46 protein-coding genes, 1 tRNA gene and 1 pseudogene are annotated in these 57,671 nt (G+C 55.4%); 16 read left to right on the top strand and 32 right to left on the bottom strand.

The features are described from left to right. Nucleotides 1-4: 4 nt before the first annotated feature. Nucleotides 5-2,203, bottom strand: coding sequence for an excinuclease ABC subunit UvrB (gene uvrB, locus ACEWZM_RS04810; RefSeq protein WP_414005360.1), 2,199 nt, complete (start codon nt 2,201-2,203; stop codon nt 5-7). 218 nt (nt 2,204-2,421) lie between these two features. On the opposite strand from uvrB, the gene ACEWZM_RS04805 reads away from it, so the two are divergent. Together ACEWZM_RS04805 and ACEWZM_RS04800 are read left to right on the top strand one after the other, a co-directional pair. Next, the gene (locus ACEWZM_RS04805) at nt 2,422-2,733 is read left to right on the top strand and encodes an ETC complex I subunit (protein ID WP_414005359.1); all 312 of its coding nucleotides are present in this window, start codon (nt 2,422-2,424) and stop codon (nt 2,731-2,733) included. A 515-nt stretch (nt 2,734-3,248) separates the two neighbouring features. Next, a complete protein-coding gene (locus ACEWZM_RS04800) occupies nt 3,249-4,292 on the top strand; it encodes a LacI family DNA-binding transcriptional regulator (protein WP_414005358.1) in 1,044 nt (347 codons plus the stop codon). On the opposite strand, the gene ACEWZM_RS04795 is transcribed toward ACEWZM_RS04800, so the two are convergent. The 16 genes and pseudogenes from ACEWZM_RS04795 to ACEWZM_RS04720 all read right to left on the bottom strand — a co-directional run bounded on the left by ACEWZM_RS04795 (nt 4,265) and on the right by ACEWZM_RS04720 (nt 20,998). Further along, nucleotides 4,265-5,221, bottom strand: coding sequence for a hypothetical protein (locus ACEWZM_RS04795; RefSeq protein ID WP_414005357.1), 957 nt, complete (start codon nt 5,219-5,221; stop codon nt 4,265-4,267). The two genes, ACEWZM_RS04800 and ACEWZM_RS04795, sit on opposite strands and share 28 nt — an antisense overlap. After that, nucleotides 5,218-6,183: an ABC transporter permease gene (locus ACEWZM_RS04790; RefSeq protein WP_414005356.1), complete on the bottom strand. Its 966-nt coding sequence runs from the start codon at nt 6,181-6,183 to the stop codon at nt 5,218-5,220. Before ACEWZM_RS04790 ends, ACEWZM_RS04795 begins: the two co-directional genes overlap by 4 nt. Next, nucleotides 6,180-7,688: a sugar ABC transporter ATP-binding protein gene (locus ACEWZM_RS04785; protein WP_414005355.1), complete on the bottom strand. Its 1,509-nt coding sequence runs from the start codon at nt 7,686-7,688 to the stop codon at nt 6,180-6,182. Before ACEWZM_RS04785 ends, ACEWZM_RS04790 begins: the two co-directional genes overlap by 4 nt. A 72-nt stretch (nt 7,689-7,760) precedes the next feature. After that, complete coding sequence (locus ACEWZM_RS04780; protein ID WP_414005354.1) at nt 7,761-8,726, bottom strand: substrate-binding domain-containing protein; 966 nt, start codon at nt 8,724-8,726, stop codon at nt 7,761-7,763. Nucleotides 8,727-8,765: 39 nt separating this feature from the next. Further along, nucleotides 8,766-9,797 carry a carbohydrate kinase family protein gene (locus ACEWZM_RS04775; protein ID WP_414005353.1) on the bottom strand — a complete coding sequence of 344 codons (1,032 nt, stop codon included), beginning with the start codon at nt 9,795-9,797 and terminating at the stop codon, nt 8,766-8,768. Continuing rightward, nucleotides 9,794-10,459, bottom strand: a complete 666-nt coding sequence (locus ACEWZM_RS04770) for a D-lyxose/D-mannose family sugar isomerase (protein ID WP_414005352.1) — start codon at nt 10,457-10,459, stop codon at nt 9,794-9,796. Before ACEWZM_RS04770 ends, ACEWZM_RS04775 begins: the two co-directional genes overlap by 4 nt. After that, nucleotides 10,446-11,606, bottom strand: a complete 1,161-nt coding sequence (locus ACEWZM_RS04765; RefSeq protein ID WP_414005351.1) for a Gfo/Idh/MocA family protein — start codon at nt 11,604-11,606, stop codon at nt 10,446-10,448. The genes ACEWZM_RS04770 and ACEWZM_RS04765 overlap by 14 nt, the downstream gene beginning before the upstream one ends. Continuing rightward, entirely contained in the window at nt 11,603-12,433 is an 831-nt protein-coding gene (locus tag ACEWZM_RS04760; RefSeq protein ID WP_414005350.1) for a class I fructose-bisphosphate aldolase, read from the bottom strand. Before ACEWZM_RS04760 ends, ACEWZM_RS04765 begins: the two co-directional genes overlap by 4 nt. A 418-nt stretch (nt 12,434-12,851) precedes the next feature. After that, a pseudogene (locus ACEWZM_RS04755) lies at nt 12,852-13,130 on the bottom strand (site-specific integrase); the annotation flags it as partial. A 313-nt stretch (nt 13,131-13,443) separates the two neighbouring features. Then, on the bottom strand, nt 13,444-14,472 hold the full coding sequence (locus ACEWZM_RS04750; protein WP_414005349.1) for an SIS domain-containing protein: 1,029 nt from the start codon (nt 14,470-14,472) through the stop codon (nt 13,444-13,446). A gap of 2 nt (nt 14,473-14,474) precedes the next feature. After that, the gene (locus ACEWZM_RS04745) at nt 14,475-15,215 is read right to left on the bottom strand and encodes an ATP-binding cassette domain-containing protein (RefSeq protein WP_414005348.1); all 741 of its coding nucleotides are present in this window, start codon (nt 15,213-15,215) and stop codon (nt 14,475-14,477) included. Then, complete coding sequence (locus tag ACEWZM_RS04740) at nt 15,212-16,423, bottom strand: alanine racemase (protein ID WP_414005347.1); 1,212 nt, start codon at nt 16,421-16,423, stop codon at nt 15,212-15,214. Before ACEWZM_RS04740 ends, ACEWZM_RS04745 begins: the two co-directional genes overlap by 4 nt. Nucleotides 16,424-16,437: 14 nt before the next feature. After that, on the bottom strand, nt 16,438-17,391 hold the full coding sequence (locus tag ACEWZM_RS04735) for an ABC transporter permease (RefSeq protein ID WP_414005346.1): 954 nt from the start codon (nt 17,389-17,391) through the stop codon (nt 16,438-16,440). A 63-nt stretch (nt 17,392-17,454) separates the two neighbouring features. Then, on the bottom strand, nt 17,455-18,507 hold the full coding sequence (locus ACEWZM_RS04730; RefSeq protein ID WP_414005345.1) for a substrate-binding domain-containing protein: 1,053 nt from the start codon (nt 18,505-18,507) through the stop codon (nt 17,455-17,457). 20 nt (nt 18,508-18,527) lie between these two features. Then, a complete protein-coding gene (locus tag ACEWZM_RS04725) occupies nt 18,528-19,787 on the bottom strand; it encodes a M20 family metallopeptidase (protein ID WP_414005344.1) in 1,260 nt (419 codons plus the stop codon). Beyond that, nucleotides 19,784-20,998: an ROK family transcriptional regulator gene (locus ACEWZM_RS04720; RefSeq protein WP_414005343.1), complete on the bottom strand. Its 1,215-nt coding sequence runs from the start codon at nt 20,996-20,998 to the stop codon at nt 19,784-19,786. The genes ACEWZM_RS04725 and ACEWZM_RS04720 overlap by 4 nt, the downstream gene beginning before the upstream one ends. A gap of 490 nt (nt 20,999-21,488) precedes the next feature. Between ACEWZM_RS04720 and ACEWZM_RS04715 the strand changes: the two genes are divergently transcribed. The 7 genes from ACEWZM_RS04715 to ACEWZM_RS04685 all read left to right on the top strand — a co-directional run bounded on the left by ACEWZM_RS04715 (nt 21,489) and on the right by ACEWZM_RS04685 (nt 31,868). Next, nucleotides 21,489-21,650: a hypothetical protein gene (locus tag ACEWZM_RS04715; protein WP_414005342.1), complete on the top strand. Its 162-nt coding sequence runs from the start codon at nt 21,489-21,491 to the stop codon at nt 21,648-21,650. A gap of 13 nt (nt 21,651-21,663) precedes the next feature. Next, nucleotides 21,664-25,002, top strand: a complete 3,339-nt coding sequence (locus ACEWZM_RS04710) for a M10 family metallopeptidase C-terminal domain-containing protein (RefSeq protein ID WP_414005341.1) — start codon at nt 21,664-21,666, stop codon at nt 25,000-25,002. A gap of 134 nt (nt 25,003-25,136) precedes the next feature. Then, a complete protein-coding gene (locus ACEWZM_RS04705; RefSeq protein WP_414005340.1) occupies nt 25,137-25,490 on the top strand; it encodes a hypothetical protein in 354 nt (117 codons plus the stop codon). Nucleotides 25,491-25,710: 220 nt separating this feature from the next. Continuing rightward, nucleotides 25,711-27,252: an ankyrin repeat domain-containing protein gene (locus ACEWZM_RS04700; RefSeq protein ID WP_414005339.1), complete on the top strand. Its 1,542-nt coding sequence runs from the start codon at nt 25,711-25,713 to the stop codon at nt 27,250-27,252. A gap of 276 nt (nt 27,253-27,528) precedes the next feature. Then, nucleotides 27,529-28,287 (top strand): hypothetical protein, encoded by a 759-nt coding sequence (locus ACEWZM_RS04695; RefSeq protein ID WP_414005338.1) that lies wholly within the window; start codon nt 27,529-27,531, stop codon nt 28,285-28,287. Between the two features lie 311 nt (nt 28,288-28,598). Beyond that, complete coding sequence (locus tag ACEWZM_RS04690) at nt 28,599-29,516, top strand: MYG1 family protein (protein WP_414005337.1); 918 nt, start codon at nt 28,599-28,601, stop codon at nt 29,514-29,516. A 252-nt stretch (nt 29,517-29,768) separates the two neighbouring features. Next, nucleotides 29,769-31,868 (top strand): TonB-dependent siderophore receptor, encoded by a 2,100-nt coding sequence (locus tag ACEWZM_RS04685; RefSeq protein ID WP_414005336.1) that lies wholly within the window; start codon nt 29,769-29,771, stop codon nt 31,866-31,868. 91 nt (nt 31,869-31,959) lie between these two features. On the opposite strand, the gene ACEWZM_RS04680 is transcribed toward ACEWZM_RS04685, so the two are convergent. The 12 genes from ACEWZM_RS04680 to ACEWZM_RS04625 form a co-directional block, all read right to left on the bottom strand. Next, nucleotides 31,960-32,802, bottom strand: coding sequence for an energy transducer TonB (locus ACEWZM_RS04680; RefSeq protein WP_414005335.1), 843 nt, complete (start codon nt 32,800-32,802; stop codon nt 31,960-31,962). Next, the gene (locus ACEWZM_RS04675; protein WP_414005334.1) at nt 32,799-33,194 is read right to left on the bottom strand and encodes an ExbD/TolR family protein; all 396 of its coding nucleotides are present in this window, start codon (nt 33,192-33,194) and stop codon (nt 32,799-32,801) included. The genes ACEWZM_RS04680 and ACEWZM_RS04675 overlap by 4 nt, the downstream gene beginning before the upstream one ends. A gap of 9 nt (nt 33,195-33,203) precedes the next feature. Continuing rightward, a complete protein-coding gene (locus tag ACEWZM_RS04670; RefSeq protein ID WP_414005333.1) occupies nt 33,204-33,581 on the bottom strand; it encodes an ExbD/TolR family protein in 378 nt (125 codons plus the stop codon). A gap of 4 nt (nt 33,582-33,585) precedes the next feature. After that, nucleotides 33,586-34,611 carry a MotA/TolQ/ExbB proton channel family protein gene (locus tag ACEWZM_RS04665; RefSeq protein ID WP_414005332.1) on the bottom strand — a complete coding sequence of 342 codons (1,026 nt, stop codon included), beginning with the start codon at nt 34,609-34,611 and terminating at the stop codon, nt 33,586-33,588. Then, on the bottom strand, nt 34,608-35,660 hold the full coding sequence (locus ACEWZM_RS04660; RefSeq protein ID WP_414005331.1) for a siderophore-interacting protein: 1,053 nt from the start codon (nt 35,658-35,660) through the stop codon (nt 34,608-34,610). The genes ACEWZM_RS04665 and ACEWZM_RS04660 overlap by 4 nt, the downstream gene beginning before the upstream one ends. 11 nt (nt 35,661-35,671) lie before the next feature. Further along, entirely contained in the window at nt 35,672-36,454 is a 783-nt protein-coding gene (locus ACEWZM_RS04655; RefSeq protein ID WP_414005330.1) for an ABC transporter ATP-binding protein, read from the bottom strand. Next, nucleotides 36,454-37,470: a FecCD family ABC transporter permease gene (locus ACEWZM_RS04650; RefSeq protein WP_414005329.1), complete on the bottom strand. Its 1,017-nt coding sequence runs from the start codon at nt 37,468-37,470 to the stop codon at nt 36,454-36,456. The genes ACEWZM_RS04655 and ACEWZM_RS04650 overlap by 1 nt, the downstream gene beginning before the upstream one ends. Further along, nucleotides 37,467-38,498 (bottom strand): FecCD family ABC transporter permease, encoded by a 1,032-nt coding sequence (locus tag ACEWZM_RS04645; RefSeq protein ID WP_414005328.1) that lies wholly within the window; start codon nt 38,496-38,498, stop codon nt 37,467-37,469. Before ACEWZM_RS04645 ends, ACEWZM_RS04650 begins: the two co-directional genes overlap by 4 nt. Nucleotide 38,499: 1 nt before the next feature. After that, nucleotides 38,500-39,540, bottom strand: coding sequence for an ABC transporter substrate-binding protein (locus ACEWZM_RS04640; RefSeq protein WP_414005327.1), 1,041 nt, complete (start codon nt 39,538-39,540; stop codon nt 38,500-38,502). 309 nt (nt 39,541-39,849) lie between these two features. After that, nucleotides 39,850-39,926, bottom strand: a tRNA-Arg gene (locus ACEWZM_RS04635). A gap of 34 nt (nt 39,927-39,960) precedes the next feature. Continuing rightward, a complete protein-coding gene (locus tag ACEWZM_RS04630; protein ID WP_414005326.1) occupies nt 39,961-40,452 on the bottom strand; it encodes a GNAT family N-acetyltransferase in 492 nt (163 codons plus the stop codon). A 192-nt stretch (nt 40,453-40,644) separates the two neighbouring features. Next, nucleotides 40,645-42,162: an ABC-F family ATP-binding cassette domain-containing protein gene (locus ACEWZM_RS04625; protein ID WP_414005325.1), complete on the bottom strand. Its 1,518-nt coding sequence runs from the start codon at nt 42,160-42,162 to the stop codon at nt 40,645-40,647. A gap of 393 nt (nt 42,163-42,555) precedes the next feature. Between ACEWZM_RS04625 and ACEWZM_RS04620 the strand changes: the two genes are divergently transcribed. Continuing rightward, on the top strand, nt 42,556-43,746 hold the full coding sequence (locus tag ACEWZM_RS04620) for a 50S ribosomal protein L11 methyltransferase (RefSeq protein ID WP_414005324.1): 1,191 nt from the start codon (nt 42,556-42,558) through the stop codon (nt 43,744-43,746). Nucleotides 43,747-44,182: 436 nt separating this feature from the next. On the opposite strand, the gene ACEWZM_RS04615 is transcribed toward ACEWZM_RS04620, so the two are convergent. Then, entirely contained in the window at nt 44,183-46,042 is a 1,860-nt protein-coding gene (locus ACEWZM_RS04615) for a methyl-accepting chemotaxis protein (protein WP_414005323.1), read from the bottom strand. A 59-nt stretch (nt 46,043-46,101) separates the two neighbouring features. Further along, complete coding sequence (locus ACEWZM_RS04610) at nt 46,102-46,566, bottom strand: hypothetical protein (protein WP_414005322.1); 465 nt, start codon at nt 46,564-46,566, stop codon at nt 46,102-46,104. 549 nt (nt 46,567-47,115) lie between these two features. Between ACEWZM_RS04610 and ACEWZM_RS04605 the strand changes: the two genes are divergently transcribed. The 4 genes from ACEWZM_RS04605 to fdhF all read left to right on the top strand — a co-directional run bounded on the left by ACEWZM_RS04605 (nt 47,116) and on the right by fdhF (nt 53,272). Beyond that, a complete protein-coding gene (locus ACEWZM_RS04605) occupies nt 47,116-47,658 on the top strand; it encodes a winged helix DNA-binding protein (RefSeq protein ID WP_414005321.1) in 543 nt (180 codons plus the stop codon). 154 nt (nt 47,659-47,812) lie between these two features. Next, complete coding sequence (locus ACEWZM_RS04600) at nt 47,813-48,712, top strand: LysR family transcriptional regulator (protein ID WP_414005320.1); 900 nt, start codon at nt 47,813-47,815, stop codon at nt 48,710-48,712. 93 nt (nt 48,713-48,805) lie between these two features. Continuing rightward, the gene (locus ACEWZM_RS04595; protein ID WP_414005319.1) at nt 48,806-50,494 is read left to right on the top strand and encodes an NAD(P)H-dependent oxidoreductase subunit E; all 1,689 of its coding nucleotides are present in this window, start codon (nt 48,806-48,808) and stop codon (nt 50,492-50,494) included. 3 nt (nt 50,495-50,497) lie between these two features. Then, nucleotides 50,498-53,272 carry a formate dehydrogenase subunit alpha gene (fdhF, locus tag ACEWZM_RS04590; protein WP_414005318.1) on the top strand — a complete coding sequence of 925 codons (2,775 nt, stop codon included), beginning with the start codon at nt 50,498-50,500 and terminating at the stop codon, nt 53,270-53,272. Nucleotides 53,273-53,439: 167 nt separating this feature from the next. Here the strand turns inward: fdhF and ACEWZM_RS04585 are convergent, their stop codons facing one another. Beyond that, nucleotides 53,440-53,721 carry a DUF1330 domain-containing protein gene (locus tag ACEWZM_RS04585; protein ID WP_414005317.1) on the bottom strand — a complete coding sequence of 94 codons (282 nt, stop codon included), beginning with the start codon at nt 53,719-53,721 and terminating at the stop codon, nt 53,440-53,442. A gap of 74 nt (nt 53,722-53,795) precedes the next feature. Here ACEWZM_RS04585 and ACEWZM_RS04580 point away from each other — a divergent pair, with 74 nt between their 5' ends. Both ACEWZM_RS04580 and ACEWZM_RS04575 read left to right on the top strand, forming a co-directional pair. Then, the gene (locus ACEWZM_RS04580; protein ID WP_414005316.1) at nt 53,796-54,698 is read left to right on the top strand and encodes a LysR family transcriptional regulator; all 903 of its coding nucleotides are present in this window, start codon (nt 53,796-53,798) and stop codon (nt 54,696-54,698) included. A 165-nt stretch (nt 54,699-54,863) separates the two neighbouring features. Next, a complete protein-coding gene (locus tag ACEWZM_RS04575; RefSeq protein ID WP_414005315.1) occupies nt 54,864-56,933 on the top strand; it encodes an oxidoreductase in 2,070 nt (689 codons plus the stop codon). The last annotated feature ends 738 nt before the right edge of the window (nt 56,934-57,671 follow it).

The following is a 57,671-nucleotide window of genomic DNA, read 5'->3' as shown; positions in this document are numbered from 1 at the left end:
CCGGCTATGAGAATTTTTTCTGCGACTTACCACGGTAGGCCCGCGTACCGGCTTTCCCTGCGGATGATCGACCGCGTGATTTCACGGCCGCGTCTGAGGCCGCTTCGATCGCGGACTGACGTGCAAGAGGATCGTCGGACACCGCAAGATCTACCGCTTCCAATCGTTTCACCTCATCACGCAGGCGAGCGGCTTCCTCGAATTCAAGGTTCTCGGCTGCTTTGCGCATCTGTTCGCGTAGGCCTGTGAGATGGGCCTCCAGATTAGCGCCATGCATTGGTGTATCGATATTGGCTGTAACGCGGTTCATGTCCACATCGCCCTGATACAGGCCAGCCAAAACGTCTTCGACGTTCTTTTTGACCGTTGCGGGCGTAATGCCGTGTTCCTCATTGTAGGCGATCTGCTTGTCGCGGCGGCGGTTGGTTTCCCCCAGTGCACGCTCCATCGAGCCGGTGATGCGGTCCGCATACATGATGACACGGCCCTCGGCATTTCGTGCAGCGCGGCCAATTGTCTGGATCAATGAGGTCTCTGAGCGCAAAAAACCTTCTTTATCGGCGTCAAGAATGGCCACCAACCCGCATTCTGGGATATCGAGCCCCTCTCGCAGCAGGTTGATCCCGATCAACACATCAAACGCACCAAGCCGCAAATCACGCAGGATTTCAATTCGCTCCAGCGTGTCGATGTCTGAATGCATGTAGCGGACTTTGATCCCCTGTTCATGCATGTATTCTGTGAGATCTTCAGCCATACGTTTTGTCAGCGTGGTCACCAGTGTACGAAAGCCATCTGCGGTAACTTTGCGGACCTCATCCAGAAGATCGTCTACCTGCATATCAACAGGGCGGATTTCCACCTGCGGATCCAGCAGGCCGGTCGGGCGGATCACCTGCTCTGCAAAAACGCCACCGGATTGTTCGATTTCCCATTTCGATGGGGTGGCTGAAACAAATACCGACTGTGGACGCATTGCGTCCCATTCCTCAAACTTCAATGGACGGTTGTCCATGCAAGAGGGCAGGCGGAACCCGTGTTCTGCTAGTGTGAATTTGCGCCGGTGGTCACCTTTGTACATGCCGCCGATTTGAGGCACGGATACGTGAGATTCATCTGCAAAAACAATGGCATTGTCCGGAATGAACTCAAACAAGGTGGGGGGGGGCTCGCCGGGGGCACGCCCCGTCAGATAGCGTGAATAGTTCTCGATACCATTGCAATGGCCGGTGGCTTCCAACATTTCGATGTCGAAATTGGTGCGCTGTTCCAACCGTTGCGCTTCCAGCAACTTGCCTTCGCCAACAAGCTGGTCCAACCGCATTTTCAACTCGTTCTTGATCGATATGACAGCCTGTTTCAGTGTCGGCTTGGGCGTCACATAGTGTGAATTCGCGTAAACGCGGATCTGATCAAAACTGCCGGTCCTTTCGCCGGTGAGAGGGTCGAACTCCGTAATGCCTTCCAACTCTTCACCAAAGAATGACAACCGCCAGGCGCGATCTTCCAGGTGGGCGGGAAAGATCTCTAGCGAATCGCCACGCACACGGAAGGAGCCGCGCTGAAACGCCTGATCGTTGCGTTTATACTGCTGAGCGACCAGATCGGCCATCACCTGCCGTTGATCATATTCGTCGCCGACTTTCAGATCCTGGGTCATCGCAGAATATGTCTCAACCGAGCCGATGCCGTAAATGCAGCTGACTGAGGCTATGATGATCACATCGTCACGTTCCAGCAGGGAGCGGGTGGCCGAGTGACGCATCCGGTCGATCTGCTCGTTAATCTGACTCTCTTTTTCGATATAGGTATCGCTGCGCGCGACATAGGCCTCGGGCTGGTAGTAGTCATAAAAGGAAACAAAGTACTCGACCGAGTTTTCAGGGAAGAAGCCTTTGAATTCGCCATATAATTGAGCAGCTAGTGTTTTGTTCGGAGCAAGAATAATCGCAGGGCGTTGGGTTTCTTCAATGACCTTGGCCATGGTGAAGGTTTTGCCGGTGCCGGTTGCTCCAAGCAGAACCTGATTGCGCTCTCCGTCCAGCACGCCCTCGGAGAGTTCCTTGATCGCGGTGGGCTGATCGCCTGCCGGATCAAATTCGGTTTGCATGATAAATTCCCGCCCGCCTTCCAGCTTTGGACGCTGCTGTGGCGCGCGGTCGGCCATCATTGGCATGGTTTTGTCAGAATGGGCGTATGGCATATCGGCTGTCTCCTGCTAGGTGCAGAGATTGATCTGTTTTTGTTCTTATTCAAGAGGCATTGTGCCGCGATGCTTGCTTACCTGTGTGAAGTCAGGTGCAAACCGAGCAAAAAAGCGCGTTTTTCCGGATAAACCGATGCAATCCGCCGCATTTGCCATCTTGCCCGAGGTAAGGGTTCGGCGCATATAGAGAACAGAGAGTTTCGAGGAGACAGCCCATGCGAGCGCGGATTTATCGGCCAGCCAAAAACGCCATGACCTCAGGTATGGCGAAGACCCGCAAATGGGTTCTGGATTTTATCCCAACCAGCGCGCGTGAAGTGGACCCGCTGATGGGTTGGACATCTTCACATGATACCCAAAGCCAGGTGCGCCTGCGGTTCGATACGAAGGAAGCGGCACTGGAGTACGCAGAGGCCAATGGCATCGATGCAGTTGTGACCGAGCCCAAGACACGCAAGGCCAATTTGCGTGCCGGTGGCTACGGCGAAAACTTCGCCACCAACCGTCGCGCGCCTTGGACACACTGATATAGCGTAGATTTCAGCCTTCGCTGCATGTGATGGCCAGCGATGTGGCAAGACACTTGCAGCAGGCACTCCTCTGATCGAGTTTTCATTTCTTGCGGGATGAAGGCAAAGCTGCGGGCCTAGCACCCTGCGTGTTAGGGACCTAACTTTCGCATCGGTTTGTCGATGTCAGTGGTCCAGCATTCGCATTTCTATAGTTTCAAAGCGATATGGTTTTTGGACTCTTCGTCGTTCCAGTCATCGGAAACCGAGTGTCGAACATATCCGGTATTTTCTGGCCGCTGCATGCCGGGCTTGGGCATTAAAGGTTGCGCAATACTGCCTGCTGTGATTGGCGGACATTGATCCTGGCAACAGAAACCTGACCGCAATAACTATTCGGCCTGGCTTTGGACGTCTGGTGCAATAGGTCATGGCGCACCACTGCGTTTTGATCACTGCAGAACCGACCAATTTGTTGGTAATAGTCTATGGTTTCGGGGTACATTTGTCTGCGAAGAACGAAAGCTGTCGAATTGAAAACGAGCTCGCCGAAACTCCAAAAGGTCAGCGTGAAAGATGTTGCGCGCCGATCCGGCACATCGCTTGGCACAGTGTCGCGTGTCATAAATGGTGGGGCGTCGGTTAGTGCCGATGCGCGTGCGCGTGTTGAACAAGCTATATTGGACCTTGGATACGAACCGAATGCAGGTGCACGCCAAATGCGGTCTGGGCGCAGTGGCCTCATTGGGATCCTGTTGCCCAGTCTAGATGTCCCGTTTTTTGGTATTTTGGCTCAGTCTTTGGAGCAGGCCCTATTTCGAAATGGGTATCACAGCCTGATCTGCAACACCGAAGAAAATGAACTGAATGAGCAGCGGTACGTATCGACATTGCTGGGCCAGCAGGTTGATGGCGTAATTGCAGCGGCGGTTGTGACCACGCAGAATTTTGACCGTTTCGCGGATCGTAATATTCCGATCATTGCGGTCGACCGGTCTCCTGATGGTGAACCCGGTCATCTCGTTTCGGTCGATCACAAGGAAGGAGGCCGTTTGATGGCCAAGCACCTGCTTGATCTCGGGCACAAAGACATCGCCGTTGTTGCGACGCCAACACATTCTGCGCCTATTATGGATCGCATCGCAGGCATCGAAGAAGCGTTGGCAGAGCAGAATTGCGCCCCCGTCGGCATCGCACTTGGGGAAACACATAGCTTTGATGCTTCTTTTGCTTTGGCGCGCCAAATTCTGAATGATACGAAGCCAACAGCCGTGATTGGCACTTCAGATATTGCCGCCATTGGTGTGATCCATGCGGGGCATGAATTGGGCTACCGCATGCCAGACCAGCTATCTGTGATTGGTTTTGATAATCTGCCGCAAAGTGCGCATATCTTTCCGCCGCTTACCACGGTGGAGCAACCAATTGTGCTGCTTGGTGAGCTTGCTGCACAAGAACTGCTTCACCAAATAAATGGCGAAAAATTTGAGAAGCCGGACCTGAATAGGCTTTCCCTGCAGGTGGTTGTGCGTGCAAGCACGGCGCCCCCTTACAGTGTTTCGACAGAAATCCGGTAGCGGGTCGAAAAGCTGCACTCGGGCACGAGGCGAGTCGCGGTTCTGATGCCAGCACGGTTGAGCGGATTATGCGCCGCGGAAATCGCAGAGCCAAAGTCGAAGGCCGAGCAAACCGGTTCCACCCCAAGTGCGAGATGGCGGCCGTTCCAAGGCGGGCCTGTACGGCCTCGGTTGCTTATCCAAAGCATCAACGACGGAAACACTGCCGCATCCCAATCGACGCGAACTTTATATGCTTCTGTTAGGTTTTCGAGCGTCGCATGACCCTCTGCACCTGACAGGAGCAGTATCGTCTCGGACGGTGTTTCATAGGGCAGCTGCAACATTCTGTCGGCTATCCGAAACGGTGCGGGATCTGTAGAGACAGGTGTGCCGCCCGTATCGCCGGGGTAGCTATATGCCTGATCATATGCGCCGAGAACGAGGCGGGCCTGGCCAGGCACCTCCGGCAGCCGCAGAACAGGGTGTAGGCCAATCGGTAAATTGGCCTCTTTGCGCATTTCTATTTGCAATCCTATGTCGACGCCAGGCGATAGGGGCACGCCTTTCACCCAGCGTGACAGCCGTTTGACGGCATCGTTAAAGGGGTAATAGATCTGCGCCTCTGCACCATCTGGTTGGTTCTGAGTGATCGTCCAACCATGGTTCGCCCCATAGCCATGCGGCCATTCACATTGCGGTGCCTGGCTATGGGACAACTCGCTGCCCGGCGGGCTGCTTGGTGTCATCCCAAAGGGAACACAAGGCCATTCACCTTGCAGATGCTTCAAAATTGGCGGCGTTGCGGCTGGGAGATCCTTGCCAAGCCACGGGGCTGTGTGAAGCGGACGTATGACGCGCCCGTCTTCCAGGTAGAACTCCAGATCGCTGAGCATCGCGCCCTGGCGGGCAAGCCGTCCTTGGCCGCGATCCCAACGAAACACCGTCATTTTCGGTCGATGAAGAAGTTGATGAACACCGCCCCCAGGATTAAGCCGCCCTTGATCACTTGCTGGGTATAGGGATTGAAACCCCAGAGTGTCATTGCGTTCAAAAGCACGCCCAGGAATAAGACGCCAATGAAGGCTCCCCAGATCGTGCCCTTGCCGCCAAACAGGCTGATGCCCCCGATAATTACTGCCGAGATCACCTCAAGCTCCATCCCGCGCGCGATGGTTGGGTTACCTGCGTTGACCAGCGAGGAATAGATGATCCCGCCGGTAGCGGCGAACACGCTGGTCATCATGAGGCAGATGGTTTTGGTGCGCCAAACATCGATCCCCGATAGACGCGCTGCCTCCATATTGCCACCTACCGCATAGATCGAGCGACCGAGAGCCGTGAAATTCGAAATTGTAAAAGTGATTACGAAGGCGGTGGCCAGAATGTAAACGGGCACCGGCACGCCCCAGAAACGCCCGGATCCGATTACGTAGTACCAGCTTGGGAAGCTTGAGATCGGAACGCCTCCGGTGATCAGGTTGGCCAGTCCCGCAAGCGTTGCCATCATCGCAAGTGATGTGATGAAGGTAGGTACGTTAATTTTTTGCCGCAGGGTTCCCGCCATCAAGCCTATGGATGAAGCAAACAACAAAGTTCCGCCAAAGGCGACAATCACGGTCCAGACCGCAGGTTCCAGCGCGCCGCCTGAGAGTTTGTCGACCAGCCAGGCGGTCAGGCAAGCCGAGACCGCGACCATCGACCCGACGCTCAGGTCGATCTCGCCCACGATTATGACGAGGGCCATGCCAAATGCGATCATTCCTGGGACGGCGATGTTGCGTAGGATGTTCAGCTGGTTGTTGACGGTCATGAAGCCGGTAGCAGTTGACGCCACTAAAACATAAAGTGATAGCAAAATCAGTAGCATAGAGTTTCGACGTAGGATCGATATCAGGTCAGTTTGGATCATGCTGTTGTTTCCGCGTTCTGGGGCACCGCCATACAAGCGGTGTAGATATCTTTGGGATCGAGCACGTCGTTCAGGAACGTCTCGGTGATTTGACCGTCACGCAGCACAAGAATGCGATCACAGCATTCGGTCAGGTCTTCCAATTCAGTTGATACAACGATGGAACTGACGCCATCGCGCGCCTTTTCCCAGATCAGCTCATAAATTTGGCGCTTGGCTTGTACATCGACGCCACGTGCGGGCTCGTCAAATAGGAGAATGTCAGGGGCGTTGTTGATCCAATTTCCAACAACGATCTTTTGCTGATTTCCCCCCGAGAGGGATGATACAGGCAACATCGGATCGCCGACTTTGATCTGCAAGCCAGCGATCTGGCGATCCACAAACGGACGTTCGCGGTTTTTGGTGATCCAACCGGTTGGTGCAATCTTGGCCTGGCCGGCCAGACATAGATTGGCATGAGACGATAGCAGTTGCACTAAGCCCGCGTGTTTTCTATCTTCTGATGTGTATCCTATCCCAAGCGATTTCATGGTTGGAATATCTGGTGTGGTGACGGTTCTGCCGTGGATACTCACTGTGCCACCTTCCAGCCTGCGCGCGCCGAAAATCGCGTGCAGAAGTTCAGTACGACCAGATCCGAGCATCCCGGCAATGCCAAGTACCTCACCTGGGTAGAGATTAAAGCTGACGTCGTGGAAAAATGGCGCTAGTGCCAGCTGGTTAACGCTTAGGACCGGCTGGCTGCGATCAATTTGCGTCGTTGGTCGTTCGAGTGGTGGCAAATCTCCGAACATCATATCGAGAATGACCGGTGGGCTTGCGTCATCAATCGGCACACTGCCGACAAAACGCCCGTCACGAATGGCGGTGACAGTATCCGCGATCATGCCCAATTCAGCCAAACGGTGGGTAATATAGATAATGGTCACTCCGAGCTCCCTCAGCCGTCGCACCAATGCAAACAGATGCTGCACCTCGGCTTGGGCAAGCGCGGACGTGGGTTCATCCAGTTGCAATACCTTCGGGCGAAAGCTCATCGCTTTGACGATCTCGACCATTTGCTGTTGCCCGACCGACAGCTCTGCAATGCGTGCGGTGGGCGATATATCCAGACCGCCGATCTCCACGAACAGCTCTTCAGTCAGGCGGCGCAATTGGCGCCAGTCAATCAATCCGCTCCGTTTACGCGGCAATCGGCCAAGGAATATGTTTTCAGCCACCGACAGCTCAGGAACGAGGCTCAGCTCTTGATAGACCGTCGCGATGCCTGCGTCTTGAGCTTGGCGCGGTGTTGCGAAATGGGCCTCGTTATGGCCAACGCTGATCGCCCCTTCTGTGGGCTGAATAGCGCCGGACATCATTTTTACAAATGTGCTTTTGCCTGATCCATTTTTACCAATCAGCGCGTGGACCTGTCCGGCCTCAAACACATGGGTGAACCCTTCTAATGCTTTGACCGCGCCATAGTGTTTGGTGAGATTATTCAGAGAAAGCTGCGTCATTGTCGTTCACTCCGGTATCGCAAAGGGCCCACTGCCTGGCCCTTTGCTGCAGTCACCTGACGATCAGGAAACCTATTGGATGCTTTCGAGGAAGTTTGTAACGCCATCAGGGTCTGTACGGCTCAGAAGTAGGGCAGGGACAGTCGTCTGCGCCTCAACCACTTCGCCAGCCATGACTTTCAGTGCGGCGTCCGCGCCCATTGCACCCATCATGATCGGCGCTTGCGCTGTCACCGCCTGAAGGACGTTGTTCCCGGCCAAGAGCCCTTGGCCCAGCTGTTTGGACCCGTCGATGCCGAAGACAAAGACCTCGCCCGCACGACCGGCGTTGAGCACGGCTTGCATCGCGCCGACGGTGCCCCCTTCGTTCGCGGCATAGATCACGTTGACGTCTGGATGCGCGGTCAGGATGTCCGTGGCAACCGTGACAGCGGCTTCGGGCATCCATGCATCTTGCTCGGACTGGATGTTGATTGTGTTACCTTCAACCACGGCGTCCTTGAAGCCGCCGGTACGGTCCCCGGATTGTTCGGGCAGTAGCGACGAGAATGCCAGGGTGGCCACATTCGCTTTACCGCCAAGGGTTTCTGAAATGAACGCCGCTGCGGCACCGCCTGTGGATGCGCCGAGATCACGGTTTGCAGTTGAGAATGTCGCGTTCGCGATAGAGCCGTCCTCGAGCCCACCGTTCAGTGCAATCACGATGATCCCGGCTTCACGGGCCCGCTTCAGAGCTGGCGCGGAATCTTTTGCGGAGACAGGTGCAATCACGATCGCATCTACGCCACGGGCGATATAGGTGTCGATCGCCTGGATCTCGCGGGCCAGGTCACCGTCGATGTTGATTTCAAGGACTTCTGCACCGGCTGCTTCAGCCTTGTCACGGATCCCAGTCTGCAGGAACTGCATGAACTGATCGCCCTGAAAGACCACGCTTGCGATGACGGGATTATCTTGCGCCATAGCCCCGATTGGGGCTGTCGCGGCCATCGCCGCAACCGACATCGCAACGAAAGTTCTTCTGATCATATTGGACATTGTCTTTCCTCCTCATAAGACATTGTTCTAGTTATTTATTTATGGTGATATCGGGATCTCCTCCATCCGGATCACATCACATTCCAACTCTTTCAAATTGGGAATTGCTTCGCAGGCCGTTACCCCTTTGAGCGACGCGCGCGCCGTTGCATTGGCCAATGCAAGCGTGTTCTCCAGCGGCCAGTACTCGTGGATCGCGTAGAGAAGACCGGCGCAAAAAGCGTCGCCTGCACCAAGGGGGCTTGCAATCTCGTCAGCGGCCAGCCGCTTTGTTGGGGCCCATTTCTGATCACCCTCCTTGTCAGTCCAAAGCACCTTATCGGGGCAGTGCAGAACAACCGCTTTGTTGACACCGGCTTCAATCAGCTCGCGGGCCATGGTCGTAAGCGCCTCGTCAGATGGAATTTCCCCTTCGACAACAGGAACGCGACGGGTTGCATGGGCCGCTTCGATCTCGTTCAGGACCAGATAATCGATATATGGAAGTGAGTGCCCGACACTATCTGCAAATCCCGGATCATCAGTCGACACCAAATCAACACAAGTGATCATCCCGGCGGTCTTTGCACGGTACAGCACGCGGGCGGCTCCCGTCGTTCCATCAGGAGTAATTTCATCCAGACCAGCCAGCAGCATCGGATAGCCTAGATAGAAAATCCGTGCGGTGTTCTTGGTGAAAATCTCTTCCGGAAAGTCATCGACAGTCAGCGCGTCGTTTGCGCCACCTTGATAAAAGAAGGTCCGGGTTTGTCCAGGTACTGACATAACATGGGTATGGGCCGTGGCGGTATCGCCCTTCACCTGCATATGTCTGCTGGGCAGCCCCATCTCTTTGCAGCGACGCAAGACGTAGCGGCCATGCTCATCCTCACCCACAGCACCCATTGGCCAAAGCGGCAATCCAGTGTCGAGTTTGGTCAATGCGGCTACGACATTGGCCGCACCGCCGCCGATATCGAAGCTCTGTTCCCCGATCCGCACAAGTTCGCTTTCGCGTGGCCAGTAGCCAATTGCATGGACCATATCCACGATCCAGTTGCCCGCACATATGATGCCGGACCTCTCTGTCATGATGCCGTTCCGATTTCGTTCCAGAGCGGGTGCAGGCTGGCTTCGTCTTCTTCGATTGCTGAAAACCGGCCAAGCGGTTCGAGGAAATAATTGTCCGCGCCATCGTCATTGACCTGACTGACTTCGCCTCCAAGAACCATACCTGTACCGGGTTTTGCATAGAACCGGTGGAATAGGCCGCGTGGAATAGTCACGCTTTGCCCCGGCGTAAGAACCAGCGGCTCATCAGGCTGGCGGTACACCATAACACCATCGCAGCGTAGTTCGATTGGCTCGGTCACGCCCTCCGGTTGGCGAAATTCCAGCACAAGATCGCCGCCCCCGCGATTGATGATATCTTCGAGCTTAACCTTGTGTGTGTGGAACGGGGTTTCCTGATTTTCACCAACAAAGAGTAGCTTTTCGGCATAGGGAAGGCTGTCATGTGATGACTGCACCCCATTGCGTAAGCAAAACAATCCAAGCCCGCGCCGGGTGAAATCACCGCTGCCAAAATCAGTGACATCCCAGCCCATTTGATGCCTGTTCAACCAAACCGCCAGGTCCTTATTTGCCTCGTAGTCTGCGGCACTCCAATGGGCCCAGTCGGGCAGCGACCAACGATGGGCCTCTAGCAGTAACTTTGCCCGCTTAATGGTATCGTTGATCTCAGAACGCTTCATGAGGGGCCCCATAGTCGACCTCGACCACGCAATGCTCGGACCCAGCTTTCTGCGCTGCAGTCAGAATTGCATGATGATCAGCAGCCTCATCTGGTGTGACGCAATGAAAGCCATTTGCATCGCCGCCGGACATTTCATCAAGAAAGGATGCCCACATCTGCTGAAGCGCATCAGGAAAGCCAAACTCGAAAATATTGCCGGTGATCGTCGGGAATAACGTATCGAAACCGAGGTCTTCCACCTGCCAGACCTGCTTGCCGCCATCATAGGACATCCACTGCCATTGGCGCGGGTTTTTGGTGGTGAAATAGGCGCTTTTCTTTGTGCCCAGAACACGCAAGCTCCAGGTGTTGGATTCGCCGGGTGCAATACGCCAGGTTTTCATAACCAGTGGAAAACCGCCGCCGGCATCTTCTACATGGCCCGTGATCGTGGCATTGTCCCATGTTTCACAAGGAACTATATTGCCCTTGCCATCGGGTCGCGTGCGAAAACGGTTGACCAGCGCGGCTGAGACGCGCGTAGGCTTCCAGCCCAAGCGCAGGGGGACGTGCAGAACATGCATTCCCAGATCGCCCATACTGCCATAGGCGCCGTTGACGTCGACCATCCGTTTCCAGTTGATCGCTTTGTCGGGGTTCAGGTCGGAGGAGTGCAAAAACGCCGCTTCGACTTCGATGATTTCACCCATGTCTCCATCACGGACCAGATCGATCACCTTCTGTGCACCGGGGTAGAATGGCATTTCGGAAGAACAACGAACGAAAAGCTCGGGGTGCGCATCAATTGCCGCCTGAATGCGCGAGTTCGCAGTCCGGTCTATGCCGAAGGGTTTTTCACCCAAGAGGTGTTTTCCTGCCTCCAGGATCTCTGGATATATTTGGTCATGCAAAACATGTGGAAGCGCGCAGTAGATTGCATCGATCTCGTCATTCTCCAGCAGTTCTTTGTAGTTCGTGGTTTGCTGCGCCACGCTGGCGATATTGCTTGAAAACCAGTCCATTAACGCGACGTTTGTGTCGCAGACGGCGACGATTTCAGGGCGAACCTTCGGGTTTTCAAGGTGGAGCCAACGAGCAGCAGCCGAGGCAAATTCACGCCCCATTAACCCACAACCAATGACGCCAAATTTGATGACTTTGGTCATCCGATCATCCCCAATGCATCCGCGACGGAAACGCCATCATGAACGATGGCCATCAGCGCTTTGGTCATGCCGGCGGGGTCGCGATGATGGATCACATTGCGGCCATAGACGATACCTCGCGCGCCTTGCTTCATCAGCTCAGCGGTCCGCTTGAGGATCACGTCATCGGAGACTTTGCCGCCGCCACGGACAAGCACAGGAATATTCTGGGCAATCTCGATCACGCGACCATATTCAGATACGTCATCACAGGGATCGGCCTTGATGATGTCAGCGCCTAATTCGACGGCCTGGCGCACAAGCGGCAGGATTTTGTCGATGTCGCCATCCACCATATAGCCACCGCCCGCTTTTGCGTTGTCCTGCATCACAAGCGGTTCGACCATCAGCGGCATCCCCGCCAGATCGCAGGCGCGTTTCAAGCGATTGATATTCTGAACGCAAGCTTGATGGATTTCCGGCTGACCCGGCAACATCAGCAAGTTTACCACGACGCAGGCCGCATCCAAGGCAAGCCCTTGTTCAACCGGATCGGCAATCACCTCGGAAAACAGACTGCTGGGCAATGGGGTTCCATAGACATTCGCAATATCTGTACGCAGCACCAGCGCCGGGCGCATGCGGCCCGGAATGGCTTGCAGAATCGGCGCGGTGCCGGGAGGTAGTTGGATCGCGTCGGGCGCTGCATCCGCTACCGTTTTGATCGCCGAATGCATGTTTTCGATGCCGCCCAAAAAGCTGCGTTCACTAAACATGCCGTGGTCAATCGCCACATCAAAACAGTTCCCCGACAGGCCGAACAGCCGGTTCATTCGTGCAGATTTCATCTGCCCCTCCCATATGTCAGACGCATACCACAATCAGTGGAAACGTTTCCATTTGATCGTAAGAGATGAACGGATCTCGTGTCAATTATTAATGATATTCGGCTGATGTCGTAATTACCGGTTAAAAATCAGCATGTTGAAGTGATTGAGTGTCGCGAAACGGTCTGATTTTGCAGAGTGTTGAAGCCGCAACTTATTGTCTTCAGCTATCGAGGCTTTGAAGCGGGTGATTCGAAATCGTTGCATGCTCCGGTTCGTGCAGTTCTTAGCTGCGCGAGCAGTGTGGGCGCTTAGACCTTTGATGAGATGTGAACGCTCCATGGCGTATTAGCTGCGTAGGAACATAGCAGGCATCGGGCGTAACGACCGCTTTGAGCCGCCCGCCGCGACGACCGCTATGTCATCAGATTTCGATGGCTTCAGAAATTTCTAAGCGCACTGGCTTTTGCGTTTTGCTTTGCAAGACCGAGGCGCGTTCTCGGATTTGGTCAGATGCCATTACATCAATGACTTTCATCCTAACCAGGTCGCATCCACGTAACTTGCTGTCGATCGTCAGGTTGAATAGCGCCAGAACACGGCTCTTCGCTGCTAACACAAAGAGAACTCGTATCGCCCAGACATGTTTCGGCTTGAGGGGGCGTTTCTGGCCGACAATCCGACCTTTGTTCCAGGCGGGTCTTAGGGCGCGAATGATTGGTAAGTTTGATGTTTACATGACGGATCCTCCTGTCGGCCATACCCGCCCACATCGACAACCCATCGTTGACATCCGGCTTTATCATACCGGTCGCGCGCCTGCTTCGAGCACTGTAGGCGCGGGCTAAACTACACCGACAAATTTTACGCAATGGCCGCGACAATTCGAAATTCAACTATGAACGGCAACGTGAGGTACGAAAGCCAAAAGCCGAAAACATCTCGGATAAGAAACCCCAGAAACCGGTAGTCTGGAGTATGTGGACATCACGGTATCCGAAGACAAACATATGATGTGGTGACTGTACCGCTCAGATCGTTTCGGTAACTTTCAGAAGGCCGGCAGGGGCATCGGGATTGTTACCAAGGCGTAGAGAGAGATCCTCAACAAAGCCGTAGAATGCGATGGCCTGAAGCAATGGTGTCAGGAATTTGTGGTCGACCTTTGGCACAAACAGGACACCGGGTTTGTGTTCAGCACCTGTCGAAAATACAGAGGCCCCTTGGGTGAGCAATTTCTGTCGAGCAGCTTGCACGGATTCCGATGCAGGGCCATCGGACGAAAACAAAAGTGCCGCAAATTGACCACCTGCGATAGCGACAGGACCATGCAGCACTTCTGCCGCCGAATAAGCCTCTGCATGCAAGCGACATGTTTCTTTGAATTTCAAAGCCGCTTCTGCCGCGATAGAGAAGCCCGGACCGCGACCAATGCAAAACATGGATCCAGAACGGGCAATAGGTAGCGCAGCGGCGCTCCAATCAGCCATCAAAGTTGAACGCGCGAGATCAGGTAGTTCCAACATCGCCGCCTTTAACTCTTTATCGTTGGTGAAACCGGCCAGAATGCCCAACGTTGCAAAGAGCATCCCGACGTAGGACTTCGTAGCTGCGACAGCAGTTTCGGGGCCCGCATAAATCGGCAAGACTGTTTCGGATGCCTTGCCGAGTGAGCTATCAACAACGTTCAAAATTGAGACGGTTCGCGCTCCGCCTTCACTGGCTGCGGCTTGGAGCTTGGTAAGATCTGGGCTGCCGCCGGATTGAGAAAACGCTACTGAGGCGAAGCCAGAGAGTTTAAGGCGTGAGTTGTAAACAGAGGCGACTGATGGACCGATTGAGGCGACGGGTAGCCCTGTTTGGGTTTCCATCATGTATTTGAAGAATGTCGCTGCATGATCAGATGTCCCACGTGCGCAGGTGACGAAACCGTTTAAATCGCTTGTGTGTAGTCGGGCGCCGACGTCCCAATACTGATCGAGACCGTCGCGGAGCTGGCGTTCAAACATCGCAGGAATTTCAGCGATCTCGCGCGCCATAAATGTCTTTGTCGCAGTCACGGTCAGTTCACCCCAGTAATCATCGAGACGATTTCGTTTTTGTCGGTCTCGGCGGTTGTACGCACACCGATCTGCTGGCCGCGTCGTAATACGCAAATACGGTCCGCCAGACGGAACACCTGATCGAGACTGTGGCTGACAATGAGGATCGCGAGGTTTCGCTCTTTTAGCGAAGCGATGAGATCTTCCACACGAGCCGTTTCTGCGACACCGAGCGCGGCCGTCGGTTCGTCTAACAGTATCAATTTACTAGACCAATGGGCAGCCCGCGCAATGGCGATGCCTTGGCGTTGACCTCCGCTGAGATCACGAATAGTCGAGCTGGCCGATGGAATCCGCACGTCGAGTTCATCGACGAGCTCTTGGCTCTCTTTGCGCATACGGTTTTTGTCGAGCAGACCAAATGGTTTCTTGGTCAATTCGCGGCCAAGGAACATGTTCATATAGACCGGTTGTTCGTCAACCAAGGCGAGGTCTTGATAAACAACTTCAATGCCACGGGATCGGGCCGAACTGGCATCTGAGAAATTCACAGCATCGCCGTCGAGATTGATCCTGCCACTGGTTGGTTTGTAGACGCCTGAGATCATCTTGATCAGTGTCGATTTGCCGGCGCCGTTGTCGCCAACCAAAGCGACGATTTCGCCTGCTTTTAGATCGAGGGAAAAATCCTGAATCGCGACAACGCCGCCGAAGGCTTTATGTATGTCTGTTAGTGCAAGAACGGGTGATTGCTCGGTCATGTCGGATAGCTCCCTGACCATGCGACTGGATCGCCAAAACCGTTTTCAATAGTCGTGACCAGTGGATTGCCAGTACGCACGCCGCGAACGCCAACAACCAAGGCGCGGGTTACAAAGGCCTGACCACGGAAACCGAAGACAACCGTGTCTCCTGCGGCTGGTTGGTCCGGCCCGTGGGCGTCGATCATTGCGTAGTAGTCGATCGCTGAATAATCGGGGATTTCCACGTTGCGGCGCGAGGCATTGCCCGATGTAGGTGTGGGCGATACCAAGGCCTGCACTTGATACTTTGAGAATACGGGATCGACATAGAGACCGCCGCCGAAACAATAGGCTTTGTCCTGGTGATGGTGCGACACTTCCGAAAGATACAGAACCGCCGGAGCTTCCGGTAGATCTTCCACAGCGTGTAACGGCGTCGTGCCATGGAGCGCATTACCCGGTTCGCATTGGGTTGCCCCGGCTTCAGCCAGCGCAGCTAACATAACAGCGGAGTTTGTGCCTGGTGTGTTGATTTCAATCTCGCGTCGACCTGCTTTGGCGAGCGCTTCTGCTGCACGTTCGAGTGTCTTCAGATTGTGTGTGGGAATGACTTTTCGAGTGTTTTGGTCGAATAGAAGGGCCGGGAAGGTTGTAATTCCGGCAAAAGCGCCACCGTCCATCGCATCGAGGCGATCAGCAACCGCGACAATGTCCGAGGCATCAAAACCGCCTTCATGGCCGCGATAGAACGTATCGCCTTCCGTCTGGATGCGGGCCAGCATGTTTTGGATGCGGCCAGCCTTAAGCGCGGCACTAGCGGCTTCGCGTGCTTTCTGATCAGAAAAAACTGTCCAATAGTCAGGCCGTAGTTCTGCAGCAGCAAACGCCGCTTCGCGAGACGGGACTTGAACCAAGTGGCCAAGGTGACCGGTTTTCAAACCAGCGCGGTCGCAAGCTATGGCGCATGCCATATCCACAGCAACAGAGCGGTCGATTCCGCCAGCTACCAGAGCTTCGCAAAACCCGGAGTGCCGACCGACCTGCTTGGTCATAGCAAATGTTGTCAGGCCATGCTTGTTAGCTTCGGCTTGGAATACACGTGCGTTTTCTTCAACGGTGTCGAGGTCTAGCACATACGCGTTTGCGGGGATTTCACCACTTTGATGCAAGTGCATCGCGGCTTCGATAAACTGCGGGTTTCTCCGCTGCAAGAGTTCTAAAAACACTTTATTTCCTCCGGTTAGCGGCTCGTGTCACGCAGGGATACGGCGACAGCGATGAGGATAATGAGGCCACGGACGATCATCTGATTGGAGACTTCCAGCCCCATCAAGATTAGCCCGTTGTTGAGCATTCCCATCAAGAGCGATCCAAGAAGAGCGCCGATAATGGATCCTTTACCGCCGTTCAGTGCCGTGCCGCCGACAATCACAGCTGCGATCACGATCATCAGATCGCTCTCTCCGAGCGTATATTTCGCGGCTTGAAGGCGACCGGCATATAGAAGCCCTGCCAGACCTGCGGTCGCCCCACAGAGTGTGAGTACATAAAGCCGCACGCGGGGTACTTTGATGCCGGATACCTGAGCTGCACGCGCGTTGTCGCCGACCGCCAGAACATGGGCGCCAAATTTTGTGTTTCGATAGACGATATGCCCAATAACGACTGCAACAACGGTCCAGATTACAAGCGATGGGATCGACAGAAGTTTGCCTGAGCCAAAGAATCCGGTGAAACTCTCGCTGATGACGGGGATAGAACGCAGGTTGGTCATCGACCGGGCAATACCGGCAAATAGGCCCATTGTGGCAAGGGTTACCAAGAATGAGGGCAGGCGAAGATAGGCGACCAGAAAGCCGTTGAACGCGCCAATCGTAATCCCAGCACCGAGCCCGGCCAAGACGCCAACAATCATCGGATAGTGTTGCATCGCAACGGCTGCAGACAATGCTGAAACGGCGACGATGGAGCCGAAGCTAAGGTCAATTTCTCCTGCTGACAGAGCAAACACTAGCCCGATCGCCATGATAGAAGCTGGCGCGGTTTGCAGCACGATATTGGTCAGATTGCGAGAGGTTAGAAACCCATCGTCGTGTAGTGTGATTGCGAAGAACAGAAAGATCGCAAGGAAGCCGATGTAAATCACGCTTTGCTGTAGATCGAAGTTTTTGATTTTTTCTAAGGTCTGTGACATCGCCCGCCTCCTTTGGAGAATTGACCATTGGTGAGCCGCCAAGGCGGTCCACCGGGAGGGTGTTTAGTTGCTGGTGAGACTCGACGGCGCGTCGATATGCAATGACGTGTTCCATCCTTCGACGACATTGTCGGCGGTCACGGTAATTGCGGGTGCAACCACAAAGGCCGGTACGTCTTTCCCAAGAAGGTCGAGTACAGCAGAGGCGGCCATTGCGCGGCCCAGTTCGTAGGCTTCATCCGCTACAATCGCTGCTACATTCCCGCCGCGCACCATGTCCAGTGCGATTGGTTCAGAGAGGTCAAGTGTGACGATTTTGGTGGTGTCATTGCCATTGGCACGCAAAGCGGCAAGCACACCTTCGGCAGGTCCGGCCCAGGTTACATAGATCCCGCCAATATCGGGGTTTTTGAGCAGCATCGCGTTGGCGATTTCTTCGGCGCGTGCAGGATCGCTTATGCCTTGTTCAGCAACAATTGAAATGTTGGGGTAGTCGTTCTCGATCGTCGTTTTGAACGCGTTGTCCCGTTGGTTTGTGACGTAGTAAGTCGCGTCGTGATAAACCCACCCAACGCTGCCTTCGTTGCCCATGGATGCGGCAAGAGCGTCGGCAGCTTGTTTGCCCATCTGGAAAAGGTCATCGGTTACGATAGCGGCATAATCTGCCGGATGTTCATAGCCGGACGGAAGATTGGATAGAAAAGAGAGAGCCACGCCTGCTTCTTTGGCTTCTTCAAATGCCGCAGCTGACGTCACCGGATCGAGTGGCAGTGACAGGATGATATCAGGCTCTTTGGTCATTGCGGTTTCAATGTCGCTGCGTTGCTTGGCTGCATCGAAACCCGCGCTTGTTACGGCGACGACTTCGATGCCGAGACGCCCAAATTCATCACTTGCACCAGCGGTGACCGCGTTCACGAAATCCGATTGATCGTGCCACAACAGAGCAGCTGAATATCCCATGGCTTTGACTGCTTCGACGTGCTCGTCACTGACAACAACGACGGATGTTGGCGTCGCAGTTTCGCCATTTGGGCCAGTGGTCTCTGCAGATGCGATTGTGTTTGTGGCTGCTAGCAATATTGCGCCAGCAACGCTCAGTTTTAGACTGTTCATGATTTTCCTCCGGTTGGTTGTCAGGGTTTGCTTTCGACGCCGCAGTATTCAGCGACAAACAAAGCGTTGGCACGGATTGCGGCAAGGTATTCTGCGACCTCGATCCGCTCTTCGTGGGTATGCGCAACAGCGATATCGCCCGGTGCGCAGTAGATGGCTGGACAGCCGATTTCATTGATTAGGAATGGCGTTTCTGACCAGTAGGGTGCTCCGCCGATATTGCCTGCATTGGGAAGAGCCTGCCTCACGCATTGCTGCATCAATAAGGCGTTTGGATCAGAGGCTGATATCTCGACTGATGATCCGCCAAAGGGATGATCACGGCCGGCGGGATAGTCAATCGTCACTAAGATACCGTCGGCCAGCTCGGCCTTTGACAGGGCCGTTTCGAACGCTTTCACAGCCTGATATAGATCTTCACCTGGTCGGAGCTTTCTGATCAAAGAAAGTTTGCATTCACCGGGTACGGCGATGTATCCGCCACCTTCCATACTGGTCACCAGAATTGAAGATGCGCCGACCAGATCATGAGATGGACCGGAGTTGAGCTCGCTTTCATGTGCCCAGATCTGCGAAAGGATCGCATGCGTCGCTTTGAAAGCATCGATGCCGAGTTCCGGCTTGCCAAAATAGGCTGATTTTCCGGTTATCGTTATGTCCGCGATGAAGAAGCCGATTTGCGCGGTATAGATGTCGACGTTGGTCGGCTCGACGTAGACCGCAAAATCGGGTTTTTTGATTTCCCCATTGGCCACCCGGCAAACCAGATCTTTTGCCCCAGCGCTGACACCGGTTCCCGGTTCGCCGCTTTCCTCATCGCCGATAAACGCAAAGGTAATGTCACCTAATGGCTCGTACCCTGCTGTCTGAAGAAGGCGAAGACCTGCGATTGCTGCGCAGATCCCGCCCTTTAGATCACTCGCACCGCGTCCCCAAATTTGCCCCTCTTGCTCAACACCAGCAAAGGCATCGGAACGTGGATCATCTTTCCAATGCTCCTTCCAGCCTCGCACATGCACGGTGTCCGTATGGCCAACAATCATCAAGGATGGGCGGTCAGTTGCGCCATTGTTGGACGCCCAAACGTTTCTTCGATCGTCTAGGAAAGTACCGGACCCAACAGAGAGGCCTAACGCGTTTAGTTCGTCGCCGAGAAAGCTCGCGAATTTGGTTTCGTTGCCTGTCACACTCTCAATGGACAAGGCCTCTTTGAGCAGAGCAATGTCATCGGCAGGATTTTGAGCTGTAAGGAGCTCTTTCAAAAGATCTGGAGTGGTCATGATATTTGAGCCTTGAAGACTTCTATCGTCGGTGCAGGAACAGAGATCACAACGCCCTTTTGACCTTCGGCGAACAACGATACATGGAGATGTGACAAAGCAATTGCTGCGCCACCGGCTAGTGCTGCGTGATTGCCAAGTTGGGATTGTTCGATCTTTATCGGGCGCGGATAGCAGAGCCTTGCGTGGTGTATGATCCGCGCCAACAGCTCGTCACGTGCCCCGATAGAGCCACCGATAACAACTGTTGAAGGATCGATGACGGCAACGATGGACACGACGGCCCGTGCGATCTGTTTTGAAATATCGTCAAGTATATCTCGTGCATTTTGATCTGCCGCAGCGGCGGCTTCAAAAACTTCGGGCACCGTTTTCTGTTCGCCTGTCCGGATCAGATACCCCTCAATAATGGCGTCCGTAGCAGCTTTTCGCTCCAGAGCGCCAATTTTCAGGCTCTCAGCTTCGAACGGATCCGCACCAAAAGGGAGAAAGCCAATTTCGCCTGCCGCACCAAAGCTTCCGCGCAGCAGGGACCCTCCGAGAACAAGCCCGGCACCAATACCTGTGCCAACGGAAACATAGGCGAGATTGTCATTCTCGCCGCGATGGCCCATCCAGTGTTCACCGATAGCCGCGAGGTTTACATCGTTTTCGACGAATACCTCCACGCCGAGAGCGGCTTGCAGCTCTGATGCAAGATCAAATTGATCGATACCAGAAATATTCGGCGCGAGCTTGATTGCACCGGTTTTTGGGTCCGGAACTCCTGGGACGCCAACCACGGCGACATGCAGGTCGTGATAGGACGTTCCTTCGGTGGTCGCTATTGACCGAACCATACGTGCGATTTGGTGCAAAACAGCTCTTCCACCAGTTTTTTCGGTAGGCTCAACAAGTTCGGAGATGACACCTCCCGTCAGATCACACAGGGCGACACGCAATTTTGTCCCGCCTAGGTCAACACTGGCGATGGTCGCTGCAGTCGGAGAGATTTCATACACGACGGCACGTCGGCCGATATGCCCCGCCGTCTGACCAACGGTGCGGACCCACCCGTCTTCTTCAAGGTTGGCGACAATCTCTGAGACTGTCTGCTTCGATAAACCTGTCATCTTGGACACGCTGGCGCGCGAAATCGGACCATAATTGGCAATGGTCTGAATAATCGCGCTCTGGGACATCCGACGGGAGATTTTCGATTGAGCAGCCATGGCGCATCCTTTAGTTCGTTCTGTATCCGAACTAAGTAGTGTTGACCCATGTTGTCAACAAAAAATCAGGATTTGGAGAGAGGGGTCTTGTCGACTGGTAGTCTATTCCGCACTCCATAGCGGTTGCCCAGACGAGAAGCTTTGCGACATGTCGATGGCTGGGCGGCATAGCAGCAGAGGTTTCTCACGGGCGGAACCGCTGACCGCGCTGGCCCAGCATAACTTGTAGGAATGTAAATCGTGTCGAGGATTTCAAACGGAAGCCGCGGGTACGAATACGCCGGTGCACAAGTCGGATTGATGCACCCTGCAAGGCAGTCACTTACTCTACCTTTGATTGATTCGATGTTTTCCAGTTGAATATTATGTCAATTCGCCAAACTGTGTGGAGATGCTCTCGTAGCATTCATTCGCACAACTTCGCTCATGCCCTGACGTCAATGAGCCGAGTTTTGCCGAAATGAGAATTTCTCAAAAATGGCTTAAAAATATGACCTTGCGTGCTCGTTTGTTTCGTAAAGGATCGGCTCACCTAGGCAAGATAACAGTAACCTCCAAAGTCCGCACAGCAGTGCCTGATCCCATCACGTATCGCCGTGGCGGGTTTCAGGGGCAATTTGCCTACCTTGTGATGCTGCTTTGGGTTGAATGATTGGGAGATAATAATGCCAGCGACAACGGATACTCATACGGACTGGTGGACCAATGACCAAACGCCGGAGAACCCCTTTGGCAAAAGCGAAGACTATGAGGAGTTCCTCAACTATCTAGGAGCTCTTGGCCGTAACCTGACCCCCGAAATCGCGGCTGAGCCGCTGGTGATAAACCTGACGGGGTTAAATGATCACCCAGATTACAAAGATGCGGCCAAAGGGGCACTTGAGATGTGGTCCTCCGTAACGGCACTGGAATTCGAGATTGTCGATGATGTGCCCTTTGATGCCGACATCCATTGGATGGAGGTCGTCAGCCCTGAGATCGGCGAACAAAATGACGGCAGTGCCTTTTCCAGTGATCGCTTGGTTAGTGTGGGTCAGCGTTTTCACGATACCGAGCCGAGTATTACCGAATTGGGTGGGTATGTTTTTGACACCTTTGTTCATGAATTCGGTCATGAATTCGGCCTGAACCATCCTGGATTGTACAACTACAGCGGCCCGGGCGGTGTGCAGATCAACTATCTAAACAATGCGACCTGGACCTATGATCGCCAGCAATACAGCGTCATGTCCTATTTTGATGGTATCGATGTTGGGGAGGACACGCGCTGGTCGGCTGTAACGCCACTGCAAGGCGATATCGAAGCGATCATTCGCAGGTACTTCTCCACTGTAGATGAGGATGGCGTGCGCAGCTATCAGACCATCAATCTGAATACTGATGACAACACCTATGGGTTCAACAGCACCGAATATGGTTACGTGTTGACCGAAGACGGCCCACAGCATGATGTCGGGTTTGTAATCCATGATACTGGTGGTGATGATACCATTGATTTTTCCGGTTCGACGGCGGGGACTATTCTAGACCTGCGTGCCGGGCAGTTTTCCAGCGTGAACGGCCACAGCAACAACGTGTCGGTCTTTGCTGGCCACAATACGGACCAAACGGAGTACTACGTCGAGACGGGTATCGGCAGCAGCTACAATGATATCTTGATCGGGAATGATGGTGACAATGTCCTAGACGGGCGCGCGGGCAATGACCGCATGGCCGGTAATGCCGGGGACGACGTCTATTTCGTGGATTCCGTGGATGATATCGTCCGCGAGGAGGAAAACGGTGGCAACGACACGGTGATTGTTGTGGCCGACGGGTTGGATCTGGGCGACATCGCCAATGTCGAGACTATCATCTACGCGGGTGGGACACCCGGAACACCAGGCGGAGAGACACCTGAGGCGCCGAATGAAGGCCCCACGGATGCACACGACAGCATAGTGGTCGGGAACGACAGTAGCGAAACACTTGATGGTGGTGCTGGCGGCAACACCGTTTTTGGGCTGGGTGGCGACGATCTGATCACCGGCGGGCGCGACTCGCTGGCGAGCCGCGACATCAACAATACAATTGATATTGCCGATCTCGAAGATCAGACCGAGAGCGATGACGGAAACGATGCTCTCTATGGTGGGGACGGCAATGATACCATCAATGGAGGTGCAGGCGACGATCTGCTGGACGGCGGCGATGGCGACGACTTGCTGCGTGGGCAAGATGGTGTCGATGTGTTCCGAGGTGGCGCAGGGATCGACACCGTTGATTTCAGTCAGGAAAGCCCGTTTCAGCTTTTGGTTAATCTGGAAACCAATGTGGCCAGCGGCGGCACAGCCTCGGGTGACACGTTCTATAGCATCGAGAACTTGATCGGGTCCGACGACCGGATTGATCGGTTTATTGGCACCTCTGATAACAACCATTTCTGGGGTCAGGGCGGCGGTGACGTGTTCAACGGCGGTGGTGGAAATGACACGCTGGATGGTGGGCGCGATGGTGACATGCTCTACGGTGAGGACGGCGATGATGTGTTAATCGGCGGCAGTGGTCAGGATTACCTTGATGGTGGTGAGGGCATGGATACGGTTCTCTACACTGCAAGCTCCGTTGGTGTGACCGTAGATTTGGCGAATGGCACTGCCCGTGGTGGCGATGCTGATGGCCCCGTACAGATTGTTGGTCGCGGCACGACCATACGGCACGATATTATTGTCGACATCGAAAACGCGGTAGGCTCCTACCACGATGATCACCTGGTTGGCACCGATGGTGACAATGCGCTGTCAGGCGGTGCGGGCAACGACGTTTTGACAGGTGGTTATGGAGCCGATTTGCTCGACGGTGGCTTAGGCAGTGATACCGCAGACTATGCGACTGCAACCAGTGGCGTGAAATTGAATCTGGCCAACGGCAGGACAGCGGGTGACACATATGTCTCTATCGAAAACCTCTCGGGTTCCGGCTTCAATGACCGGATCAAGGGCGACGCTGCCGCCAATGTGCTAACCGGGCAGGGCGGAGATGATACCCTGAAAGGTGCCGCCGGGGATGATATTCTGCTTGGGGATTTTGCCCCTGCAGCTGATGCGCTGCCGCAGCCGGGTCTTGGTAGTGGCTATGCCACGTTGGGGCCGGATGCGACCAACACGTCGATTGAGACTGCCTTTGATATCTCAAACAATTTCTCCCTGACTGAAGATCCGGATATCTTTGACTCCACCACAGTGTTGCACACCACGGTGAATGCCACCGGTACAGGCGCTGGTGGGTACTACAGTATCGATCTGGCTGCAGGCACCGTGCTGACTATCGACATTGATGGAATTGCTGATCCCAATGTGCATGACAGCTGGTTGCGGCTTCTGGATGATGAGGGAAATGTCGTTGCGCAGAATGACGATGGCGGCGGCGATCCGGGCTCTACGACCAATCGCGATTCCAGCACCGTGTTTGTGGTCGAGGAAACCGGTACTTACCACATCCTCGAAGGCAGCTGGTCGCCAGACGTGCCCGGCGGATGGTCGGAAAGCGTGCCAGAAGGCTCTACCTACCAGCTAAATGTATCGGTGGAATTCCCTGCAGCACCTGCGAAGCCAGGTGATGCAGGATCTGATGTGCTTCGAGGAGGGCGCGGTAACGATCTGCTTGATGGAGGCTTGATGGCGGATACGCTCACCGGTGGCAAAGGCGATGATTTCTTCCGCTTCTCTACTGAACTCGGCGCGGACAATATTGACCGGATCAGGGATTTCGATGCCGCTAGTGACACCATCTTGCTGGACAACACCATTTTTACCGAAGCTGGGGAGGCCGGGGTCCTGGATTTCGGTGTGCTCCATAGTAGCGCATCGGGCATGGCGTTGGATGCCGAGCATCGAATTGTCTACAACACCAACAGTGGCGCTCTGTCTTATGATGCGGATGGTCTAGGTGGTGAGGATGCGGTTCAGTTTGCGCAGCTGCAATCCGGTTTGCAGTTGACGATGGATGATTTCGTGATCATCTGATCAAGCATAAAATTGAACAGGGGGCACCATGTGCTCCCTGTTTCGTTGATTTACAACTCATTGGATACGCAATGCATTTTGGTTTTAACCGCCGACAATTGATCCTTGGTGCGGCCATCTCAGGGCTATCAGTTATGGCCAAGGTCGGCGTGGCATACGCGGCCGCCTCCCAGCCAAACCGCGTGCAGGGGGTGGTGGCTTTTGCAGGAGGGGACAAAATCCCGAAAGGTCGAATTACGTTGTTATTGCCAGACCATGGGTTTCCTGAGGTGTCAGGCAAGGATGTTGCGCAGATCAGCCTCTACAGCGATGGTAACGCCGAGCAAATTGACTTCAGCTATCTACCGAAACAGCGTTTTAATGATACGCAAACCCAGCAAATTGTGGCCCGGCTTGAACGTGCAGATGGTTGGCTGATTGCACGCGGCAGTGCCAAGCTACAAGAAGGCAGTTCGGTTCACATCACCCTCGGTACAGTGATGTACTGATAGATCTTAGCTTGCATCGCGCAATGTCCGCAGTTGATGGGATTGGCAAATCGGGGTTGCCGATGATCGATCAGCGGCCTATTGTGAAACCGCTATTGGGCTAGCCACCAGGTCCGCGGAAAGCCGTCATCGGCACCCCAATCACACCAATACGACAGCCTCCTTCGGTATGTCTCATGCTCGTACACAGCGGACCGTCGAGCTATTTGTGAGGACACCGATGACAAAATCTCTGGATCAATTACGCCGTGATGCAAAGGCGCTGCGCAAAGCCTATCAGGCCGACGAGCTACTGGCTCGCCAACGTATCGCCAGCCAACGACCCCGCGTGCAAAATGCAACGCTTAGGCATGCCGATTATCTGCACGTGATCGCGCAAGAGAACGGGTTTCTTTCCTGGCCGGCTCTTAAGCTTGCAGTTGAAATGCTTGGAATGGATATCGCTACCAAGCGGCAGCGCCTGAAAATAGCACTATACACGGGGCAGTTTGGCATTGCGGAGCAATTGTTAGCCAACAGTCCAAAGCTTGCACATGGTGACTTTGGCCTTTGCCTCAGCTTGCTGCGCAAGGCCGATGCATTGAGCGCTTTGGGCAGCTCCAAGTTACGCGCAACAGAGCTTATCGGAGGGGTTGCGCCGCCTATGACGATTTTGGCGCGATCAAAATGGATCCACCACGCGCCGGAGCTGGCTGACGATATGCTGGATATCGCCAATGCGCTGGTCGCCGCCGGAGCGGACATCAATCTTGGTGCACCGATCCACGATGGCAGTGAGCACAGACTGTCGCCGCTGTATTATGCAATCGGCCATGCAAATAATATGGCGTTGGGGCAGTGGTTGTTGGAGCAAGGCGCGGATCCAAACGACGGCGAAAGCCTCTATCACTCCACCGAGCTTGGCCATCACGACGGGTTGCGGATGTTGCTCGAGCACGGTGCCGATCCACGTGGCACCAACGCTCTGCTGCGGGCCATGGATTTTCATGACACCAAAGCAGTTCAGCTGTTGCTTGATCATGGCGCAAAGATCGACGAGTTCGACGACCAGCTTGTGGGCGGAGAGGCCCCTTGGGTTGTCCCTGCCTTGCATCAGGCTGCTCGTCGGATGGCCAATCCCGATATGATTGCGCTACTGCTGGACAACGGCGTCTCGCTGAACCGACGGTTTGAGGACACTACCCCATATGCCTATGCCCGTGTTTTCGGCAATCGCGATCTAGCGCGGATACTGGAGGAACGAGAGGCAGACCATGCCCTAACGAAGGTGGAGACAACTCTGGCCCAGGCCGCAGAGTCATTGCCAGTTGAAACTGTTCTGGATCCCAGGGAAATCCCGGAGGGATACCGCAACATTATTCGCATGATCTTGCACATCCCAGGCAAACTTGATCATATCCGACGTCTCGTCGCTGCTGGCGTGGATCATGATCTGCCGGACACCGAAGGGCTGACGCCTGTTCAAGTTGCAGGATGGGAGGGGTTGCCTGAGGTGATGGCCTACCTCTTGAGCCTCAAACCCGACCTGACCCATGTGAACAACTATGGCGGAACGCTGTTGTCGACCATCCTACATGGATTGGAGAACTGCCCGCAGAGATCCGAACGCGATTATATTGGCTGTCTTGATCTGGCGCTGGGCGAAGGGATCGCATTGCCGCGCCGCGCCATTGAATTGGTGGGTGTGAGTGAAGTGTCGGAGTTCTTACATGATTGGGCAGCACGGCACCCGGATCAGGTCGTTGACGCTGGCGTGGTTTAAGCCTCGCTGATCCAGTTGTTATGATTTGCAATTGGGCTGGACGCCTCGGCCCAATCTGCTGTTGTCTGGGGCTTGTGCTAACCGGAGTCCCATATTTGACTTGGCAATCTTCACGCTGTTCCCGTTCAATGTGCGCTGGTCTTGCTGCATTGGCCGCGGTTTAAGCCTAAGTAAAAGCGATATGATTTTATACCGCAGCACGTCTTCCCGTGATATCAGATGGCATGTGATACAACGCAACGCAGGCGATCTGTCAAAGACACAAGGAGCCGGAATATGTTCAACGCAGACCGTGTGACAGAGGTGGTGAATTCGAGCGTAATAGACACGCTTGACCTCTCCATGTTCAGCGATAAAGACATGCTCAACACTGTCCTGCAAAGATCAGAAGTTCTGTTCGATCTGGAGCGACCCGGCGTGCCTGTCCGGCAATGGTCAAATGGCAATCCTGAGGCGCTGAAGGCTGAAGTCGCGGCGCGTGGCCCGCTGTTGTTAAAACGAGCGATTGCGGTGCTCTATCTCGAATATCTGGCGCTGAAGCCAACGATCGACAAGATTGCACCCCGGCGTGTCGCGGATATTGGGTGTGGTTATGGTTTCATCGATCTCTTCATTGCAAAGGACTACAAGTCCGCAATTACCCTCATCGATCTTGAGGACAATGGCACAACCCATTTTGGGTTTAAGGCTGAAGGCGCAGCCTATAGCAGCCTTAAGACTGCCAAGGCGTTTCTGGTGGGTAATGGAGTGCCGGACTCTGAAGTGAAAACTATTAACCCCAGCCAGGATGACCCGAATAAGCTGTGCGACATAGACTTGGCTCTGTCTTTATTGAGTTGTGGTTTCCACTATCCTGCCAGCACATATGCGGCGTTCTGGGATCAAAGCCTTGCTGAGAATGGGTCGATCATCTTGGATCTTCGGATGGTGCAGGCCGAAGGCCAGCTCTCCGACATGATTCAAGTCGGGGCGGTGCGTGCACTATGGCAGGGTGAGAAATGGTCTCGGGTTCTCGTGCAAAAATGCGCTGAATAATCTATCTAGCAGTGCATACGTAACGACGGGTTGGCTCGTGTCTTTGCTGGATCTAATATGGGAAAAAAGGACAGTGTGCGCCGCCTGTCCGCCGATGCAGCCATTGGTATAGGCTCGTACGATGACGCGCCTTCAGAGTAGTCAAAATAGTCTGTTGTTCCCAATTGTGTTTTCAAGCTATCCCAAGATCTATCAGGCAGGGGTTCTAAAAGCACGCCATGTGTTTCGCAAAAACCCGCTGCCTTTCGCACTCACTAGGTGATCTTGGTAGATCGCTCAAATCAATTCTGCTTCTTGGAGCCACTTCCCCTATGACCATCACCCATCTTGTAACGCATTCTGGGGGGTTCCACGCGGATGAGCTGTTGTCTTCTGTCATCCTCACGCGTTTGTTTCCCGATGCACAGCTGCTGCGCTCGCGGGAGGCGGAGTGGATTACGCCCGGGGAGGGGCGGATCATCTATGATGTTGGCCGGGACTATGACGCTGTAGCGCAGATTTTTGACCATCATCAGCGCCCCAATCCGCTGCGGGAGAATGGCCAGCCCTACAGCTCCTTTGGTCTGATCTGGCGGCATTTCGGGCGCGACTATCTGCAAGCTCTGGAAGTGCCCACGGCAGATATCGATGATATTCATCATGGTTTTGATCAGAGCTTTGTGCTGCCGGTTGATCTCCTCGACAATGGTGCATTGGAGCCTTCTGTTGCCGGACCGCTGGCAGGGATGACATTGCCGGTTTTGCTAGAAACGCTGAAACCGGCCTTTGATAACCGCAGCAACGACGCAGATGATAAGGCGTTCATAGCGGCGCTGCCGGTGGCGCGTGCATTTGTTGAGGCGGCGATTACGGGCAGAGCCGCTAAGTGCCGAGCAGAAACCATGGTTCTGCAGGCGATTGAGACTGCAGGAAACGAACGGGTTCTTGAGCTGCCAATGGGTATGCCGTTCCGCTCGGCGGTCGAAAAGGCAGGCGCGGATCACCTCCTGTTTGTGGTGCACCCGCGTAGTGGCGACTGGACACTTACAACGATCCGCAAAAGCGGTGATAGCTTTGCAAGCCGGGCCGACTTACCTGAATCCTGGGCTGGATTAACAGATGCTGCACTTGAGGACGCCTGCGGCGTCGAAGGTGCGAAATTCTGTCACAACGCCCGCTTTATCGCAGTGGCGGACACGCGTGATGCGATCATGGAAATGGCGAACCGCGCGGTATTGGCAGTTCAGTAGGCGCCATTTGAGTGTTGTTTGGTAACAAACGTGTCTGGATAGCTTCGGGGTGTGCAGGTTGCGAATTTCACACGTTTATAGGGTATTAGTGGGTTCCGGAGGGCAACATTAGCGTCATTTTTTCGACTCTCGGATCGTTTTGTCGGCAAGCAGGGCCTCCCCCCTTGCCTCCAAGGCTTGGTGTCGCTACCCGTCTGCGACCCAGCGAAAAGTCAGGCAGAAAATCAACCGCAAAACAAGCGGAGACGGGACATGATTCTGCGACGTACTGCTGTGTCAACTTTTGCCCTGCTGGCCTCAATGCCGGCCATGGCCCAAGTTGTCGAACTTGAACAAATCGACGTAACCCAACCAGGTGGCGACGCCTTTTTTGGTAAAAGCGTTTCGCTGGATACCGGGACTGTGGCCAAGACAGGCGATGCGATCGCCAAGACGCCTCGCTCGGTCACAGTGGTGACCGCACAACAGCTGGCTGAGCGTGGCGCACAGAATGTGGAGCAAGCTCTGCAATTTTCAGCTGGTGTGGTCGGTGGCCAATGGGGGCTGGACAATCGCTCGAACTGGTATCTTGTGCGTGGTTTTGATGCGAACACGCTGCACGATGGCCTGCCCGCGCGCTATGGGTTTTACAATGATACCAAGCCGGAACCCTTCCTTCTGAATAGTGTCGAGGTGTTGAAAGGTCCGGCTTCCGGTATCTATGGCAGCGGGGCCGTCGGGGGCGTGGTCAACACGACCTCTAAAACCGCTGCTCAGGACGCCGACAACCTGTTCCAGTTGCAGGTTGGATCCCATGATCGCAAGCAGGCGGCCGTGGACGTCAGTGGTGATCTGAACCCAAGCGGCACCCTACGCTATCGCTTCGTTGGTCTTCTGCGCGATGCGGAAACCCAAGTTGACCATTCACGTGATGACGCCATCGCGTTGGCCCCTTCGATCACTTGGCGCCCCAGCGAAGATACCGAGCTGACCATTCTGGCCAACTACCAAAAGAACAACGGAAGCCCGCTTATCCAGTTTGCGTCAATCTATGGCACGCTGTTACCTGCGACGGGGCTGGGCAACGGGGACTATCTGCCCAACAGCACATTTGTTGGCGAACCGGGGTTCGACAAGTTTGACACAGAACAGCGCGCGATCACCGCAATGTTCAAACATCGCTTTAACGATGTATGGAGCATGAACGCCAGTGCCCGCTACCTCGAGGGTGAGGGCGAGTATAAACATGCCTGGTGGGCGTTCGACAATTTCGGGTCCGGTCGATACAATGCAGATGGCACCATCAACCGCACGTTCTACCGCGCAAAGAACACGCTGAAGACCTGGGCAGTCGATACTTACGGTACAGCGGAATACGTGCTTGGTGGGTTTGACATGCGCACCATTGTCGGGGCGAGCTATAGCCGAGGCTACTACGACAGCGATACCGGCTACGGTGCGCAGGTTGGGCCGATTGACCCATTCAACCTAGTCTATGCCGGTTATCCGACCATCAATGTTGCCGATACGCCGGGTACCTCGATTACTGAAACAGGCGCCTATGTGCAGCAGCGTGCGTCCTATGATGACCGGTTGTTTATCGATTTCGGTCTGCGCTACGGCAATATTGAAAGCGGGCCCAGCAATGGCAGCTTTGGTGCGACCAGTGTTTCGGCCAGTGACAGCGAATGGACTGGCAATGCGGCGGTAATGTATCGCTTTGGCAACGGCGTAGCGCCTTACTTCAGCTATGCTGAAAGCTTCCGGCAGGATGCTATTGGCGCTGATGTCAACGGCAAGGCGTTTGAGCCAACCCGAGGCGAGCAGTATGAAGTTGGTGTTAAATACCAGCCACCTGGCAGCGACACACTGTTGACCGCTGCAGTGTTCGATCTGACTAAATCCAACATGACACAGGCAGATCCTAACAATCCGGGCTTTCAGGTTCAGACTGGGGCTGCTTCGGCCAAAGGACTGGAACTGGAACTGTTCCACCGCTTTGGTGATCTGACGGTTGATGCTGCTTATACCTATCTCGATAGCGAAGATGCTGACGGAGATTATATCGCCCAGGTGCCTAAGAATGCGGCGTCGATCTGGGTGAATTATGCTCCAGAAGTAGGCGCGTTGCAGGGATGGAAATTCGGCGGAGGCGTTCGCTACAATGGCGAGGCTTGGGGTGGTGCTGGCACCTATCTGACACCATCCTATACCCTTTATGATGCGGCAGTGTCTTACGGACAGGACAATTGGCTGGTGTCACTGAATGTGCAGAACCTGACCGATGAACGTTATGTCACCACCTGTCAGGGCGGTTCCTGTTATTTTGGTGATGGTCGCAATATTGCCCTCACGCTAACCTCGAAATTCTGAACTGTTTCAGAGGTTCCTGAACTAAACAACAGCGCCTGCGAGCTTCGGAGGCGCTGTTGTTTGTTTGTGCCAGACGTGCCGTGCCGACTGATTATTTCGAGAAGTAAATTGGCAAATTAAAGGTCAACTGATTGATCGACAGCTTCTTGGGAGCCGCAGGGAATTTACGCGCTCGTGCCACTGCCTTGAGCGCAGCCTGATCCAAGGCAGCATTGCCCGAGGACTTAGCAAGCCGGTAGCTGACCAATTGACCACTGCGGGCGACGGTAATTCGTACCACAACACGACCGTGACCGTTAGTGCCGGATGGGTAGCGTTTGCGGCGTTCGACACGGGATCGGATTTTTGCTCCCCACACCGTTTTTAGTTTGGCCTGCTGTCCGGCCTGAGCGGTCGAGGCGGCTGCGCTACTGGCCTGACCTGACTGCGATCCACCGCCTGATCCTGCAGCGCGCTGTTCGTTGCGGCCAGCCGATGTCTGCGCTGCTTTGCGGGCATTTTGCGGTTTCGGATCCGGTTTGGGCCGTGGACGGGGTTTGGAGACGGGTTGTGGGTCGGGTTCCGTGATCGGTGGCGGCGGGGGCGGCGCGGTGGTCGTGTCCAACGCCAGCGTGTCAGCCGGAGCGGGTTTGACAAGGGCGATCTGACGCGCGGCTTTCGGCGCTTGTGCCAGCTCAAACTGGGGCACTTCAGGGGCCGTGGTCGCCGCTTGCGGTTGGATCAGATCGCTGTTGATTTCAGGTTGTGTTTGTGGTGTTCGCTCCCAAGTCTCGACCATGTCTGCAACCGTGGCGCTGGCGGCCTGAACCGAAACAATGGCATCGCCGCCTGCGCCGCTGGATTGGGCACCGGACCTGGGACCCGTGGCGAAGAGTGCCACGTGAATCACTATGGCGATCCCGGCAAAGACGGTAAGTTCCGCTGTATGTTTCATTGCGCGCGTACCACCAATTCTGCGTGGCTGAGACCCGCCGCCGCCAACTGGCGCAGGATCTTGGCCAGTTTTGTGGCGTGTAGTCTGGCGTCCGCGCGCAACTGGACAGTACCATCGGCTGTGCCATCTGCACGGGCTGCGGCGGCCAACGCGGCTAGCGCGGCTGGGCCTTCGTTGCCGTCAAAATGCATCCGCCCTTCGGCATCTATGTAGAGCAGCGCATCGGATTTAGCCTCGGCGTCCAGCCCAGCTTCGGGCGGGATCACTTCGAACGGTTCTGGCTGGGCCAAACGAGAGGTCATCAGGAAGAAGATCAGTAGCAGGAATACGACATTGATCATCGGAACAATGGATTCGCCGCGAGGGCGGCGGGGTGGATCGGTGAGGTCCATACTGCGTCCTTATTCCACCAGAACGAAATTGGTGAATCCGGCCTGCCGCAGACGTGCAGTCACATCGGCGATGCGTTGCAAATTGGCCTGATCCCGGCCGCGTAGCACCAGCATGTCAGACGGTTTTTCCATAAGAGTCGCCAACGCTTCTGCTAGGTTGCTGTCGGCCACTGGTTGGCCGTTTAGGTCTAGATTATCCGCGCCAATGCCGATCAGTCTGGGCGGTCCCGTGTAAGCCCCTCCCTGACCGGCAAGCGGCAGGTCAAGTACCGCGTCGGTGCCAAATCGCGACGCCAGCATGAAAAACACCAGCAACAGAAACACCACGTCGATCATGGGTGTCAGGCTGGGTTTGCGCCGGGGTTTCAGAGCCTGCGTGAACTCCATGACGTTATTCGGCAGCTAATGTTAGCGTTTGCTGTGGTACATGGGCGACAAAGATGCGAGTGGCGTTGTCCTCGATGTCGCGGCGAATGCGGCCGATTACGGCTTCAAACCAAGTGAGTGCAGCGGAGGCTGGGATCGCTACAGCCATGCCTGCAGCGGTTGTCAGCAGGGCTTCCCAGATGCCACCGGCCAGAAGAGCGGGGTCGGCTTTGGAACCGGCTGCCTGCAACGCCTGAAACGCCGCGATCATGCCTAAAACGGTGCCTAGAAGACCCAATAGGGGGGCAATTGTGGCGATTAATTCCAACGCTCCAAGGCCGCTTCCGGCGCTGGCCAAATGCAGCTTTGCCACCCGCGCGGTTTCTTCGCGGGCGCGATCTTCGGGCAGAGTTTCGACTGCGGCAAGGGTGGTCGCAACCACTTTGGAACGAATGCCTCTGCGGCCCCGGACGATTTCGCGTGCGACGGTGGCTTCACCGCGTTCAAAGGTGGAAACCGCGCGACCTGCTTTGCCACGTGCCCAGGCACCAATCAGTGCCAACCGCCAGACCTTCCATAGGATCAGGGCCAGTGTGATCACCGACAGCCCCGCGATGGCCCAGATAGACGGGCCACCTTCGCGCAAGAATTTCAGCGCCTGCTGCGATGCGTCGCTGGCGGATTTTGTCAAAGCCTCCTGCCGAAAGAGAGGTTCAGCGGGCATCGGTATCGACGTCGTCGCAGCAACAACAGCCTGTGGATCGATCACTGGATCGGCTTTGGCCGTCTCGGGATCGGCGTCTACTGTTTCTGTATCGATTGTCTGTGGAGACGCTGCCGACGCTTCTGGCACGACTGGTAAAGCGCTTGCGGGTGTGTCCAGACTGGATGGGGTGACGGGGGTAGCAGGGGCCTGCGGTTCCATGGATGGTGCGGCTTCGGTGGCAATCTGCGGGACAGGTGGTGTGGAAGCGACCGGCGTGTCCTGTGCTGCCACGATAGATGGGGTAAGCATCAGCGCAGCAAGCGCTGCTGGTCTAAGGGGCTTCATGATTGGCTCCAATAGGCGGCAATGTAGCTTTGTCCGGGGGCGGGTTTGTCATGTTTTATTGCTTCGCGCAGGCGTTGTACGTCGGCTTTTTCGCAAGCAAACCAAAGAAAGTGGTCGGGGCATTCGGAACGCGCAGTCAGGGCAAGATCGGTTAGGCTGGAAGCAGCATCTCGCTGTAGCCATGTGACAGTGATGCCAGCAGGTGCCTTGATCGGGTATCCGCAATTCACGCCCGTATCGCTGAGCAAGACTGCCTGTCCCCTGCTGTTCTTAGGCAAGGATTCCAGAATGCGGGCAGCGGCAGGCAGGGCGGTTTCATCGGCATAGACTAGGATCTGCGAAGTTTCAGGAATACCGCCACCGCCGGGACCGGCAATGACCAAACGATCGCCTGGATTGGCCTGTTGTACCCAGTTGGTTGCGCGGCCTCCGTCGTGCAGGAATATGTCGAACTCCATTAATCCGGCCGTATGGTCGATCTGCCGGGTAGTGTAGACCGGGCGGTGCAGTGCTTTCTCGCCTTTGGGCCAAACGGTGCTGCCGGTCTCAGAAATCGTGGGCCAGTCGGGATCCGTACAATCCACTGGTGGCAGCAGCAGGCGGAAGTGGATGGCATCGTCCTGAAAACTCCAGAGGTCCTCGGTTTTGATTTGAACCCGCAAGAAGGTAGTGCCAATAGGAGTGATCGACTGCACTGTCGTGAAATGGACATTTGGTGGCAGCGCCCCGACGGTAGCCATATCGGACCAGCGCAAGACATCAGCGATACCGGGGTGCAGATCTTCAAGATGGTCACAAAGACCGTCCTTCAGCATATGCAGCCGGTCGGGCAATGCGGCAGAGACACGGATCTCAATGCCAACTTCCTGTGCGGTGAAATGGTAGTGGCCAAAGCTGGGTACTTCTACCGTCACGGCTGTGGCGGTGTCTTCTACAACGAGGAGCTCATGCTCTTTCGCCATGATGACAATGGGCTGCCGGATCATTTCAAAAGGCAGATCGGTGACGGCAGCGGTTGCCTGCAGAGGGAAGGAGGGGTTCAGGGTCATGGCGGTCTCACTCACTCGGGGATGACATGCGGAGTGCCGTGAACGGGATCGGGAATGATCCGGCAGGGCAGGGCAAAAACGGATTGCATGACTGATTCTGTTATGACGCCTGATGGAGGGCCCTCGCAGAAAACCTGGCCCCCTTTTAATGCGATCATATGGCTGGCAAAGCGGGCAGCCAGGTTGATGTCATGCAGCACCATGACGACGGTGCGGCCGGTTTCACGGTTGAGTTGCTGCACCAGTCTCAGCAGTTCAATCTGATGCGGTAGATCAAGGTACGTTGTCGGCTCATCCAGCAGTAGGATATCGGTATCTTGTGCCATTGCCATGGCAATCCATGCACGTTGCCGTTGTCCGCCGGATAGCGCTTCTAGCGGGCGATCTGCATTGGCGGCCATGTGGGTTAGATCCAGCGCGCGCGTAACAGCAGCAGCATCCTCTTTTGACCATTGGCGCAGGGGTGACTGATGCGGTGTGCGGCCTCGGGTTGCCAGATCGCGTACGGTCAGCCCTTCGGGTGCGGTTGGGGTCTGGGGCAGGATCGCAAGGCGTTGCGCAACTGAGCGGCTGCTCTGCCGGTGGATGGCTTTCCCGTCAAGAAGGACCTGCCCGCTGCCTGCCGCTTGAAGCCTGGCCAATGCGCGCAGCAGAGTGGATTTGCCACAGGCATTCGGCCCGACAATTACGGTCAATTCTCCGTCAGGGATGCCTGCTGACAGTCCGTTGAGAACCGGTTTACGGGTGTATGAAACCGAAAGATCGTCGGCGCGAAGACGTGCGTTGGCAGCCATCACAAGGCTCCTTTTTTGAATTGGGCCAGTAAGAGCCAGATCAACACCGGGGCACCGATCAGCGCGGTGAACACTCCGGCAGGGAGCTGAATCAGCGGCACGGCGCGGGCAGCGGTATCTGCAAGCAGCGTGATCAGGCTGCCTGAGGCAGCAGAGGCGAGCAGCACAGGTTTGCCATTGGGGATCAGACGGCGGGCGATCGGGCCGGCGGCAAAGGCCACAAAAGGCAGCGGGCCTGCGGTGCTGACCGCAAGTGCAGCCAGCAGGATAGCGACGCTGGTGATGGCAAGTCTAAGAGGCGAAAGCGCCATTCCCAGTCCGGTTGCAATATCATCCTTCATTCCCAGTCGGCTCAGTGGGAACTGTAGCCAGACAACCATGGGCGCCAGCAGGGCCAATCCGCACCAGATCAGCGCGACATTGCTCCAGTCGCGCGCGTTCAGAGTACCTATCAACCATTTTGCCATGTCCGAAGCCGTCTGCGTATCCATGCGGCTGATCAGCAGGTCACCTACCGCAGTAAGCGCGAGGCTTGCGCCAACGCCGGTCAGGATCAGGCGGTAGGGGGGAAGGCCATCTTTCCACGCCAGCAGGGTCACGGCGGCGGCGCTCAGCATTGCCCCAGCGATGGCACCCGGCAGAACCATGCCTCCAGTGAGCATCATTGCAGTGAGCGCGCCGCAGCTGGCCCCGGCATTGAAGCCAATGACATCTGGCGAAGCGAGCGGATTGCGCATCATGGTCTGAAACATTGCGCCAGAGAGACCAAAGGCGGCGCCTGCTCCGAGTGCAGTGAGGATACGCGTCAGTCGGTGATCCATTAGGATCATCTGCTGGATTGCGGTGCCGCCGCCGCTAAACACCTCAAGCATTGCAGCAGTGTTCAAGGGGTAGCTGCCTAGCATCAGGGCGAGAGATGTTGCGGCGAATAAAACGATCAACAAAAACGCAGCAATCACAGTGGCGTGGCGCGAGATCTGCAAGGACAGTTTTGAGAGGCGCAGGGTCCAAATCATAGCTTTCGCACTCCGTTGCGACGCACGAGCCAGATCAATACTGGCCCTCCGATCAGGGCGGTCATGACACCTGCCTGCATATTGCCGCCAAAGAGAGGCAACCGACCGAGTAGATCGGCGCTGGTCAGGAGCATTGCGCCAAAGACGGCGGAGAAGGCCAAGGTCCAGCCAATTGTCGGTCCAGATACCCAGCGGGCGAAATGCGGCACGATCAGCCCGGCAAAGGCAATCGGCCCGGCCATGGCCACTGTCGCGCCGCACAATAGGACGATGGCCGCGCCGGCGGTCAGTCTGGTCAGTCCGGTGCGTATGCCCAGGCCCTTTGCACTGTCTTCGCCCAGCATCAGCGCGTTAAGTCCAAATGCTGCAGCGATCGCAAGTAGGCTGCCAAGTGTGAGAAACGGGATCAGCGCATAGATGGTTGGTGTCAAAATGCCATCAAACCCACCCAGCACCCAGAAACGATAGACATCCAGCGCCTGACGGCTGACCAACAGCAGGGCACGCGTCAGGGCCAAAAACAACGCACTGACTGCAGCACCTGCGAGGATGAGCCGCAACGGGTTGGCTTGACTGCCGCCGCCCAGCAGGAAGACCAGAACTGACGCGATTAAGCCTCCACCTAGGGCAACCCAGATGAACCCTGCGGTATCGGTGATCTCGAAGACAATAATGGAGAGGACAACCCCAAGAGCGGCACCACCATTGATCCCCAGCAGGCCTGGATCGGCCAAAGGGTTGCGGGTCATGGCTTGTATCAATGCGCCAGAAATGCCGAGTGCGGCACCAGCTAACAGCGACCCCAGCAGACGAGGCAGCCGCATGGTCTGGATGACGATGTGATCTGCATTGATCGGGTCATAGGCCGAGAGCGCCGCCCAGATTACGGTCCAATCAGTGACACGCGCACCAAGGCGCAGTGCAGCGGTGGATAAAAAAGCGAGCGCCAACAGGGAGGCGGCCAACCAAACCAGCCGCTTATCGACAAAGCTGCGATGAGAAGGGGCAAACAGGGCGGAGTCTGACATATCAGAACCCTTCTTCTGGCAAGAGACCGGCTTCAGCCATACCGGGAACCACTGTTTTCGGGTCTCCGTCCATGGCCGCCTCAAGCAGCGGCACCAGTTGATCCAAAGCGTAATCAAGGCTGAGGGGACTGGAATGTGAGAGCGCCGCTGAAAGCAGTTTGCCAGCGTAGATTTCACGCCCTTCACGGTTGGCCCGCATGGTATGGCGCAGTGGCATCCAGGCGAGCTTTTCGACGTTGCGCCCGGTATCCAGCCAGATCAACGCGTCCACATCCATGAGCGAGGGGTCTTCGGCGGGGAACTCAACGTAGAACTTATTGAGGTGATTTTTTTCCTCTGGCAAACCTTGCACAGTAAAGCCCAAAGCCTGCAGGAATTGGCCACGAATATCTGCTTTGGTGTAGCCTCGGGTATGGCCTGCCCAAGCCATCAGGGCACTGGCACCTTGCCATTCGGGGTGGGTCTCACGCAGGTTTGCGAACCGGGCTTCAATCCGGGCGATTGTCGCCTCAGCTATGCTGGATTTGCCGGTCGCGGTGCCAAGTCGGCGCAGCATATCCTGCCAGGGAGAGCCGTAGTCTCCGTATTCCGTGCGGGGTGGAATAGTCGGCGCGATCTGCGACAAAAGCGCGTATTCCTGCCCGGTGATGCCGGACCATTGGGCCGCGATTAGATCGGGTTCCATAGCGGCGATCTGCTCAATATTGATTTCGCCCTGCATGACGATCGGCTTGGCGTCGCCAAGTGCGTCGTGTCCCCAAACCCAGACGCCATATGGGTCGCTGCCATACCATTTGCGCAAGGCATAGGGGCGCTCTCCGAGAGCCAACAAGAAATCGTGACCAATGAAGCTGAGAGAGACAATTCGCTTCGGTTTGGCGGGCACTGTTGTTGTGCCGTAGATATGCTCGATCACCGTAGGAAACGGATCTGCCGAACCGGCTATCGGGGCGAAGATTAGGAGCAGCGCAGCAATCGCTGTTACCGGCTTTATCCGGTACACGATCTGGCGAATTATGCTCGCCTTTTTAAAGAGTTGCACCAATATCACGTATCGCTCCAGCCACCGACACAGAGAGCTGTGTCGAGATATTGATCCGTTGTCGGATCGATGTTGGCTGGATCTCTCCTGATCCGGATGGCGGAGAATCTTGCTGGATTGCGCCTGTTGCAGGCGCGCCTGTCAGTTATTTAACCCTACTTCTTTTGTCAAGTAATTGAGGGGCAGCCGTATGGTGCATGCAGATCTCACTCTGGCCATATATTTTGCCGGGGTAATGACCCAAGATCGAATGAATGAGCAGTCAGCATAAGATGGCGCTGGCGGGGCAGGCTCTTGCAAAGATAATATTGGCGATCCCTGAAGGACTCGAACCCTCAACCTGCTGATTAGAAGTCAGCTGCTCTATCCAGTTGAGCTAAGGGACCGCTGGCGCCAGTTATGACAGGACACTGGGAAGGGTCAAGCCACGGCGCGCAGGTCAAGACGCATAAAGAATGACCACGGGTCTTCGGCGTAGCCCTCGAACGGCGGGCATTCGACAAATCCGTAGCTTTCGTAAAGCTGCTTGGCGGGGGTGAAATCTGCAGTTGAGCCGGTTTCAAGATAGATTGCGGTCGCACCGTCGTCTTTGGCAAGGCTGAGCAGAAATTCGAGCATCTGCCGTCCTGCGCCACTGCCACGTGCTTCGGAAATCGTATGCATGGACTTCAATTCGCACGCGTTGTTGCTTAGGGTTTTGAGCGCACCCATAGCAATTGCTTGGCCGTCACGGCGGAGTAGGAAAAATGCGACATTCGCAGCGTCAAGCCCGCTGCCATCCAGAGCGTGGCAGCTCTCTTCGGGCGATTGCGATGCCATCTGTTCCAAGTGCCGCTTGATCATGGCAATTGCCTCTGGCTCTGTTGCACTGGCGCGTGCAATGACGACATCTGTCGACGTAGGGTTTGACATCGGGTGATTTCCTTCGCGCCAAAGTGTCTGGATTTGATGGGCAACGTGATTACGGTGGCAGATTTGCGAAAACCGGGCCGATGTGCAAGTCGTTCTGCCAAAAGGTCGACCACGTTGTCGGTAACCGCGCCTGATGACGCCCAAAAATATGTTATCGACGGCAGCAACGTGTGGCAGCCGCCGATAACATTGCTAGTTAGCGTCCATCTCTGATGTCAGGAAGGCATCTGGGGTATCGACTTCCTCCAGCCTGCGACCCCGGATCCACCAAAAGCGATTGCCAACCGTCTTGAGGAAACTGCGATCATGGCTGACCAGAAGACAGCAGGCATCATGAGTGATCAGTTCGCTCTCTAGGGCTTCCTGCCCGTCGATATCCAGATGGTTCGTTGGTTCGTCCAGAAGATAGAAATTAGGATTCTTGAGCCTCAGGAGCAGCATTGCCAACCGTGCTTTTTGCCCTCCGGACAGTGCATTTGCCGGGGTGTCCTGCAGCGAGAAATTGATCCCAGCGCCGGCTAGAAGACTACGTGCGGATTGATCTCCAATGTCAGACACAGACGTGACCTGTATGAGCGGGGTTTCTGTTTCGGCGAGTTGGCTGAGGTGTTGATCGGAATAAGCGGCTACAATGGATGGCGCGCATTTTATCAGATCTTGTGTCCCAAGCAGGGCTTCATGGATCATTCTGACCAGCTGCGATTTACCAGAGCCATTTGCCCCCAGCAGGATGATGCGATCACCAGGGGTAATCCATTTCTGCCCGGTTTTGTATAGCGCGCGCCCATCCGGCGTAGACACAGTCAGATCGTCCAATGTGATAACAGCTTTTGCATGTGTGCCGCTGTTAATGAGCTTGATGTCACCTGCGGATTGGTCGCGGTGCGCGGGTTTAGCACTGGCTTCTAGCCGGTCGGCCCGTTCAGCAAGTTGTTTGGTTTTGGTCAGCAACAGATCGGACCCGGAATTCATTCCAGTATTTTTCAGCTTTGCAGCCTGTTTCCGCAGTTGCTGGGCCTTCTTCAGCTCATTGGCGTGACGGCGCGCATCTGCTGCATCGGTCTTGTCCAGCGCGGCGCGGGCTGCCGAAAAGGGTAGTTGAAACACGCGTGAGTTTTCGGCCCGCAGGAACATCGTGCGGTTGGTCGTGGAATCAAGGAAGGCGCGATCATGCGAGGTAATCACAACCGGCAAATCCCAGGGTAGTCTTGCGAGCCATGTCTCAAGGAAGGCGATACGCTTCAGATCCAGGTGGTTGGTTGGTTCATCGAGCAAGAGCAGGTCAGGCGTGGTCACCCAAGCGGCGGCGAGCATCGCCGTGCGTTGCCACCCGCCGCTGAGCATACTCAAAGCTGTGTGTTGGGTGTCGTAGGGCACTTGTAGCTCGTCCAGCAAAACATCCACCCGCCAGCTTTCGTATTCGGCCTGTTCGGTGGGCAAAGCGGCCAATACCCAATCATAAAACGTAACTGAAAGCGCCTCAGCAGACAGGGTCTGCTCGACGTGGCCGACACGTAGACCGCGCGCGCGTGTGATCTCTCCCGTTGTGGGAGTGAAAGCGCCCGCCAGACAGCACAGCAATGTGGATTTGCCCCGCCCGTTTGCTGCAACCAGACCGATGCGATCGGATTTGGATATCGTCAGGTTGAGATCGGAGAAAAGAGGATCACCAAGGGTAACCCCCAAGGCATTGATATTGATGATAGACATGGGAAACTCGGGTCATAGATATAGGGCCGCAAAGGCGGCTATAGGCAGACCGTAGATGAGATTTTCCTCAGGTCAGCCCTGCAAACGGATTTACAGGGCGAAGCGGGGGCCATGCTGAAGTCGGCGGATGATACGCATGTTCAGCTGGTGCCCTCCTGTTGTGCGATGTGACCTTTGGATCAGGCTAGAAAACTGCACTGGAGTTGGCAAGTGTTTTACTTCAGCAAAGATCGGTAAAGCGCGCACCAAGCTGATCGTGTCGAATGTCTCAGTACCTCGCTGTGCCTTTACCAATTCTTAGATGCGCATGGTGAATAGTCTCAGTCAGTTGAATTTGCCTCAAATAGGGAAAATTAAAAATTGCTTAAAACACAATCACATAGCTGCGCTCGAATGACATCTGATAAAGGCAACGCAAGCGCTGAACAGCTGGTACATAGTGCAAAAACCGCGCCGTTTGGCGATGGGGGGCTTCGGACATCTCAGCTATTGTCGGAGGCGCTGCGCGCCGATCCCCATCACCATGAGGCGCAGGTGTTACAGGAGCGATTGCATCAGACTTTTGTGCCGCGCTGGCACTTCCCGATGCTGGCGGACCGCGCACGCAACCGCGCTTTTGCTGAGGCGATAGCGATGAAGGTAAAGCCAGGTGATATCGTGCTGGATATCGGTTGTGGCGCAGGCCTTACGGCGATGCTGGCGGCTCGTGCTGGGGCAAAACATGTCTATACCTGTGAGCAGCAGCCGTTGATTGCCAAGGCTGCGACCCGTGTGATTGCGGACAATGGTTTGAGTGATCGCATCACGGTTATTCCCAAATGGTCGCACGAAATTGTCGTCGGCGTTGATATGCCAGAACAGGCCGATGTGGTGGTCTCTGAAATTGTCGATACGGTCCTGCTGGGGGAAGGTGCTCTGGACACCTTAAGCCACGCAATGATGGCGCTGGCCAAACCAGGTGCTCGCGCGGTACCTGAAACCGGGACATTGGTGGCGCAACCGGTTGAAAGTGAAGCCTTGTTAGACCTATGGCGCCCGCAGGAAGCAGAGGGATTTGATCTCAGTGCTTTCCATCATCTTGCACGTGTGGCGCAGATTACGCCGAATGATTTCAAGGCGTGTGGGCTGCGGCCCCTAGGGCCGGGTGTTGATCTATTCCAGTTTAACTTCACGCGTCCTGACGTAAATCCAGCGCGTGTCACCGAAAGGTTGCGCTGTACCAATGCCGGTATTGTCCATGCGGTTTTTGTCAGTTTTGAAATGGAGCTGGCACCTGGCATTCAGCTGACAAACGGGTTGTATTCTGACGGGCATTGGGGGCGGACTGCATTTCTGTTGGATGCGCCACGGTTGGCAACGGCGGGGGACTACTTGCAGTTAACTGCCCAGCATGATGCGGCAACCTTGAGCGTTTCGGTCCACAACGCCGACACAATGGCTGAGCGATCTGCAGTCTGGCTGCAGCCGGGGTGGAACCTGCAATCGGGCGGGCAGGAAACCGATACTCTTGGGCAGCTGGACTACCCTATCTGGGGACCAGCTGAGGCGGTTGCCGCTGAGCCGCGCAATCACTCGCATCACTAGCGAATAGGGCTGTAGAAAACGGGGCGGTCGCTTTTGCCGAATCGCCCCCTTCCTTGCTTACTACGAACGATTGAACACTGGCGTGAGCCAAGGCTGCACATGGTTAGGCCTCAAGGGGGCGGTTTGCTAGGTGTTTTAGATGTAGCGGTGGTCTCCAAACCTCTCACAATCATGAAACACTCGTATGGCAGTAGGTAATGCACACCTAGCCTAGGGTGTCAGTGGACAAAGCGAAGCTGTTGATAGTTCAATGCTCGCCCTGCTAGCCTTCCCATGGGCCACCGATATAGCTTCCCTAGTTTCGCGGGCAGGCGGTATACAGTTCCGGCTTATCGCTATGACCTTGGGAGCGGAATATCGGGTATTTTTAGACAAGAATGGCGCGCCCAGATAGGGCGCGCCATTCAATTTAGCCAGACCGTTAGTCACACTTTGATCAAAAGTCCTCCCAACCGGCCGCGGCCTGAGTGGGGGCAGCTTCAAAGAAGTCATCGTCGCCATGGGCCGATGGCGCAGGATTCGCTCTGGCTGGGCGCGGCGGCGCAGCCGCGGCGGGAGCGGGTTTACTGGGTGCCATCGGGACCACGTTTCCAGCGGATTTTTGGGTTTTGAAGACCGAGACCTGACGCGCCAACTCATTGGCATCATTGCGCAGGATCTGGCTGGCGGCGGTCGATTCCTCAACCATGGCGGCGTTGTGCTGGGTGACTTCGTCCAACTGGGTGACGCCGGTGTTGATTTCACCCAGGGTGGTGGATTGTTCCTGTGCACCTGTCGCAATACCGCTTACATGGCCGGAGATTGTCGAGACGCGCTCTATGATTTGCTTCAGCTCTTCGCCGGCGCGTCCGACCAGATCGACACCATCACCCACATGGCCAGTGCTTTCGCTAATCAACGCCTTGATTTCTTGTGCTGCTTCCGATGAACGCTGCGCTAGAGCACGCACCTCGGAGGCCACAACTGCAAACCCACGACCAGCTTCTCCCGCGCGTGCGGCTTCGACACCGGCATTGAGTGCGAGAAGGTTGGTCTGGAATGAGATATCATCAATGACCGAGATAATCTGGGAGATCTTTTGGGAAGATTCTTCGATCTTGGACATTGCATCAACCGCACGCGTCACGACTGCACCGCTGTTGACCGCAGTCTCTTTGGCTTCGGAGACAATGCCTTCAACCTCGCGTGCGCCATCGGCTGCGGATTTCACACTGACCGTGAGCTGCTCCATCGCGGCGGCGGTTTCCTCAAGGGTTGCGGCCTGAGATTCGGTCCGTTGAGACAGGTCGCCGGAGGATTGGCTGATCTCTTCGGCACTGGCACGGATGCGAGAGGAGTTTTCGATGACCGCGTCAATGATGCCAACCATCTTGTCGACGGTCTTGTTGAAATTCTGACGCAAGCTTTCGTAGTCAGCTGAGAACTGATCATTAATGGTTTGTGACAGATCACCTTCGGATAGCTTGAGAAGACCGTCGTTCAACCGCTCAACCACCACTTTCTGGGCTGCCTGGTCGGCATGGCGCTGCTCTTCGACCACGCGGGCGGCAGACAGCTGCGATTTCAAAGCCTCGATATGGCGCGCAATTAGTCCAATTTCATCGCCGCGCGACTGATGCTCTGTGTCATGGGCATAATCCCCGTCTGCGAGGCGATTGATCGCGGTTGCAACATTGCCCAAGGGGCGGGACATCATGGATCTGAGAGCCAGAACCGAAAGGCCAAGCATGATCACAAAAGCGGCTCCTGCGAGGAGCAGTGACAGTAACTGATTTGGAGCGACTTCGGCAAAGGCCACGTCAGGGGACCAGACCATACCAACAGCGCCAACCACCACCGTGCCCTCTGCACCGGCGGTTGCCGGAGCGGCGACAAGATAGCCGTTTTCGCTAAACTCCATCTGGTTTGTTTCCATCGCTTTTTGCGCAACGAGGGTCAGTTCGGCGATTTCTGCTTCGGTAGCAACGCCAGTGGAGGCAACCGTCTTGCCTTTGGTGTTTATTGCAATCCCATGCGTGGAACGACCGTTAGAGAGAGCAATAAGAGATTCCAGATCACTCTCAAGGCGTTCGGTGTCTCCAAAACGAATCGCACCGCCGCTACGAGCCGCCACAGTAACTGTGACGCCTTCGGCCAATGTGCGTACGCCGCTGTCGACCGCGTCGCCAAGGATTTTCTGGTTTTCCCAGGTTAGGAACAATGTAACCACTAGCGTGGAACCAGCGATAAGCAAGCTGCACTTTGCAAAGACAGAGAGCCGGTTCAATACCGCGCTTGCAGGATTTCGGAATTTCATTTCAGCACCTTTCAGTCGCCGTTGCGCTGGACGGGCGCGCAGACGGAATTTGTGTCGGATCAATACCGACAACCCCCAATAAATAGCCTTGAAATTTGGCTGTATTGTTTCGCGATCAAGCCGGCCAGGAACGGCAGACTTGGAAAACCACGCCCGATTGGGGACGGCGCCATGGTGAACACACTGTGACGCTCCGGAGAACACTGTCGGACGTCGAGATCTAGCAAACGCGGTATTGCGTCACCCCAATTGAGAGAAATAATTGCTCGAAAAGAAGCAAATACTCGTTGCAGCGCTTGCAATGAGAGTGGGTTTCCAGAGACAGCAATGCAGTCCGCCGTATTGCTGGTATTGGTAACGGTTTTCTGCATGCCGACATGGTTTGTCTGGCATACTTGTTGTATGCTGTGGTCAACATTGGACGCGGGCATGATGATCGACCATACAGTGCTTTGGCTGGTGATTTCGTCAATCACAGCCTGCATCTGCGCGATGACCAAACTGAGGTCCGCCCGTAGTTCCAAGATCAGCTCCTTTTCCCAAAACCTGCATATGTACAGATTTGGCGAGTAGCATAGCTATTGGTGCTTACCGGCGGATTAATGGGCCGTAGAGCTGCAAGATTAGGGAAGCGATGGCTGACCAGCTAAGGATATTGGCGCAAAACAACAATGAAGCCGATCCTGCAAGCCGATGATTCAGAAACGGTTTTAGGGCTGCTACTTTCGACGATCTATGCATCGATATTCGCAAAATAACTTTTTTTGTAAGGGGTGAATGCATGAATAATACGCCGTAAAACACGCTGAGGGAGATATTTTATCTATAGAATGTGCGAGATCAGGCCATTTAAAGTTTATCTCAATTTTTATTTTACACTGATTCTCCAATCTGTTGGGGCAATTCACGGGCGCCAGTTCCTATTTCTGTTGCACGGACGGGTTGAAACATAACGCAGGATATTTACTAAGGGGCGTGATGATGGGTTGGGGAACGAATGGACGTAAAACACCTTGACACAGGTTTTTCCGTCAACGGAGGCGTATTTCGCCGTCGAAGCAAGGAGACGATTGTTGGAAACTTTTTCAGGATCAACAGATACTGATACCGCTGTTAAGGCGGGCCAGATCACCCGAAAGGGTACTCAAGAAGATCTGAGCGATTTCGAATTTGCGCTAATGCGGACCTTTGAGGGGTTCGCACGATGGCAATCAGAATGCCTAGGCCTTGTGTCCAACCTGTCGGCTTCTGGACCGGAAATAACACTGTTGAATGTGATCCGTATGAACGACAGGCCAAAAACCATCAAGGAGCTGGCACGGGTCACCAACCGTGATGACGTCCCGAATATACAATATTCGCTGCGCAAGCTCGCGTCGTCGGGTTTGATCCGCAAAACCGGATCCGGTCGAGGTGGTGTAACGTATTCTGCGACCGATAAAGGGCTTGAGATCACGACAGCCTTTGACATTCAGCGTCGCGACCTGTTGCTTCAGGCTTTGGACCAGGTGCCCGGTGTCGAAAAAAGGGTTGGAGAAGCGACGCGAGTTCTGAACATCCTGACCGGAATCTATGATGGCATCGCGCGATCGGCTACGGCACAGCGACAAAGTTGATCAGGCAGACGTGATGAGATCGACGGGGCACCTCTATAGTAGCTCGGGGTATTGGCGAACCAAAGTTCTATGTGATTGCTGATAGTGGCTTTGCCAAACGTGGGCGTATGGCTACATATGGTCAAGAACTGGAAGCAATAAGAGTAGCCTGCGCGTGATCGAACTAAAGGATCTCCGACTGCTGAGCGCATTGGCCCGCCATCGCCATTTTGCCAAGGCGGCGCAGGATAGTGGTATGTCACAGCCGGCGTTCTCCATGCGGATCCGCAATCTTGAGGAACGTCTCGGCGTATCTATTGTGCGTCGTGGCAATCGGTTTCAAGGGCTTACCGAAGAGGGGATGATGATCGTGCGACGGGCGCGGTCAATCCTCGATGATGCTAAGGCGTTGGAGCAAGAAGTTGCGGCTGCGCGTGGAGAAGTCACAGGCACATTGGTGCTTGGCGTTGTTCCGACAGCGACGGCCTATGCGGCCCAGATGGTGGATAGGCTGCATCTGACCCACCCGCGGGTCCTTGCCAGGATAGAGGTTCTCAGTTCACTGATGATCCAGCAACGTCTGTTTGACGGGACTATTGATGCTGGGGTGACCTATCACGATAGCTTGGGGCCGGATCAGGTGACCATTCAGCCGCTATATGAAGAGACCTATGTGCTCGTTGCACCTGAGACCATGGTGGCAGGCCGATTGGACGCCACTGCTGACAGCATTAGTTGGGCCGATGCTGCTGCATTACCGCTGAGTCTTTTAGAGCCACAGATGCAGAACCGCCGAATACTGGATCGAATTTTTGGCGATCAAGGGTTGCGACCGGAGGTGCGGTCAGACTCCAGCGGCTTTATGGCGGCGATTGTCATGGCGCGGGCCGGGTCTGTCGCGACTATCCTGCCAGAGGCGCTGATGGATGCGTTGGGACCTTTGTCAGGCGCACGGGTGCTACGGCTGGTTGATCCCGCGCCAAGCAGGCCGATTTGCATGGTGACGCTTGATCGTCAGCCTGAATTGACGACCGTGAAAGCAATGAAGGGTGTGGTTGACGATTTCACGCAATAAGCGTTCGTTATCGTGCCTTCGAAAATTCCGATTTGACGATAGGCCTCTTCAATGGAATGCCGCCATTGATGGCAGCGCAAATTGGAGGGCGTCGTGGCACCTTTGGACAATAGCAAGGGCGTTTGGAAATCTGGCAAAGGCAAAGGGCGTAAAACGCCCAAAGGCCGGCAGTTGGATGATCAGGCGCATAGCGAGGTTCTGGACCTGCTCGGCGATAAGCCCCGCAACCGAGACCTGTTGATTGAGTTCCTGCATCTCATCCAGGACAAGTTCGGCCATCTGAGCGCCGCGCATATCCGGGCGCTGGCTGAAGAGATGCGTACGGGTCAGGCGGAAATCTACGAAGTCGCCAGCTTTTACGCCCATTTCGATGTCGTGCGCGAAGGAGAAACTCCACCGCCTGCCTTGACGATTCGGGTTTGTGACTCTCTGTCGTGCGAATTGGCTGGTGCGGAACAGTTGCAAAAGGCGCTTGAAGATGGGCTGGATGCCTCTCAAGTGCGCGTATTGCGGGCGCCCTGTATGGGGCGTTGTGATACCGCTCCGGTGCTTGAGATCGGACACAATCACATCGACCATGCCACCGTTGAGAAAGTCGAGGCGGCGATCGCGTCGGAGGATACCCATGCGCATATCCCTGAGTATGAGACTTATGCGGCTTATGAGGCTGAAGGCGGCTATGCGACGCTAAAAGATTTGCGCGCAAACGGCGACTGGGAAGCGGTTCAGGCCAAAGTAAAAGAAGCAGGTCTGCGCGGTTTGGGCGGGGCTGGCTTTCCCTCCGGTACCAAATGGGGTTTTGTACGTGCCAACGAAGGGCCGCGTTACCTGGCCGTAAACGGCGATGAGGGCGAACCAGGCACTTTCAAAGACCGCTATTACCTAGAGCGCACGCCGCATGTTTTCCTTGAGGGGATGCTGATCGCAGCCTGGGCAGTCGAGGCCGAGAAAACCTTTATCTATATGCGCGACGAATATCCGGCGGTGCTGGAGATCCTCGCGACTGAGATCAAAGCACTGGAAGATGCGGGCATCGTGGAAGCAGGTTTTATAGACCTGCGTCGTGGGGCTGGCGCTTATATTTGCGGTGAAGAATCCGCGATGATTGAATCGATCGAAGGCAAGCGCGGCGAGCCGCGCCACCGTCCGCCATTTGTAGCGCAGGTTGGTATTTTTGGTCGACCGACATTGGTGCACAATGTCGAGACCCTGTATTGGGTGTGCAAAATCAACCGTGAAGGGCCGGAATGCTTGAACTCGGTAGAAAAGAACGGTCGCAAAGGCATGCGCAGTTATTCCGTTTCAGGCCGCGTGAAGAACCCGGGCGTATATCTTATGCCCGCTGGATCCACCATCACAGACGTGATCGATGCCAGTGGCGGGATGCTGGATGGCCATGTTTTCAAGGCATATCAGCCGGGCGGTCCATCCTCCGGTCTGTTACCTGCATCGATGAATGACATTCCGCTCGATTTTGACACGCTGCAGCCGCACGGAACCTTCATCGGGTCTGCTGCTGTTGTTGTGCTGTCTGGACAGGACTCGGCCCGCGATGCCGCGCTCAATATGCTGCGCTTCTTCGAAGATGAAAGCTGCGGCCAGTGCACTCCTTGCCGGGTGGGCTGCGAAAAGGCAGTGAAACTGATGAGCGAAAAGAAGTGGGATCAGGACCTGCTGGAGGAGTTGAGCACGGCAATGATTGATACCTCGATCTGCGGTCTGGGCCAGGCTGCGCCGAACCCGATCCGCCTGACCATCAAACACTTCCCCGAGGAGGTCTGAGCCATGAGCAATACCGTTACTTTTACACTCGATGGCGCCGAGGTCACTGCCGAGGCAGGTCTGACCATCTGGGAAATTGCCAATGGTCGCGGGTTGAAAATCCCACATCTGTGCCACAAACCACAGCCGGGCTATCGCCCTGACGGCAATTGCCGTGCCTGTATGGTCGAGATTGAGGGGGAGCGTACGTTGGCGGCCTCCTGTATCCGAGAGCCGAGTGATGGCATGGTTGTCACCACCAACAACCCGCGCGCCGAAAGCGCCCGTAAGATGGTGATGGAACTCTTGGTAGCTGACCAGCCCAAACAGGAGGAGGCGCGCGATAAGTCCTCGCATTTGTGGGATATGGCCGAGCTGAACGGGGTTTCAGATTCACGTTTTCCAAAGCTGGAAAAAGAGCGTATTCCGCTGCTGGATGACAGCCACATCGCAATGAAGGTGAATCTCGACGCATGTATTTCCTGCAATCTTTGTGTGCGTGCTTGCCGAGAAGTTCAGGTCAATGACGTGATCGGCATGGCAGGTCGTGGCCATGATGCCTATCCGGTCTTTGATATCGATGATCCGATGGGCGCATCGTCGTGTGTGGCCTGCGGCGAATGTGTGCAGGCTTGCCCAACCGGTGCCTTGATGCCGGCTACTGTGATGGATGACAGTCAGGTCGGCGACAGCAAAGACTACGATTCCGAAACCGAAAGCGTCTGCCCGTTCTGCGGTGTCGGTTGTAAGGTTAGCCTCAAGGTGAAGGACGGTAAGGTCAAATATGTCGAGGGCATCAATGGCCCGGCAAACGAGGGCCGTCTGTGCGTCAAGGGACGGTTTGGGTTTGACTATATCCACCATCCGCACCGGCTGACCAAGCCGCTGATCCGCCGTGACGATGCGCCTGCAAAAGGCCTGAACGTTGATCCTGGCAACCTGTCGACCCACTTCCGCGAGGCAACGTGGGAAGAGGCGATGGATCTGGCCGGCAAGAACCTGATCAAACTGCGGGATGAAGACCCTAAATCCGTAGCAGGTTTTGGCTCGGCGAAATGTACCAACGAAGAGGCCTATCTCTTCCAGAAGTTCATCCGGCAGGGCTTCAAGCACAACAACGTCGATCACTGTACGCGTCTGTGCCACGCATCCTCTGTGGCGGCGCTGATCGAAAACGTCGGCTCTGGGGCAGTGACGGCTACGTTCAACGAGATTGAAAATGCTGATGTGGCGATCATCATCGGCTCCAACCCGATTGAAAACCACCCGGTAGCTGCGACCTACTTCAAGCAGTTCACCAAACGCGGTGGCAAGCTGATCGTGATGGATCCGCGCGGGGTTGGCATGCGTCGCTATGCGGATGAAATGCTGCAGTTCCGTCCCGGCGCTGATGTGTCGATGCTGAACGCGATCATGAATGTGATCGTCGAGGAAGAGCTGTACGACAGCCAGTATATCCACCGCTGGACCGAGAATTGGGCGGCGGAAAAAGAGCATCTCAAGCAGTTTACGCCTGAAAAAATGTCAGAAATCTGCGGCATTGAGCCCGATCAGCTGCGCCGCGTGGCGCGCTTGTTTGCCGGGGCCGATGCCGGGTTGATCTTCTGGGGCATGGGGATCTCCCAGCATATTCATGGCACGGATAATTCGCGTTGCCTGATCTCGTTGGCTCTGATGACTGGCAATGTCGGCAAACCGGGTGCGGGCCTGCATCCGCTTCGGGGGCAAAATAACGTACAGGGGGCGTCTGATGCTGGCCTCATCCCGATGTTCCTGCCTGACTATCAGACCGTGACGTCGGATGATGTCCGCAAGAGCTTCACCGATGTCTGGGGCGGCGGCGACTTCTCGAACGAGAAGGGGCTGACTGTGACGGAGATCGTGGATCAGGCCTACGCTGGCAATATCAAAGGCATGTATATCCAGGGTGAAAACCCGGCGATGTCGGATCCGGATGCTGATCACGCAAGAGAGGCCTTTGCCAAGCTGGATCTGATGATCGTTCAGGACATCTTCCTGACAGAGACGGCGAATTTTGCTGATATCATCCTGCCGGCCTCTGCTCTTTATGAAAAGAATGGAACGGTTTCGAACACCAACCGTCAGGTTCAGCGGGTGCGGCCTGCGATCACGCCGCCAGGCGAAGCGCGCGAGGATTGGAAGGTCACAGTGGAGCTGGCGCAGCGCATTGGCCTGCCGTGGGACTACAAGGATGTCAGCGAAGTCTTCAACGAGATGAAGCTGAACATGAAATCCCTGAACAATATCACCTGGGAACGACTGGAGACGGAGACCATAACGTACCCGTCGCTGCACGAAACAGACCCCGGTCAGGCGATTGTGTTTGGTGATGGTTTTCCGCGGCCGGAGGGCCGTGCCCGCTTTACCCCGGCCTCGGTCATCCCACCGGATGAAGCTCCTGATGCGGAGTATCCGATGATCATGACCACAGGTCGCCAGTTGGAGCATTGGCACACAGGGTCGATGACACGGCGTTCGTTGGTGCTTGATGCGGTGGAACCGGAGGCCAACTGTTCGCTCAATCCTAAAACCCTACGGGCGATGGGTGTTGAGCCGGGTGAAATGGTGCGTCTGTCAACGCGTCGCGGCTCGATCGAGATTATGGCACGGGCGGATCGGGCGATCGCTGAGGATATGGTGTTTGTACCCTTTGCCTATGTTGAGGCCGCGGCTAACATCCTGACCAACCCTGCGATTGATCCCTATGGGAAGATCCCTGAGTTTAAATTCTCTGCTGTACGGGTCGAGAAGGTTGAAGCGCAGATCGCCGCTGAATAGGTCGATTTCTGCTAGATGAAGAAGAACGGGCGCGGGACCTTTGGTTCCGCGCCCTTTTTGGTGAGTTTCGTGCCCATTGGGCGTCGTGCTCGGTCCAACGACAGGCAGGTCAACGGCTCGCGGATCGGCCCGCAGGCAACGGGCGGAAGAGTTTTGCCATGGATGGCTTAGGCCAGAAGGGTAATAGCACTTTTGCCCGCACTTCGGCGCAGGGCGTGGGTCTCTTGCAATTCGGGATCGTCGATCCAGGCCTGTGCGGTTTCGGAGCTTTCGAATTGCAGAATAACACCTATGCCTGTTGGGTCACGCTCACCTTCGATTACTGTTTGGTTCGGGGTCGAGACCAGCACTGTAGCGCCATGTTTTTGCAGGGCTGCGCCTGCTTGTTCGCGATAGGCCGCCATGCTCTGCGGATCTTGCAGGATGAGGTTCACATATACGTAGGCCATTTTCGGTCCTTTCAGTTTTGATGTCTGACAGATGCCAATCGAAATGCCGCAAGAAAACAGATGCATTTGCTTGGATGACATGCGAAAATGCATGTATGCAGATCAATTGGGATGACATGCGCACGATTTTGGCGCTGGTGCGTGCGGGATCCCTGGCAGGGGCTGCTCAGGCATTGTCTATCAGTTACACGACCGTGGCGCGTCGGGTGCAGCGGGCAGAGGCGATGCTGGGCCGTCAGCTGTTCGAACGTCGGCCCGAAGGCTATCTGGCCAGCGTTGAGGCTGAAGAACTGGCAGCTGCGGCGCAACGGATGGAGCACTCGGAACAATCAGCGCTGCGGAATCTGTCAGGGCGCGACCAAAGCCTGTCCGGAGGATTGGTCCTGACTGCACCGCAATTGCTGATCCAAAGCCATCTTGCGCCTTTCTTAGCCGAGTTCTGCGCGGATCATCCTGATGTCGAATTGACGGTCCGGGCGACCAATGATGTGCTTGACCTGACACGGCGGGATGCAGACCTCGCCATCCGGATCAGTAAAACGCCGGGGGATAGTCTGGTAGGCCTGCATCTTGCAGATCAGAAAACCGCCTGTGTGGCACGGCTTGATCTTGTGGCGAGGGCGGCAGCTGATCCCAAGGCGCAATTGGACTGGGTGATATACAGCGGCTACGACGCGCCGCCGCAGGCCGCGCTGCAGCATTATCCGAACTACCGAGTGCGGGCGCGATTTGACGATATGACCTCGTTGATTGCGGCCGCTAGGGCCGGGCTGGGTGCGGTGAGGATGCCTGTCTATCTGGCGCGCAAGGATCCAGATCTCGTGCCTTTGCTGGGGATCATGCCGCAAGACTATGCGCCTATCTGGGTCCTCAGTCATCAGGACCTGTTGCGCTCCGCCAAGGTGAGCCGTTTCAAGGCGGCAGTGAAGCAGTTTTTCCGTTCCCGAACCGCGGATTTCGTTTCCTTTGAGAACTAGGTGAAACGCCAGTGGCTCTTCCGTTATGGTCGGCTATTGGGCCTATGGCTCTGTAGGCTTGACAGGTCTGGGGATTGACCTGACACATATGTCTAGAGCTGTAATTGCCCTGTGAAAGCCGAGGCAAACCGAGCCACTGTTTTTACACGCCTTCAGGAGCCATTCATGTCCAAAGACCCTTTGCTGCAAACCTACCAGCTAAAGCATCTGACCTTGCGCAATCGGATCATGACGACCAGCCATGAACCTGCCTATCCTGAGGATGGCATGCCGAAAGAGCGCTACGCGGCCTATCATGCCGAGCGGGCAAAAGCGGGTGTTGCACTTGCGATGACTGCGGGATCGGCTGCAGTGTCGCGTGACAGCCCGCCCGTCTTTAACAATGTACTCGCCTATAAGGACGAGGTGGTGCCTTGGATCCGCAATCTGACTGACCAGCTGCACGAGCACGGATGCGCTGCGATGATCCAGCTGACCCATCTGGGCCGCCGCACCGGATGGGATAAGGGAGATTGGCTTCCGTCTGTCAGCTCCTCACGTCACCGAGAGCCCGCACATCGCGCCTTTCCCAAACTGGCGGAGGACTGGGACCTTACCCGCATCATTGCGGACTTTGCCGATGCGGCGGAACGCATGAAAGACGGCGGTATGGATGGGATCGAACTGCAGGTCTACGGGCATCTGCTTGACCAGTTCTGGTCGCCTTTGACCAATGATCTGGATGGCCCTTATGGTGGGCGGTCTCTTGAGAGCAGAATGGCGCTACCGATGGCGGTGTTGAAGGCGGTTCGCGACAGGGTCGGTGCCGAGTTTATCGTGGGATTGCGCTATACCGCAGATGAGGCGGAAGCGGGAGGAATTTCGGCACAAGAGGGGCTCACGATCTCCAAGCGCTTGGCGGACAGCGGCATGGTGGATTTTCTCAACGTGATCCGAGGCCGCATTCATACCGACCCGGCGATGACCGATGTCATTCCGGTCCAGGGCATGGCATCCGCGCCGCATCTGGATTTTGCGGGGGAGGTCAAAAAGGCCACAGGTCTGCCGACGTTCCATGCGGCCCGTATTCCCGATGTGGCGACCGCGCGCCACGCCGTCTCCAGCGGCCTGTTGGATATGGTGGGTATGACGCGTGCCCATATGGCGGATCCACATATCATGCAAAAGATTCTCACCGGGCGCGAAGATGATATCCGCCCATGCGTTGGTGCTACCTATTGTCTCGACCGGATCTATCAGGCTGGAGAGGCGCTTTGCATTCACAATCCGGCAACGGGTCGAGAGTTGTCGATGCCGCACGTGATACCCCCTGCAGATACGCGCAAACAGGTTGTGATTGTCGGTGCGGGTCCCGGTGGCTTGGAGGCCGCGCGGGTTGCGGCAGAACGGGGCCATTCTGTTACGGTGTTCGAAGCCGCACCGGATCCCGGTGGCCAAATTCGTCTGACCGCGCAAAATCCACGCCGACGTGAGATGATGGGCATTATAGACTGGCGCATGGCCCAGTGTGCGGCTCTGAATGTGCAGTTTCGCTTCAACAGTTGGGCGGAGGCTGATGATGTGATCGTGCTAGAGCCAGAGGTGGTGATTGTCGCCACCGGCGGTATGCCCAATATGACGTTGTTTGAAGCCGGCCAAGAGGCAGAGCATGTGATCTCGACCTGGGACATCATATCGGGTGATGTCACCTCTGCGGGATCTGTTCTTATCTACGATGAGAGTGGCGATCATCCCGCTCTGCAGGCGGCAGAGATTGCCGCCGCCGCTGGTGCGACAGTAGAGGTTATGACCCCCGATCGTGTTTTTGCGCCGAATGTTATGGCCATGAACCTTGTGCCATATATGCGCAGCCTGCAGGAAAAGGATGTGACCTTTACCGTTGCCCGGCGCTTACTGGACGTTCGCAAGGACGGGAACAGGCTGCAGGCAACGCTAGGGACGGACTACAGCGATCATAAGACCACCAAGCATTACGACCAGGTTATTCTCAACTACGGTACACTGCCTCTGGACGCGCTCTACTTCGATCTGAAGCCGCATAGTGTGAACGCAGGGCAGGTGGACTATGAGGCTTTGATCGCCGGTAGGCCACAGATGCGTCAACCACGACCGGCATCTGAGCCAGATACGCCGGGGCAGGGGGGCTTTCAGCTGTTTCGCATAGGGGATGCCGTTTCGGCGCGCAACACTCACGCCGCGATCTATGACGCGTTGCGTTTGATGAAGGACATCTGATCTAGGCATCTCGCCTTTTTCGACCTCTGGGTCTTTCATTTTATGTTTGGTTTGATTTTTGAGTGACTCGTTTTGTTTTAGGAGTGTTTGTCTGTGGATATGTTGTGTGAGTCTGTGTGTAAGTTGGCTTGGGATTGATTTTTGCATGTATCTGGTTGGGTTTTTTTGCTTGTCCGGTTTTTTTGCTGTCTTTCTTTTTGTCTAGTTTGTTGATTTTGTTGCATATTTTGGATTTGTTTATTGAAATGGGTAATTTTGTTGATTTTGGTGTTGCGGGTTTTGTTGAGTGGGCTTAGAACCCCCTTCACCGGCGGCGGGGACGCTGCTGGGTTGGCTGCTACGGTAGCCGGACTGGCCGGAGAGACGGTCTGCCGCATCGGAAAGACGGTGACATTATGGAGATTTTGTTGGCGGGCGTGCCATGAGAGTGGCGCATCTGTTGGTTATTGTCTCTTGGTGTATGCTCTTTGACATTGATGATATCTGAAGAGATATGTGGGCGGTTTGGTTCATTCGATGGATCAGCCTCTTCATATCAACGCTTTTAGCGATGCCCTGCGCTCAAGTAGCGAAGTGGTAGCGCGATAATAAAGTGTCAGCTTCACTGTTTGGACGGCTTCGGTTTCTTTTGAAACCAAGCACGAAAAACAGAGAAAGTTTTGATGTTCGTTTCGAGTTCCTAGCCGGGTTCGAAGCCGTGCTGACTGAGGTCCGTCCTTGGTTGGCGTCAGCGGTAGG

This window comes from Phaeobacter cretensis (assembly GCF_047372505.1).
GTDB classification, from domain to species: Bacteria; Pseudomonadota; Alphaproteobacteria; order Rhodobacterales; family Rhodobacteraceae; genus Phaeobacter; species Phaeobacter cretensis.
This window is presented reverse-complemented; position numbering and strand designations above follow the sequence as displayed.

What these genes read in the sequence shown, in the direction of transcription:
- ACEWZM_RS04580 (WP_414005316.1), top strand. Translation starts at nt 53,796, where the DNA reads ATGACATGCGAAAATGCATGTATGCAGATCAATTGGGATGACATGCGC.
- ACEWZM_RS04670 (WP_414005333.1), bottom strand. Translation starts at nt 33,581, where the DNA reads ATGGAGTTCACGCAGGCTCTGAAACCCCGGCGCAAACCCAGCCTGACA.
- ACEWZM_RS04700 (WP_414005339.1), top strand. Translation starts at nt 25,711, where the DNA reads ATGACAAAATCTCTGGATCAATTACGCCGTGATGCAAAGGCGCTGCGC.
- ACEWZM_RS04805 (WP_414005359.1), top strand. Translation starts at nt 2,422, where the DNA reads ATGCGAGCGCGGATTTATCGGCCAGCCAAAAACGCCATGACCTCAGGT.
- uvrB (WP_414005360.1), bottom strand. Translation starts at nt 2,203, where the DNA reads ATGCCATACGCCCATTCTGACAAAACCATGCCAATGATGGCCGACCGC.
- ACEWZM_RS04625 (WP_414005325.1), bottom strand. Translation starts at nt 42,162, where the DNA reads ATGTCTATCATCAATATCAATGCCTTGGGGGTTACCCTTGGTGATCCT.
- ACEWZM_RS04615 (WP_414005323.1), bottom strand. Translation starts at nt 46,042, where the DNA reads ATGAAATTCCGAAATCCTGCAAGCGCGGTATTGAACCGGCTCTCTGTC.
- ACEWZM_RS04775 (WP_414005353.1), bottom strand. Translation starts at nt 9,797, where the DNA reads ATGACAGAGAGGTCCGGCATCATATGTGCGGGCAACTGGATCGTGGAT.
- ACEWZM_RS04720 (WP_414005343.1), bottom strand. Translation starts at nt 20,998, where the DNA reads ATGGCTGCTCAATCGAAAATCTCCCGTCGGATGTCCCAGAGCGCGATT.
- ACEWZM_RS04685 (WP_414005336.1), top strand. Translation starts at nt 29,769, where the DNA reads ATGATTCTGCGACGTACTGCTGTGTCAACTTTTGCCCTGCTGGCCTCA.
- ACEWZM_RS04650 (WP_414005329.1), bottom strand. Translation starts at nt 37,470, where the DNA reads ATGATTTGGACCCTGCGCCTCTCAAAACTGTCCTTGCAGATCTCGCGC.
- ACEWZM_RS04705 (WP_414005340.1), top strand. Translation starts at nt 25,137, where the DNA reads ATGGCCAAGGTCGGCGTGGCATACGCGGCCGCCTCCCAGCCAAACCGC.
- ACEWZM_RS04680 (WP_414005335.1), bottom strand. Translation starts at nt 32,802, where the DNA reads ATGAAACATACAGCGGAACTTACCGTCTTTGCCGGGATCGCCATAGTG.
- ACEWZM_RS04695 (WP_414005338.1), top strand. Translation starts at nt 27,529, where the DNA reads ATGTTCAACGCAGACCGTGTGACAGAGGTGGTGAATTCGAGCGTAATA.
- ACEWZM_RS04725 (WP_414005344.1), bottom strand. Translation starts at nt 19,787, where the DNA reads ATGACCACTCCAGATCTTTTGAAAGAGCTCCTTACAGCTCAAAATCCT.
- ACEWZM_RS04770 (WP_414005352.1), bottom strand. Translation starts at nt 10,459, where the DNA reads ATGAAGCGTTCTGAGATCAACGATACCATTAAGCGGGCAAAGTTACTG.
- ACEWZM_RS04690 (WP_414005337.1), top strand. Translation starts at nt 28,599, where the DNA reads ATGACCATCACCCATCTTGTAACGCATTCTGGGGGGTTCCACGCGGAT.
- ACEWZM_RS04655 (WP_414005330.1), bottom strand. Translation starts at nt 36,454, where the DNA reads ATGGCTGCCAACGCACGTCTTCGCGCCGACGATCTTTCGGTTTCATAC.
- ACEWZM_RS04645 (WP_414005328.1), bottom strand. Translation starts at nt 38,498, where the DNA reads ATGTCAGACTCCGCCCTGTTTGCCCCTTCTCATCGCAGCTTTGTCGAT.
- ACEWZM_RS04620 (WP_414005324.1), top strand. Translation starts at nt 42,556, where the DNA reads ATGACATCTGATAAAGGCAACGCAAGCGCTGAACAGCTGGTACATAGT.
- ACEWZM_RS04745 (WP_414005348.1), bottom strand. Translation starts at nt 15,215, where the DNA reads ATGACCGAGCAATCACCCGTTCTTGCACTAACAGACATACATAAAGCC.
- ACEWZM_RS04795 (WP_414005357.1), bottom strand. Translation starts at nt 5,221, where the DNA reads ATGACGGTGTTTCGTTGGGATCGCGGCCAAGGACGGCTTGCCCGCCAG.
- ACEWZM_RS04790 (WP_414005356.1), bottom strand. Translation starts at nt 6,183, where the DNA reads ATGATCCAAACTGACCTGATATCGATCCTACGTCGAAACTCTATGCTA.
- ACEWZM_RS04630 (WP_414005326.1), bottom strand. Translation starts at nt 40,452, where the DNA reads ATGTCAAACCCTACGTCGACAGATGTCGTCATTGCACGCGCCAGTGCA.
- ACEWZM_RS04665 (WP_414005332.1), bottom strand. Translation starts at nt 34,611, where the DNA reads ATGAAGCCCCTTAGACCAGCAGCGCTTGCTGCGCTGATGCTTACCCCA.
- ACEWZM_RS04660 (WP_414005331.1), bottom strand. Translation starts at nt 35,660, where the DNA reads ATGACCCTGAACCCCTCCTTCCCTCTGCAGGCAACCGCTGCCGTCACC.
- ACEWZM_RS04780 (WP_414005354.1), bottom strand. Translation starts at nt 8,726, where the DNA reads ATGTCCAATATGATCAGAAGAACTTTCGTTGCGATGTCGGTTGCGGCG.
- ACEWZM_RS04730 (WP_414005345.1), bottom strand. Translation starts at nt 18,507, where the DNA reads ATGAACAGTCTAAAACTGAGCGTTGCTGGCGCAATATTGCTAGCAGCC.
- ACEWZM_RS04735 (WP_414005346.1), bottom strand. Translation starts at nt 17,391, where the DNA reads ATGTCACAGACCTTAGAAAAAATCAAAAACTTCGATCTACAGCAAAGC.
- ACEWZM_RS04715 (WP_414005342.1), top strand. Translation starts at nt 21,489, where the DNA reads ATGACCTTGCGTGCTCGTTTGTTTCGTAAAGGATCGGCTCACCTAGGC.
- fdhF (WP_414005318.1), top strand. Translation starts at nt 50,498, where the DNA reads ATGAGCAATACCGTTACTTTTACACTCGATGGCGCCGAGGTCACTGCC.
- ACEWZM_RS04760 (WP_414005350.1), bottom strand. Translation starts at nt 12,433, where the DNA reads ATGAAATCTGCACGAATGAACCGGCTGTTCGGCCTGTCGGGGAACTGT.
- ACEWZM_RS04785 (WP_414005355.1), bottom strand. Translation starts at nt 7,688, where the DNA reads ATGACGCAGCTTTCTCTGAATAATCTCACCAAACACTATGGCGCGGTC.
- ACEWZM_RS04575 (WP_414005315.1), top strand. Translation starts at nt 54,864, where the DNA reads ATGTCCAAAGACCCTTTGCTGCAAACCTACCAGCTAAAGCATCTGACC.
- ACEWZM_RS04585 (WP_414005317.1), bottom strand. Translation starts at nt 53,721, where the DNA reads ATGGCCTACGTATATGTGAACCTCATCCTGCAAGATCCGCAGAGCATG.
- ACEWZM_RS04710 (WP_414005341.1), top strand. Translation starts at nt 21,664, where the DNA reads ATGCCAGCGACAACGGATACTCATACGGACTGGTGGACCAATGACCAA.
- ACEWZM_RS04765 (WP_414005351.1), bottom strand. Translation starts at nt 11,606, where the DNA reads ATGACCAAAGTCATCAAATTTGGCGTCATTGGTTGTGGGTTAATGGGG.
- ACEWZM_RS04675 (WP_414005334.1), bottom strand. Translation starts at nt 33,194, where the DNA reads ATGGACCTCACCGATCCACCCCGCCGCCCTCGCGGCGAATCCATTGTT.